The organism is Mycobacterium sp. M26 (genome assembly GCF_001494595.1).
Lineage (GTDB): Bacteria > Actinomycetota > Actinomycetes > Mycobacteriales > Mycobacteriaceae > Mycobacterium.
This window is the reverse complement of the sequence record NZ_LN929907.1, coordinates 1,064,659-1,121,147: the sequence shown is the minus strand read 5'-3', so window position 1 is coordinate 1,121,147 and position 56,489 is coordinate 1,064,659. Positions and strand designations below refer to the sequence as shown.

Here is a 56,489-nt window from a genome sequence, read left to right as displayed (position 1 = left end):
GCGACCGTTCTGTCCACGATGGCCGCACTCGGCCTGGGCGGCTGGGTCAGCGTGCATGTGCTGGGCTTCCCGGCGCTGGACATCACCACGCCACTGTTCGCATTCCTGTTTCTGGTGGCACTCGGCGTGGACTACACGATCTTCCTGGTGACCCGGGCCCGGGAGGAGACGCCCGTCTACGGCACCCGCGGCGGTATCGTGCGGGCCGTCTCGGCGACCGGTGCGGTGATCACGAGCGCGGGAATCGTTCTGGCCGCGGTGTTCTGCGTCCTGGGCGTGCTGCCGCTGATCGTGCTGACCCAGTTGGGCATCATCGTGGGTCTGGGCATCCTGCTGGACACCTTCGTGGTCCGCACCGTCGTGATCCCAGCGCTGTTCACGTTGATCGGACCGCGGATCTGGTGGCCGGCGTTCCGTCGTGGAGAGATCGAGGAGCCTAGCGCGCCTGATTCTGATATTCGTCGCGATGACGCTCGAACACCCCTGCGCGCGTGAGCAACAGGACGCTGACGATCAATACCCACACCGGGAATGCCAACGTCATCCACATGCTGATGCCACTGGCCGTGATCAAGCCGAGCGCAGCCAGATAGGTCAGGGCCACCAGCCAGCGTGGCATGAGTTCGGTGCGCAGCCAGATGGTGGCCAGCGAAATCATGAACACGGCCGCCATCTTGATGGCGTAGGTCTTCGACAGCGCCAGCACCGTCATCTGCCCGAAGAGGGCGACGTCGGTGCTGACCTCGGTGCCGCCGACCGCGGTGTTGCTGCCCGCCAGACCCGCGCCCACCGCCGAGGTGGCGAACATCATCGCCAGGAACAGCAGGCCGCTGCCGAGGAACACGGTGGAGAAGAACCGGTCCTCGTAGCGCCCGAAACCGTCGCGGATGACACCGATGAACCACAGGAAGCTGATCCCCGCGAACGGCATCAGCTTGGCCGCCAGATCCATCTTGGCGCTGCCGGTGTCGAGCCACTGCGAGCCCGGCGAGGCCCCCTCCGGCAGCGAGGTGCGGATCAGGATCAGCGTCGTACCGAACAGCAGCGCGAACAGCACGCCGGCCGCAGCAGCAGCGCGCGGAGTGGTCAGAGCTTTGAGGGTTCTCGATCGATGTTCAACCACGCCGCCATGGTGACAGATGTCAGGGCTGACCGGGCAGCAGACGCACCATCAGGCCGTGGGCCTCGGCGAGCAGCGTTCCGTCCGGATCGGTCAGCTCCGCCTTCACGAACGCCTTGCGTCCCTCGGCCCGGTCCAGCCAGCCCCGCATGGTGAGCGGGACATTGATCGGCGTGACGTTGCGGTAGTCCACGTGCAGGAACGCGGTGCGGCTGATCGGCCTACCGGTCGCGTGGATGACCATGCCGAACGCCGAGTCGAACATCAGGGGCAGCACCCCGCCGTGCACTGCGTAGTTCCCGCCGACGTGGAACCGGCTGAACTGCACGGTCAACTCCACGCCGTCGTCGTTGAACTTCGAGACCCGGTAGGGCGGCATCAACAGGCTGCCTGCGCCGGGCAGCGACGGCACCCGGTTGGCCGGGCCCACCCCCTCGCCCGCCTCGAAGGGTTTTAGCAGGGCGGCCAGCTCCTCGGCGCGATCGGCAGCGGCCACCCAGGTGTCGCGGTCGGCGTCGGCCGACACCGCCAGATCCTGGATGCGGCGCATCGCCTCGACGAACCGGCCGAATCCCGGTCCCGGGTCAGCGGGCTGGAACTTGGGGAAGCCCCCGTGCTTGTAGTAGTCCGGATCCCGCTGAATGTCGTCGGCGGTCACTTGGCCGCCAGCACATCGCGGCGCACGATGGTCTGGTCACGTCCCGGCCCCACGCCGATGCACGAAACATGCGCTCCGGCAAGCTCTTCCAGACGCAGCACGTAGTCGCGGGCTTTAGCCGGCAGATCGTCGAATTCACGGGCGCCGGAGATGTCCTCCCACCAGCCGGGCAACTCCTCGTAGATCGGCTCGGCGCGGGCGATGTCGCTCTGGGTCATCGGCATCTCGGAGGTGCGCTTGCCGTCGACGGTGTAGCCGACACACACCGGCACCGTCTCCAGGCTCGACAGCACGTCGAGCTTGGTCAGGAAGTAGTCGGTGATCCCGTTGACCCGGGTCGCGTAGCGGGCGATGACGGCGTCGAACCAGCCGCAGCGCCGGGCGCGACCGGTGGTGACGCCGACCTCGCCGCCGGTCTTGGAGAGGTAGGCGCCGTACTCGTCGAACAACTCGGTGGGGAACGGACCCGACCCGACGCGGGTGGTGTAGGCCTTCAGGATGCCCAGCACGGTGGTGATGCGGGTGGGCCCGATGCCGGAACCGACGGCCGCACCGCCGGCGGTGGGGTTGGACGACGTCACGTACGGGTAGGTGCCGTGGTCGACGTCGAGCAGGGTGCCCTGGGAGCCCTCCAGCAGGACTGTCTGCCCGGACTCCAGGGCGTTGTTGAGCAGCAGGCGGGTGTCGGCGATCCGGTGCTTGAAGCCCTCGGCCTGCTCGAGCAGGTTCTCGACCACCTCATCGGGATCCAGCGCCTTGCGGTTGTAGATCTTGACCAGGATCTGGTTCTTCAGTTCCAGGGAGGCGCCGATCTTGGCGGCCAGCAGATCGCGGTCCAGGACGTCGGCCACCCGGATGCCCATCCGGGCGATCTTGTCCTGGTAGCACGGGCCGATACCGCGACCGGTGGTGCCGATCTTCTTACTGCCCATGTAGCGCTCGGTGACCTTGTCGATCGCCACGTGGTAGGGCATGAGCAGGTGGGCATCGGCCGAGATGAGCAGCCGGGAGGTGTCCACTCCGCGCTCGTCGAGGCCGGCCAGCTCCGTCAGCAGCACACCGGGGTCGACGACGACGCCGTTGCCGATGACGTTGGTGACGCCGGGGGTGAGGATTCCGGACGGGATGAGATGGAGCGCGAAGTTCTCCCCCGTCGGCAGGACCACGGTGTGACCGGCGTTGTTGCCGCCCTGGTACCGCACGACCCACTGCACACGTCCACCGAGAAGATCGGTGGCTTTACCTTTGCCCTCGTCGCCCCATTGGGCGCCGATGAGGACGATTGCCGGCATGGCATATTCTCCCGCTGATCTGCATAAATTCTGTCCAGCCGGTGACCCACCCTATCGGAGCGCAGGGCAAGGAGTGTCGTTGACCAACACCGATATCGCCGTGTTGCGGTTTCGGGGCCACCGGATACCGCGGGCACTGGCCGGTTTGCGCGGCCATGAAGGGGGCGACTCGGCCGGTATCGACGCGGCGGTCGACGGTGCCCGACGGGTGGTCGTGCTGGGCGATGACGCCGATCTGGCGGCGGTTCTGACCCGCCTGCTGCGCATTGAGCGCCTCGACGTGGAGGTAGCCCACCTCTCGGGGTGGCACGGTGCTCGCAGGGCACTTACCGCTGCGGCGCAACGGGTTCCATTGATCCGCGACGAGTCCGGCACCGTGCTGGTCGGGTCGGCATTCTGGCTTCCACCCGGCGCGGAGTCCGTGCTGTACGGCGAGGCGGTGGTCGATGACGAGGTTCTTTTCGACGGTCCGGTGACCGGCGTCCGGATCGAGCCGACCGAGTCGATGCCCGGCCTGCGGGCGGCGGTGCTGTCCGGCCGGATGCGGCCGCGCCGCTGGGTGAGCGGGCGCGCCGTTCAGCTCGGCACCACCGGCGCCCGCATGGTGCGCGACGGGGTGAGCGCGCCGCGGGAGGTCAGGAGGGCGGCGTTCTACCGGCACATCACCGGGTGGCTGCGGGTCCGGTAAGCGCCGCGGCCCCCGCCAGCGGAGTAGCTTCGTGTCGTGAGTGTGCGCCCGCTGCACCAGTCGGTGCGTCCGAGCCCGATTTTCCTGGTCATTCTCGCCATCACGGTCCTCGGCGGCGTGCTGGCCTGGCTGGCGGCAGCAACCGTGCGGCCGATGGCCTACGTCGGAGTGTTCATCTTCGTTATCGCCGGCTGGGTGGTCTCGCTGTGCCTGCATGAGTTCGGGCACGCCTACACCGCCTGGCGATTCGGTGACCACGACGTGGCCGTTCGCGGCTATCTGACGCTCAACCCGCTGAAGTACTCCAGTCCCCTGCTGTCGCTGGGTCTGCCCCTGCTGTTCATCGCCCTGGGTGGGATCGGCCTGCCGGGCGGGGCGGTGTACGTGCGGACCGGGTTCATGACGCCTCGGCAACGCACGCTCGTCAGCCTGGCCGGCCCATTCGCCAACCTGGTGCTCGGCGTGCTGCTGCTGGCCGCCACCCGACTGTTCTACGACCCGGATCACGGGGTGTTCTGGTCGGCCGTGGCGTTCCTGGGCTTTCTGCAGATCACCGCGCTGTTGCTGAACATCCTGCCGATCCCGGGCCTAGACGGGTACGGCGCGCTGGAACCGCACCTGAGCCCCGAGACCCAGCGTGCGGTGGCGCCGGCCAAGCAGTTCGGGTTCCTCATCCTGCTGGTGGTGCTACTGGCACCCGGCCCGAACCGCTGGTTCTTCTCGATGGTCTACGGCGTCTTCGACCTGTCCGGCGTGCCGGGTGGCCTTGCTGCGATTGGAGCTCAGCTCACCCGGTTCTGGTCGGCCTGGATGTAGACAGCCTCGCAACAAAAAAGAAGACCGGGGTGGTCGTGGCCGCAACGACCCCCTCTTTCGTTGCCGCCCCACCCCGGTCTTCATACCCCGGTAGGCATATACGAACATAACTTTAAGTATGGGTGAAGGAAAGGGACTTGAGTCCCTTATTTTCGGGGTCGTCATTAACGCGGATCGGACCAATCCGCCGCGTGCAGAAGAGTTTTCAGACTATTCCGCTGTTTGAGAAGAACCTTTCAGGGGCGCCGACTGTGAGCCCTAGTCTTTCGGACCGACTCGCCGTTCATAGGTTGCGCGCGCCGAGGGCTCACCGGCCAACATCTGTCGGTCCGCGCCCAGGATCGTCATCATCCGGGTGCGTGCCGCCTCAGGTAGCAACCCGTTGGCGAGCGAAACGGCCCCCAAGCGGCGCGGTACGTAGACCGAGCGCCTGCCCCGGCGAACACCATCGACAATCGCTTCAGCCACTACGCCAGGGGGACATGAACGCATCAACGCATGATCCGACAGGCCGGCCGCCAGTTCGGTCTGCACCATTCCCGGATAGACGGTGGTGAACCGGACCCCCGAAGATTTCAGTTCCAGAGCCGCAGCTTGGGTGAAGCCCCTGACCGCAAATTTGGTGCCGCTATAGGTGGCCACACCGCCAAAACCCATCAGCCCGGCTGCCGAGGCGACGTTGACCACGCTTCCACCGCCCCGACGACGCATCCGCTCCACAGCCAGCTGCGTTCCGTAGACCACGCCGGCGACGTTGATCGCGATCTGACGTTCGATCGACTCTGCCGACTCCTCGACCAGCGGGGTGACCGGCATGATGCCGGCGTTGTTGACGAGAACGTCGATCGAGCCCAGAGCGTCGGTCACCGAATCCAGGAATCCGGCGAAGCTGGCCCGATCGGTCACGTCGAGCTCGCCCCACCAGCAGCCCAGTTCATCGGCAGTGCGCGATGCCAGATCGACGTCCACGTCGCCGATGGCCACCCGCGCACCCGCGCGCCGGAACGCCGCAGCGGTCGCCGCACCGATCCCGCGCGCGCCGCCGGTGATCGCCACGACCCGGTTCGTGAGGTTCATCTTCATCACCTGTGCTGCGCTCCTTGGCTATCCGAGCCGACGCCGCAGTCCGCGGGCGCCGAGCAGACGAGAGATGCGGCGAAGCAGCGCCCGCCGCACCGGGGTGTACGGGTACCAGGTGAGTTCGCGGCGAGGCGTCACCCGGGCCGAGACGATCGCTTGCGGGCGGCAGAACTTCGCCACCGCATCGCTTCCGCCGCGAACGCCCAGACCGGACTCCTTCCAGCCGCCTTGGGGAAGTGCCAGGGTGAACAGGTTTCCGAATACGTCGTTGATGCTGACTGCGCCCACGTCGAGCTGGCGGGCAAGCCGCTCGGCCCGCCGTCGATCTCCGCTGAAGACGACGGCGGACAGCCCGTAGCGGGATTCGTTGGCCAGTCGGACCGCTTCGTGTTCATCGGCGACGCACCGCACCGGGAGCACAGGCCCGAACGTCTCCTCGGCCATACACAGCATGTCGTGGTCGACATCGACGAGCACCGTCGGACCATCGCCGTCTCGTCCGCCGGTCATAGCGGTGGCACCGCGGGCCAGGGCGTCCTCGACGTGCCGGCGCACCACCTCGCGCTGGGTTGCGCTCGTGAGGCCGCCGATATCGGTTCCGCGACGCAAGGCTTCAGCCCTGGACGTCACCGCTGAGACGAACTGCCCGTAGACGGCTGACTCGACGTAGAGGCGCTCCACCGAGACACACATCTGCCCGCAGTTGGCCATCGCCCCCCACACGGCAGCGTTGGCAGCCCGCTCTATATCGGCGTCTGCAAGCACGATCATGGCGTCGTTACCACCCAACTCGAGCGCACAGGGAATCAACCGTGCAGCCGCGGCCTGCCCGATCACCCGGCCGGTCTCTACCGAGCCGGTGAACTGAACGAAATCGACATGGTCAACGACTGCGGCGCCGAGCGCACCGTCACCGGTCAACACTGCCAGGACCGCAGGGGCGCCGATCTCCGTCCATCCCGCAATCGCCTCCGACACGGCCAGGGGTGTCAGCTCCGAAGGCTTGACCACGACTGCGCACCCGGCAAGCAGAGCCGGAATGGTATCCAGCAAGGACAGTCCCACCGGAAAATTCCACGGTGTGATCACGCCGACCACCGGATATGGATGCTGAACGATCAACTGGCGCTTCGTGATCGCCAGCAAGCCATGGCGACGCGGCCGACGATCGCCAACCAGACGTGGCGCCCGCCTGCCGTGATAGTTGATCGCCTCGATGACATAGGGAAGTTCCATACCTGCCTCGGTGGCAGGCTTACCCGTCTCCCTCATCAACAGCTCTTCGATGCGGGACTGGTTGTCCCACAACCAGTCCCGATACGTGTGTAGCCACTTCACCCGATCGCGGACAGGTAGGGCCGCCCATGCGGATTGCTCGGCACGCAGGCGCGTGACGACTCCGCACGCCTGATCGGTAGCAGTCGTCACTCGGCCGCACCCATCAGCAGGGCCTTCTTGAGAACCTTACCCGTCTCGTTACGCGGAAGCGCGTCGAGGAAGACGACATCGCGCGGAATCTTGTGGCGGGCCAGTCGACTTCGTACATAGTCCTTGACGTCGTCGGCATTCAGATCGGCGACTTTGGCCCCAACCACGACGAAGGCGCACAGACGCTGACCGAAATCTGGATCAGGAACACCCACAACGGCGGCCTCCGTGATAGCCGGATGCTCGCAGAGCAGATTCTCGACCTCGATCGGATACACATTCTCGCCGCCGGAGACGATCATGTCGTCCTCGCGTCCGTCGACGTACCACAGACCCAACTCGTCGAAATGGCCCGTGTCACCGGAGCAGAGCATGCCATCGAGCGTCCGTTTACTTCCGCCATCGGTGTAGCCCGAAAAGCTCAGTCCACTGGACACATACAGCGTTCCCGTCTCACCGGGACGGGTGATGATGTGGTCGTCGGAATCGTAGGCGGCTATCCGGCAGCCAACCGGCGGACGACCCACCGTTCCGGGCGCGATACGAAGCTCCGAGGGCGTGGCGACGGCGGCGGTGGCGACCTCGGTCGAGCCGTACAGGTTGTACAGCACGTCACCGAGGGTGTCCATCGCTCGCCGGCACAACTGGGGTGAGAGCGCCGATCCTGCGACGAAAACCACCCGTAGCGAGGAGAGATCGAGCCGGCCGATGATCTCGGGTCCGAGGTCCAGGATCCGGCTCAGCATGGTGGGCACCAGAACGACGGCACCGGCACGGTGTTCGGCCATCGCGGTCACAACACTGAGCGGATCGAACTTCCTGCTCAACACCAGATGATTGCCCAACGCCAATCCGACTGTGGCGGTGGCCAAGCCGGTGGCGTGGAACAACGGCGCGGCGATCACATAGCAACTTCTCACCGGCCATGGGACGCGGTCGAGAAGCTGCGCGGATTGCAGCGGGTTGATCCGGTCGCGAGGCGCTCCTTTGGGTGTACCCGTAGTCCCGCTGGTGAGCAGTACCAGTCCACCGGGCCGCTGCGGGGCGGGTAGCGGGTCGACGGACTGACCGATGGCGAGGTCGTCGAGCAGGGGATGGTCTGACGGCCCTTCGGCCCAGTTGATCATCGCGCGCACATCGGCGGGCAGGTCGACAAACAGGTGGGTGAACTCGTCGTCGGCCAGGACGAGCCCGATCCGTTCCCGTACGCACACGTCGTGTAGTTGGGGTCCGGCGAATCCGACATTCAGCAGGACCGTTCGTAGTCCGGCCTTACCGGCGGCAGCCAGCGCGACCATCAGTCCCCGGTGCCCGCGGTTGAGCAGGCCGACAGACGTGGCACTCTCGAACTCGGAGGACATCATGGCGCGTGCCACCGCATTCGACGTCTGGTCGAGTTCCCGGAATGTCAAAGTCCCGTGATCGTCGGTCAGGGCTGGCGCATCGCCGTAGCGTTGCGCCGTATAGGCCAGGAGCCCACCGAACGAGCCGTAACGGCGCAGCGCCCGGGAAGCACTCAGCAGTTGTGCGGGATTGGCGAGATCGATCATTCCGCTGCGCTGCAACACGCCCACAGCGCGCAGCAGATTCACCGGATGCGTGGTCACGGCAGATCCATGATGAGCTCGACGACCGCCGCGGGGTCATCCAATTGGGGGCAGTGCCCGGATCGGGGCAGCACTACCAGGGAACTACCGGGAATCTGCTTGTGCAATGTCCGGCTCGCCTCGACCGGGATGATGCGGTCCTTGGCACCGTGCGCGACGACGGCGGGGCAGCCGACGCGTAGGCCGCGATGACCGTCGGCGGTCTCGTAGGCGTATTCGAATGCGTAGCGGCCCAAGGTCGCCAGCGCCTCGCGGCCGCCGATCGTGCGACGCCACCGCGCGACAACAGCGGGGTCGGCGGCTACGTCCGGACCGTAAAGAACATGCCGAACGGCCTTGCTGGTCGCCCACCGCACGACACCAGACGGGATCGGCAGCATCGCAGCGGTCCGCCAGACCTCGGGCGGAAGCCGCCTGCCGCGGGCCAGTTTGGCCGGCAGATGGCGGGCATTGAGCGGGTCGTTGAGTGCCAGAACGGCGCGCACCGCATCGGGATTGCGGTCAGCCGCCCGGACGGCGGTGGCGGCGCCCAGGGAGTTGCCAACAAGCACTGCAGGTCCGCGTTCCTCGAGCAGTGCGTCGAGAAAGGCGTCGAACTGCGGGAGCAGTGGTCCTGCCCGCCGGCCGTCTGCCCACCCGAACCCCGGCAGGTCAACGGCACTCGCGCACCGACCGGCCGCCTCAAGCCTGGACAACACTGCCCGCCAGGTGTCAGCGCAGTCCGCATAGCCGTGCAGCAGGACGATCGGTGGTCCACCACCGTCGACCGACAGGACCCGGGTTCGTACACCGTCGTAGCACCCCGTGCCGCTGTGGATCATGCCGAGAGCAGTCCCTTGGCAATGTGGGTGATCTGGACCTCGTTGCTACCGGCGTAGATCATCAACGACTTGGCATCGCGGGCAAGGCGTTCGACGTGGTACTCGGCCATGTAGCCGTTGCCACCGAAGAGCTGCACCGCCTCCATCGCGACCTCAGTGGCGGCCTGTGACGAATAGAGTTTGATCGCAGAGGCTTCGGCCAGCGACGGCATCCGACCGCGGCTCACCGACTCCAGAGTCTGGAACACCATGTTCTGGACGTTGATGCGGGCGACCTCCATCTGCGCCAGCTTCAGCTGAATCAGCTGGAATTGACCGATGTTCTTGCCCCACAGCGTTCGCGTCTTGGCGTACTCGACGCTGAGCCGATGGCATTCGTTGATGATGCCCAAGGACATCAGCGCAATGCCGATCCGCTCGCCGGCGAAGTTCGCCCTGGCGCTTTCCCGTCCGTCACCGCCCCCGTGCTGTTCGGTCTCGCCGAGTAGCCGGTCAGGGGTTATCCGGACATTGTCGAAGAACAGCTCGCCGGTGGGCGAGGACATCATGCCCATCTTCTTGAAGGGCCGACCTTGACTCAGGCCCGGCATCCCGGAGTCGAGCACGAAGGTGAGCACCGGCCGATCGCGCTTGTCGATCCCGGAATCGGGGCCTTCGTCCAGCTTCGCGTACACCACGATGACGTCGGCGTCGGGTCCATTCGTGATGAAGGTCTTCTGGCCGTTCAGGATGTAGTCCGAACCATCGCGTCGGACATAGGTCTTCATCCCACCGAAAGCATCAGAGCCAGCGTCCGGCTCGGTGATGGCCCAGGCCGCGATCTTCTCCATCGTCATCAGTTCGGGCAGCCAGCGTTCTTTCTGCGCCAGCGTGCCGCGGGACATGATCGTCGAAGCACCGAGTCCAAGGCTCACCCCGATGGTCGAGAGCAATCCGATACTGACTGCGGCCAATTCGGTGACAAGGACAGCGGCCATCGACGCCTGCGCACCGATGTCACCGAGACCACCACCGCCCCGAGACTCGCCCTTGGCCTCGCCCGAGTCGGCCCGGGTCCGCTCACGGTCCAACATCGACTTGACTGCCTCAGCGGCCATCGCGTCAAGTCCGAACTCACTGAACAGCTTCCGCGCGAACGGGTAGGGCGAGATCGCACCGCTTTCCAAGTCGTCGAGATGCGGTCGAATCTCCTTGGCAATGAAGTCGCGAACGGTGTCGCGCATGATGATGTCGGTGTCGGACCATTCGATCATCGGTAGTACTTCCTCGTCGTCGGGGGTGGTCAGGCCGGCAGTCGCGCGGCGATGTCGTCGATGTCCCAGACCGTGTCGGTCTCGATAGTGGTCACGTCGTGCCAGCCACCGAGCAGCGAGATCGCCCCGCCCTGGACCGCATACACCCGACCGGTGACCGGACACTTCTCGTTGGCCAGGTAGGCGACCAGAGGTGAGATGTTGGCCGGAGCGAACAGATCCAGCTCGCCCTCTTCAGGCTCAGCCATCAGTTCACCCATTCCCGGAGTGGCCAGCGTCAGCCGGGTACGTGCGATCGGTGCGATTGCATTGACCCGGACGCCGTAGCGCTCCAGTTCCTCGGCGGCGATCAGGGTGAGCGCCGCAATCCCGGCCTTGGCCGCGCCATAGTTGGCCTGACCCGCATTGGGAATGGTGAGACCCGATCCGGAGGCGGTGTTGATGACAGCCGCGTTGGGCTGCTGGCCCGCCTTGGATTGGTTCTTCCAGTACTCCGCAGCGTGGTGCAACATCGCGAAGTGGCCCTTGAGGTGCACGCCGATCACTGCGTCCCACTGGGACTCCGCCATGCCGGCGATGAAGGCGTCCCGCAGGATGCCGGCATTGTTCACCAGGATGTCGAGCTGGCCGAACTCATCGACCGCCTGCTCGATCACCGCCTGCGCCCCGCTCCATTCGGAGATGTTGGCGGTGTTGGCCACGGCGCGCCCACCGGCGGCGACGATCTCGGCGGCGACCTCGTGCGCCGGTCCCGAATCGCTGCCGTCACCGGTGTTGCTGCCGCCGAGATCGTTCACGACGATCGCCGCTCCCTCTTTGGCGAACAGCAGCGCGTGCTCGCGTCCGATGCCCCGGCCGGCACCGGTGATGACGGCGACCCGTCCTTCCAGAATTCCCATGTCTCTCCTGCTTTCAGTCAGCTATTTCGGCGAGGCCGTCGGTGATCACGAAGTCGTCGCCACGGGCGGTCTCGAATGCGTAGGCGGTGACGCCGTCCTTGGACTCCTTGCGCCAGATCCGGGTCTCCAGGTCGTCTCCGGGGAGCACCATCTTGGAAAAGCGCACGGCGAATCTCTTCAGTCGCGTGACGTCGGATCCGGCGACCTCGGTGAGCAGTGCCCACGAGGTGAAGGCCATGGTGCACAGGCCATGCGCGATGATGCCTGGCAACCCAGCGTCCTTGGCGACTTCTTCATCCAGATGAATCGGCATCGGATCCCCCGAGGCCGGGGCATACCGGAACGTCTGATCGGTGTCGATGTGCTGAGCCACCTTGGCCAGCGGCGCCTGCTCACGCAGTCTTTCGTCGAACTTGTGCGTTGGGCTGAGTTGGCCGATCTTCTTTCCCGCGTCGAATCCGCGAACAAAGCACGTCACGTACTGCTCGTTGACCAGTTCGCCAGTGTCAGTGCGGCATTCGAGCAGAATCGCTGCCCTGGTGCCGTTCTCCAGTCCCTCGTAGCCGATCATCTTTCCGCGCGACACCAGGGTGTCACCGGGCCGAATGGGGCGGTGGAAGAAGAAGTCCTGTTCGCCGTGTACCACCCGGGGTACCAGTTCGACCGGCAGGACATCGACCGTCGGCATCATCATGGCTTCGAAGACCGGGACGATCGCGAAGACCGGTGGGGCGATCTCACCTGCGCGATGCGCCGGGATCGGATCGTTGGTGGCTTCGGCGTATTGGGCTATCCGCTCCCGGGTGACCTCGAAGTGGTCGTCATCGGTCCAGCGGTCCAGCCCGTCGTCGTCGAAGGCAAGGTCGTCTGTCATGGCTCAGACCGCGGCCGACGCAAGCTCGTCGAGCTTGGCCAGCGTCTTGTCGAGCTGGCGGGCTCCGTCCTTTTCGACAGCCTTGGCCAGTGCGCCCTTGACCAGAGCGCCCTCGAAGTCGCCGCTCACCGTGAATCGAGAGCCGGTGTCGGTGGGCTCGATCGTGAACGCGAAGTCGGCCTTCACCCCCGCCATCCCAGTGCCCCCGAGCGCCAGCGCACGGGGTGCGTCGACGGAGCGGACCGTCCATTCGATCTTGTTGGCCATATTGAGCATGACGATCTTGGCGGTGAGCCTGACGCCAGAGGTCAACGTGGCCGGCGGCTCGTCGAGCCACTTGTCGTGCACCGTGAACCACTGGTCCCAGGTCTGTGGGTCAGAGATGATGGCCCACAGCGCTTCCGGGCTGGCGGTCAGGTCGCGGGTGGCTTCGATGTGTCCCATGGTGTGCTCCTATTCGTCGGTGGGATTCAGCGCTCGGCGCGCTGGTAGGCGGTCACGACGGCGGCGCCGCCGAGTCCGATGTTGTGCTGGAGGGCGGCCGTCACGCCGGAGACCTGGCGCTTGTCGGCGGTACCGCGCAGTTGCCAGGTCAGTTCCGCACACTGGGCCAGTCCGGTGGCGCCCAGGGGGTGTCCTTTACTGATCAGCCCTCCGGACGGGTTTACCACCCAGCGGCCGCCGTACGTGGTGTCACCGGCGTCGATGAGCTTGGGGGCCTCGCCCTCACCGCACAGACCGAGAGCTTCGTAGAGCAACAGTTCGTTGGCGCTGAAGCAGTCGTGCAGTTCGATGACCTGGAAGTCCTCTGGCCCCAAGCCGGATTCGTCATACACCCGGCGAGCTGCTTCGACATTCATGTGATAGCCGATCAGCGCCTTGCACGTGCCGTCGAAGCTGTTGGCGAAATCCGTTGTCATCGACTGCCCCACGATCTCCACGGCCTGGTCGGCCAAGCCGTGCAGTTCAACGAACGCCTCGGAGGCCAGGATCGCCGCCCCTGACCCGTCCGAGGTCGGCGAGCACTGCAGTTTCGTCAATGGGTCGTAAATCATCGGCGCCGCGAGGATGTCCTCGAGGCTGTACTCATCCTGGAACTGCGCGTACGGGTTGTTCACCGAGTGACGGTGGTTCTTGTAGCCAATCTTGGCGAAATGCTCTGCGGTGGAACCGTATTCCTTCATGTGCTCACGGCCCGCCGCACCGAACATCCACGGCGCGGGCGGGAAGAGCACCTCAGAGATCTCGGCCAGTGCCAGGAAGTGCTTCTCCATCGGCTGGGCGCGGTCGTCGAACGTCGACCCGAGCGAACCCGGTTGCATCTTCTCGAAACCCAGAGCCAGGGTGCATTCGGCAAGCCCACCCCGAATGGCCTGTGCGGCAAGGTAGAGAGCCGTTGAACCGGTCGAGCAGTTGTTGTTGACGTTGACCACGGGGATCCCGGTCATACCCAACTCGTAGACAGCGCGCTGCCCGGAGGTCGACTCCCCGTAGACATAGCCCACGAATGCCTGGTCGATCTGGTTGTACTCGATGCCGGCATCCTCGAGAGCCTTGGTGCCGGACTCGCGGGCCATATCGGGATAGTCCCAACCCTCACGGCGGCCAGGCTTTTCGAACTTCGTCATGCCCACGCCGATCACGAACACTCTGTTCGTCATCATATCTCCTTCGTCCAGCATCGCCGTCATCGCGACGCGGTAGACAAAACATACCGACCGGAACGTATCTTTGCAATACCCTAGCGCCGACCCGGATCGATCAGTCCTGGAGAAGGGCTCGGGCCAACTGCGGCCCGAGGTACGCAGCTGCTCGGTTCCACCGCTGACGTGCACGAACCTCATCCCGGTCGACCAAGCTGGCCACCAGGATTCCGCGCAGGGCATCCATCGCGGTGTAGATGGCATTGCGCACATCGCGTGTCTCCCGGTGTCCCGGCACCATTTGGGAGACCGCTTTGAGGATCGTGCGGTTGACTCTTGGCTCCACCTTTGCGATGTGCTTGGCCAAGACGTCGTCTGTCCATGACGCTGCCCAAAGTTCCATCGTTGCAACGAACATCGTGCCCTGGTGACATTCCCACAACAGGCTCAGCACGGCGTCCGCGATGTCCGGATTGTCACGTTGGCGGCAATGCTGGCGCATGACGGCCTGAATCCGCTGTTCGGCGAGATGCTCGACCGCAGTCGCCACCAGCAGTTCCTTGGATCTGAAGTGGTGCACCTGGGCGCCACGGGTGACGCCGGCGATTGCCGCGATGCGGTGCGTCGTCGTTCCGGCATAGCCATAGGCGACAAGGCATTCCACCGTCGCGGAGAGCAGGCGAGAGCGCATCGCCGCGGTACGTTCAAGTTGCGTCCGTCTCCCAGTGGGCATGTCGGCCTCTGCCACCGCGCCCTCCAATCCCGGTACTCAGGCGTTCGTCACATGCGTTCCGGACTGTATGTTAATGACCAGATCAGGATGCCGCCCGCCGAGATCGACGGGACCGTCTCAGTCAGAGTCGTTGGCCGCCAACGCTTCCGCGAGCATCGCGGACAAATACACGCACGCGCGGTCCCATCGTTTACGCGCCTGATTTGCGTCCCGGTCGACGAAACTGACCACCAGGACTCCCCGCAACGCATCCATCGCCGTGTACAGCACGTTGCGCACGTGTTTACGAGCCGCATGGTCAGGCAGCAATTGCGCAATCGCCGTGATCAACGTGCTGTTGACCATCGGCTCGACCCGGGCAACCTCACGCGCGAGGACGTCGTCGGTGCGAGCGGCAACCCATAGCTCGATGGTGGCAACGAACATCTCGCCCTGGTGCGAGTCCCAGAGGAACTCGAGCACACCGGCAACCGGGTCAGCCTGCGTCCAGATTCCGGCTTCCTGGCGCATCGCCTTGTGGATTCGCTGCTGTGCCAGGAATTCGACGGCGGCCACCACGAGATCTTCCTTGGACCGGAAATGATGGACCTGCGCACCGCGGGTCACCCCCGCAATCTCGGCGATCCGAGGGGTCGTCGTGCCCGCGTAGCCATAGGTGACAAGACATTCGATCGTGGCATTGAGCAGGCGGGTCCGCATTGCGGCAGTGCGCTCAGCCTGGGTACGCCGCCCACTCGCGCGGTCCACGCTCGTCACCGTCCCGGCAGCACCTTTACCCATGCGACAACCCTTGTTCACCGGACAGCGTACCGGCTGCACACCGCCCGGCGTCGAAGAAGTCCCACGACATGCAGGCACACGATCCAGCTGCCGGTTATGTGGCCCGGCCTGCGAAACGAACGGTGGTGACTGCACAATCCGCCGGCGCCCCCGACCGGTCGGTTCGGCTACGTCGTCAACGACCGGCCCGCGCACTGCGTGCCTTCGGCTTCGCAACCGCACTTCTCGAGCCTGCAGCATCGGAATCTGCGCGCGACGCGCTCGACTCAGCGGTGCCCGACGTCGCGCGTGTTGCGCTCCGCCCGGGGCGCTCCCCCTCGTACGCGGTGTTGATGATCTTGCGCAATGGCCGGTCTAGTCGGTCGACGACTTTGTCGGGGACACCGAGCGCACGCAGCGGCCGCGTCAACGGGAGCTCATCGGTAGGTACCAGGATGTGGGTGGTCGTCCCGCCCAGAGAGTTCGTGCTGACCGTCACCACATTGCGCGGATCGCTCAGATCGACTCCACTTTTGTTGGGATGCTCGTAAACCACTCCCGCGAGCGCGTTCAGATCGGCGAGCAGGTTGAACGGGTTGTCCGGGAAATCTGCGAAGCCGTCGTACTCATGCACGATTTCAGTTGTGTCATAGGGTGTTTCGATGGGAGCCCGCGGAATGGTGGCGTCCAGGATCGGGATGTGCACGTGCGGCAGCTTGGCCAACAGCCCGCCGTCGCTATTGGTCGGGTCACCGATCGTGACGAACGAGATGTCAGACGGCGGGTTCGGCTGCGCCATCAGCGCGCGCTTTTCGTAGTTCACCACGACCGCACCCTGGCTGAGGGCAACGACGGTCACCGGCCCGTCGGATGCCTGCAGAGCCGCATCGAGGTTGGCGACGCCGACTGCCACTGATTCGTCGAGGGTGAGCTTCCCCTGGATCGGCCACAGTTGCGCCGGATACCGGACGCCGGTCGGATCGGGATCGTTGAAGATCCCCTGCTCGTAGAGCACGTGCATCATCGCCTCAGAGGGCAGGCTGTTACCCGACCCCCCGACCACCAACACCTCCGGGACGACAGAGGCGGGCGATTCTCCGGCCGCGGCGGCCGCTGGGGCGCCGACAAGTGCCATCGACACGGCGGTGCCCAGTACCGCAGCTCGGATCGCAGAGTTGGTCATGGCCACGTGGGCGGGACGGCTGAGCATCGGCATCGTCGCCACATTGCTTCCTGTCATTCGTAGTTACAAACCGTTCTGAATGTTTGTTTCTTAACTGTAATGCCGGTCACTGTCAGCGGTCAAGGCTGTCCCCCGTCACACCACGCGCCCTCCCCGATGCCGCGGGCCGCCACTTGCGACATATGCGATCTTCTGCATATATTGCTCGGCATGGGAGCCGGACACGACCACAGCCACGGTGGAGACACCCGGGTGAGCCGCATGCTCATCGCGGCCGCGATCCTGACGGTGTTCTTCATCGTCGAACTGACGACGGCACTCATGATCGGGTCGATCGCCCTGCTCGCCGACGCCGGGCACATGCTGACCGACCTGGTGGCGATGTTCATGGGTCTGACCGCCGTACTGCTGGCCCGGCACGGACCCGCCTCGGCTGCCCGCACCTACGGCTGGCACCGGGCCGAGGTGTTCACCGCGGTCGCCAACGCGGTCCTGCTGATCGGCGTCGCGGTGTTCATCCTCTACGAGGCGTTCGAGCGCCTCGGCAACGCACCCGAGATCCCCGGCGTGCCGATGATCGTGGTCGCGGTCGCGGGACTGGTCGCCAACCTGGCCGTGGTCCTGCTACTGCGGTCGCAGTCCGAGGAAAGCCTGGCCGTCAAAGGCGCCTACATGGAGGTCGTCGCCGACACAGTCGGCAGCATCGGCGTGCTCATCGCCGGCATCGTCACGGTCACCACCAGCTGGCCCTACGCCGACGTCGTGGTCGCGGTCTTCGTCGCCCTCTGGGTCCTGCCCCGGGCGATCGCACTGGCCCGGGCGGCGCTGCGAATCCTGTCGGAATCATCACCGCGCCACATCGACGTCGACGAACTGCGCTCCGCGCTGGCCGCGGTCGACGGGGTCACCGAGGTGCACGACCTGCATGTGTGGACGCTGGTGCCCGGCAAGGACATGGTCACCGCCCACCTGACCAGCGACGGAAACTCTGCTCGGGTGCTCGACGATGCCAGGGCGGTGCTAGCCGCACGCGGCCTTGAGCACGCCACGGTCCAGGTCGAGCCGCCCGGCTGCGCCGACGACTGCCCCGGTCAGACCGACTGGTAGCTCAGGACAGCCCGAGTTCGGCGCGGGCCGACGGATCGCAGTCGTCGAGCAGATCCAGGCAGCGGGCGTATTCGTCGGTCTCGCCGATGGTGTCGGCGGCTCGGGCCAGGGCAGCCACGCAGCGCAGGAACCCCTGGTTGGGTTCGTGCTGGTAGGGGACGGGGCCGAAACCCTTCCATCCGTTGCGGCGCAGCTGATCCAGTCCGCGGTGATACCCGGTTCGGGCGTAGGCATAGGCGGTGATGGCCTTGTCGTCGGCCAGCGCATCCTCGGCCAGGCACGCCCAGGCGACCGAAGCCGACGGGTGGGCCGCCGCCACGATGGCCGGCTTTTCCCCGGCCTCCAGTTCGGCCTCGGCCTCGATGTCACCGGGCAGCAGGGTGGGCGCGGGTCCGAGCAGATCCCCAAATGACGTCATGTGGCCATTGTGCCGGTGCCGCCGCGGCCCGGTGGCACAACCCAACCGATAGGGTCAGTAGCACCAGCTCTCGAGGAGGATCGCAGCACGCCATGTCGAACCCGTCCGGGCCCGACCACGACGCCGACGAACCGATCGTCGAAGACAACGGCGATCAGCCGTCCGGCGACGCCGACGGCGCCACCGAGGTGATCGAGGCGGCCGAGCCTGAGCCCGAACGTCGTTACACCGCACCGGGTTTCGATGCCGGCTCGACGCAGATCATCGACCGCCCGCCGCCTGACCCGGAGACCGAGATCATCTCGACGCCCACCGAGGTGTTCGGAGTCACCGAGCCGACCGTCCGCACCGGTCCCCAGGAGATCCTGCCGCGGGTACCGCAGACGCGGCGGCGCAGCTGGGGTCTGGTGGTCGCGGTGATCGCCGGCATCGCGGTGCTGGCGGCGGTGATCATCGTGGCCGTCGTCCTGCTGACCCGCAGTAAGACCCCGAAGGTGTCGCAGGAAGAACTGGTCCGCACCACGATTCAGGACTTCGACACCGCCGTGCAGAGTGGCGATCTGGCGACACTGCGCACGATCACCTGCGGCACCACCCGGGCCAGCTACGTCAACTACGACGACCGGGCCTGGGCCGACACCCACGCCCGAGTGGCCGCCGCCCGGCAGTACCCGGTGGTGGCCAGCATCGACGAGGTCGTCGTCAACGGCGATCACGCCGAAGCCAACGTCACCTCGTTCATGGCCTTCGACCCCGCGACGAGGTCGACCCGCAGCTTCGACCTGCAGTTCCGCGACAACCAATGGAAGATCTGCCAGGCGTCCTGAGCGATTTCGGCGCGTTGGACGTCGCACAGCGACGTCCAACGCGCCGAATCACTTCGTTCAGCCGGCGGGTGTCCGATTGCCGGCTTCACTTCGTTCAGCCGGCGGAGACACTCCGGCCGGCGCTGTGCAGGTCGTTGCAGGCCTCGACCACGCGCTCAGACATGCTGGCCTCAGCCTTCTTGAGGTAGCTGCGCGGGTCGTAGGTCTTCTTGTTGCCGACCTCGCCGTCGATCTTGAGCACACCGTCGTAGTTGCTGAACATGTGCCCGGCGATCGGCCGGGTGAAGGCGTACTGGGTGTCGGTGTCGACGTTCATCTTCACCACGCCGTACTTCAGCGAGTCCTCGATCTCAGACTTCAGCGAGCCCGAACCGCCGTGGAAGACGAAGTCGAACGGCTTGGAGCCCTCCGGCAGACCCAGCTTGGCCGACGCGACCCGCTGGCCCTCGGCCAGGACCTCGGGCTTGAGCACCACGTTGCCCGGCTTGTACACACCGTGGACGTTGCCGAACGTGGCGGCCAGCAGGTACTTGCCGTGCTCGCCGGCGCCGAGCGCCTCGATGGTGGCCTCGAAATCCTCGGAGCTGGTGTACAGCTTCTCGTTGATCTCGGCTTCGACGCCGTCCTCTTCACCGCCGACCACGCCGATCTCGACCTCGAGGATGATCTTGGCGGCGGCTGCCTGCTTGAGCAGTTCCTGGGCGATCGAAAGGTTCTCCCCGATCGGCACCGCCGAGCCGTCCCACATGTGCGACTGGAACAGCGGATCCTGGCCCTTGGCCACCCGCTCGGCCGAGATGGCCAGCAGCGGGCGGACGTAGGTGTCCAGCTTGTCCTTGGGGCAGTGGTCGGTGTGCAGGGCAACGGTGATCGGGTACTTCGCCGCGATCACATGGGCGAACTCCGCGAGCGCCACCGCGCCGGTGACCATGTCCTTCACGCCGAGGCCGGAGCCGAACTCCGCGCCTCCGGTCGAGAACTGGATGATGCCGTCGCTACCGGCGTCGGCGAAGCCCTTGATGGCGGCGTTGATGCTCTCCGAGCCGACACAGTTGATCGCCGGGAACGCGAAGGAATGCTCCTTGGCGCGAGCCAGCATCTCCGCGTAGACCTCGGGGGTGGCGATGGGCATGGGACTTCCTCTCGGCATGGTCGGCGCAACGGAGTCAGTATGACAAGAAGCCGGTCGACTGGCACAGGGCGCTCGACCGCCACCGGTACCCTTGGGCGTCGTGACCATCACCACCCTGGCGCTCATGCCCGACTTTCTCGACCCGATCAAGCTGATCGAGCAGTTCGGCACCTGGGCCCTGGTCGGCATCCTGGTCGTCGTCTTCGTCGAGTCCGGCGTGCTGTTCCCGGTGCTGCCGGGTGACACCCTGCTCTTCGTGGCGGGCATGCTCGCCGCCGGAACCGCCGCGCGCGGCGCTGCCATAGACGCCAACTTTCAGCTGTGGCAGCTGCTGGTGTTCATCCCGATCGCCGCCATTCTCGGCGGCCAGGTCGGCTATTTCATCGGCCGCTTTCTCGGCACCGCGATGTTCAAGCCGAACGCGCGGGTCCTCAAACAGCGCTACCTCGACGAGGCTCACCTGTTCTTCGAGGAGCGCGGGCCGTTCGCGATCGTCCTCGCCCGTTTCGTCCCGATCGTCCGCACCCTGGCCCCCATCACAGCGGGCGCGGCCAAGATGAAGTACGCAGTATTCACGCTCTACAACATCATCGGCGCCCTCTTGTGGGGTGTCGGCCTGACATTGCTCGGGTACGGCCTGGGCCAGTTCGAGATCATCCAGAAATTGATCGAGCCGATCTTCATCCTGATCGCGGTCGTCTCGATCGCGCCGATGGTGTGGGAGTGGTACCGACGCCGCAAGGCAGCGGGCTCGGCAACCGACACGACGGGACCGGTCACCGAGCCGTAGCCGCCCCCTCCAGCGAGCTCCCAGGAAACGTCAAGCAGTTCTGCCAGGGACCGCGTCTACCTTTTCGGAATCTGTACGAAAGGACACAGGTTCCATGAAGCTTCTCGTCAAGGCAACTGCCGTAGCAGCCGGGATCGGCCTGGCCACGCTGTTCGGTGGCACCGCAGTCGCATTCGCCGGCAGCCCCACCACCACGCTGACGATTCAGGACGGTGACAGCGGTCACGACGGCGCGGCCATCGACTCCGACGGCACCCAGGGTTCGTACAAGGCGGCGATGGACGGCTCGGAGACCGGGCCGCTCATGGTGGCGACGCCGCAGGACAAGGCGCCGTCGAGCAACGGCTAAACCCGGCGCGCATGCAGGGCCGGCGTCGATAGATCACAACTGCTGGCTCGTCGGCTGGAAGCCACCCGCGCTGGCCGTGACGGTGTCACCTGCGACAAAGGGGATCTGGGCAAAGCCTTGGTCATCGGTGGTCACGGTGACGGAGCCAATGGTCACCGTGGCGCCGTAGACCGGTCTGGGCATGCCATCCTCCGCGACGGTGGCCGTGACGCGAATCTTGTCCCCGGCCAGGGATACCGCGAGTTGAGGCGGATGCAGGGTCGGCGCGTCAACCTGAGTTGGGACACCGCTGTAGGTCACGCCGTTGATCTGTGATTCCACATTGCCGGAGAACGCGTTTTTGGCGCCGATCTTGATCGAGCCCTTCAGGTAGCCGGAACGCTCGCCCTCGCTGGTGAGGTTGGCGCTCCACACGGCATTGCCCATCGGGTTGTAGATGTTCACTCTCTCGGTGCCGTTGATGAAGGTCTTCCCGTCGTCCGAATAGTTCTTGTAGGTCACCGAGTACGTACCGAACCCGAAGATGCCGATGTACTGCAGGGTGGCGGTCCCGGAGTAGGTGCCCTTCAGGACCCGCCGCGGCTCTTGGCGACCGACCATCGGGTTGAAGTCCTTGACCGGAACCGACCATGAGGCGATTGCCTCTGGATCCTGATGGATTGGTTCCAGTGGCTCAGTCGCTTCCCTGGTGGGAAAGCTGATGATGCTGACACGCCATGGCGTGTCAGGCGCCCCGGGGGTCACGGTATCGGGACGCTGTTGTTCGTTGATCACCGCACGGGTCGAATCGGGGAACCAACTCCACCCGCGAATTGTCCAGTCCGGATCGATGATGATCGGTTGGCCCGAGTAGCCGCCGAGCTGCTGGCCGACGCTGAGATCCATCAGCCACGGCTCGTTCAGCGAGCGCCGGTTATTCCATAGACTGACCCGCCCCATCTGCGGGAAGGCGACGACATCGATCAACGACGGTCGCTGCAGAGCGGTGAAGACGTCCATCCGATCCAGACCACGAGCTGAACTGAAGTACACCGTCTTGCCGTCCGGGCTGAGGTCACCGGATTCGTTGTAGTCGAGGTCTGTGGTGAGCTGGCGCCGTTCACCGGTGCGGGTGTCGAGCAGATAGATGTCATAGTTCAGCCCGTCCGACGTCGTCTGATACTTGAGATATCGCCCACCCTCATGCCAGCTGGCCCCTTCGTAGAACCGGGTGGCGTTGGCGAAGTCCTGTGCATAGTCGGTCTTTTCGTTCCACTGCGGACTGAACACCCGCTGCTCGGTGAGTTCATATCCGTCTTCGGTAGCCACCAATCTGGCGATGCTCATCCGGGGCCCTCGACGAACCGTGTTCTCGGTCCAGGTGACGTATTCCCCGAACGGGTCGGGCTTGGCCTCCCGATTCTGGACAGGCAACCGCCGCCGTTCAGAGGGGAACACCACCGGCTTGACCGTGGGGTTCTGGCAGGCGGTGATCGATCCCTCGCATTTCAAGATCGAGTAGGTGATGGCACCTGCCCCGCCCAATGCATCGCCAGCGGATTGTTGACCGGAGGTGTTGGCAAACCAGATTCTCTGGTTGTCGTACAGGGCAATCGCTTTCGCCGCATTGTCGACCAGACCGCAGGTAAGGCATTGGTAGTCACCGCCGTCCAGGTTGGTCACGGCGATGTGGTTCTGTCCGTTGACGGTGACGTCTACGATGAGATGCTGGCTGTCCGGGCTCAGATCCGCTCCCGTGACGGTGACACCGTCGGGTAGATCGAAGTCGACTACCTTCTCGACCTGAAATGCCTCCAACGGTCGCGGCGTTGCGGAGTTACCCAGTGGCACAACCGAAACAGCAATTCGAGCAGTCGTGCTATTGCGGTCCCCCAACAGCAGATGAGAGACCAGGTGCACTCGCCCGTCGCTGACCCGAACATTGAACGAGTCGATTCCACCAGCGGCAGCGAAGGACTGATTCGGCGTGAAGGTGAAGTCGCCCGTCAGTTGATCGATGACAACGGTGCCAGACCGCGGATTCGATACGACCTTGTATGTCAGCGCGTCACCTTCAGGGTCAAGTGCGCCGATATTCCCGGTGATCACACCACTGCTCATGTTCTGAACGTTGAGGCTGACGTCGTAGTCGATGCTCGGCTCGCGATTGAGCACCGTGCGCCGAATCCACCCGAGCACGGACCAGTCCGCAGAAGTCTGGTGCGGCGCCGGCGCCAACGGGTGGGCTGGTCCAAGAGTGACCGGTGTGGATGCCACATCGACGGACATCGCGGCGGCTGCCGATGGGCTGGTCGCCAAGGGTAATCCATCAGCAGCGACGGCCGAACGTGTGACAGCGTCCGCCGATGAGGACAGCGATCGCGTACGTGCCGACGATGAGACCGTGGGCGCCCGGCGGGATTGCGCAGATGCCGACGGGTTGTCACTGTCTCGGCCCATTCCCTGCGTCTTGGTTGATCGAGGTTTGGTGGCCCGCGGACCCGCGCTCGCTGCGGAGGTTCCCTTCGCGGCAGACTGCGCCGACGAGGTACTGGAGCCGGCAGGATCACCACCGTCAGCGTCCGCGGTCGCAATTCCGTGCCCGGCTGCCACAGCTGTGGCGACGTAGGCCGCAACCGCGAATCCACCCACCTGGACCGCACGCTTGCCGAGGTGAGCGGCTTTGCGTCCCGGCGAGACCGGGTTGTTCCCGGCAGCCTGCTGTCCTGCAGCAGCCGGCGGAGAAAAGGCGGAGGAGTCGGCAGGCTTGGTCATTGTGCTGGTCCGATCTGAGAAACGAGGGACACGGGACGTGATATCGACCACGTCCCGCGGTCGAGGTGATCTGCGTCTCAAAACATACCTTCAGATCTGTATCTTAAGCAAGCGGCGCGCGGCGGTCTGCCGCCGGGAACCGTGCAACAGGGCCCTGGGCGGCGCCGATCAGCGTCGGCTAGGACCGCTAGCGCGTATCGCCAAGGACAAAGTTCCTGATCACGGCCAGGACGCGGGTGCGGGCCCGGCCGGTGGCATCGGTTGCAGGTTGGCGCCAGGCATCTGCGAATTTTGAAGGCCGGCCATACACAGGCCGAGCCGGCCGGGCAGGCAGACGCCACCCGTACCGGAGATCTGCGTCTGCGACTGTGACCAGCACACCCCCGTCGTCGGGTCCAAGACCTGGCCGCCCCCGCACGCAGCGCTTGCCAGCGGCGCCGTCACGAGCGGCGTGGCCAGCAGCCCTGCCGCGCAGACCGAGGCCAGCAGCACTCCGGAAGCCTTGATTCGGATGTTCATGTCGATGCTTCTCCGTCGATGAGCTTGGCTGAGTAGGTGTCGGATCACGCGGCCGTCATGCCGGCGGGGTGATCGTGGTCTTCTCGTCGATCAGATTGGCGGCGTCGATGATGACGCCTTGCTGCCCATCGAGGGCGTCGGCGTTGAGCTGCAGCACGAACAGGGCGTCCTTGCCCGGAACCACCACCGTCTTCTGTGCCGCGATGCGCTGCTTGCCGTCCCGGGAGTAGGTGCCCGCCGACTGCACGGCATCGAACCCGCCCAGCGACGTCTTCTTCGTTTCGCCGACCGGCGTGAAGTCCGGCAGAGCCATCAGCTGATTCGGCGCATACTCGAGAATCTTTGCCGCATCGACGTTTCCGGTCAGCTTCGAGGCGATCGCATACATGATCGGCGGGTCGCTGGGATCCACCGGCTTGTCGTAGACAATGGCCCCGTACGCCCAATCCGGCGTCTTGTCACCGGCCAGGCTCCAGTCCGGCGGGAAGGGGAAGTTGAAGTCGGGCGTCCCCGGATCGTTGGGCTTGAACGGGGTCTCGGCGATCTTGTTCTCGGTGATGTAGTCGTTGATCGTCATGGCCGCCCCGGCGGCGGGTGCCGTACTCGACGACGTGACCACACTCGTCGTGGCCGCTTCCGTCTTCTCGGTCTTGGTGGCCGAAGAACAACCGACCAGCACCAGGCCCACCGACACCAGACCCGCCGTCGCCACGGCCGCAATATTTTTCATCGAGCACTCCCCCTCCGGTCCTCTTGATTCGGGAGAATAGGCCGCACTTCACATTTGGGACCCGGACTTCGCCGTCGGGACTTACCGGTCGTTGCCGGTGAAAAGACCGGCATAATGCGGAAAACCGCTACCACCTGGATTTATTGACGTATTCGTCAACTAGAATGGCGTCACATTGGAGGTCGATATTTCAGATGGCGATCCAAGCCAGGGCTGAGGCCACCCGTCAGGGCATTCTCGATGCTGCCGTCAGCTTGTTCGACGAGGTCGGCTACGGGAAGGCCGGCTTGGCCGACATCATGAGCCGGGCCGGTGTGACCAAGGGTGGCTTCTACTATCACTTCCCTACCAAGGAAGCACTGGCTGCCGCCATCATCGAGGAAGCCGCCGCCGAGATTCGGACGGCTTTCCAAACCATCATCGATTCCTCCCAAGCACCCGCCCTGGACAACCTGATTCGTGCCACCTTCGACGTCGTCGCCATTACCGCAACCGACAACCGAATTCGTATCGCCAACATGCTGCGCCAGTCGCTGACCCACGTCAGCGATGCCGGACCGGCGAGCTACCCCGCCGAGCGCGGCATCCTGCTCAGCGGCGTGGAGAAGGCGGTGGCCGACGGCGCGCTCCAAGCCGACGTCGACGCCGATGCCGTGACGCAGGCGATCTGGACGCTCGGCCCGGGCACACTGCTGCTCGCGGAGGCCACCGGCGACGACGTCTTCGCCCGGCTTGCACAGGTGTGGACGGTGATCCTGCGCGGCATCGTTGTCCCCGAGGCGCGCGACCATGCCATCGAGTTCGTCACGGCGATGGTCGCGCAGCACTCACAGCCGCGAGCACACCCGTGACCGCCGAGAGCACCGCCGCGCACATCCTGACCGATATCGCGAAGTTCCCGCTCCAGATCGGCGCCCGAGCCGCCCACACCGGGGTGGAGACCGGATTGCACCTCGGCGAGCGGGTGCTGGCTGCCGGTGTGAAAGCCGGCGAGGAGATCGAGCGACCCGCGGTGGCTGCAATGCGGGCAGCGGGTATCGAGGCAGACTCACTGCTGACCGCGGGCGGCACCAAGGTCGACTACGACTTCTTCGCCGGGGTCGCGCCGGAGGTTCTGCATCCCGGCGGCACATTGCCGGGCGCCAACGAGTGGACCCGGCCGCTGTCCGCAGCCCATCCCCGCCCTGTCGTCCTGATGCACGGCACGGCTGGCGGCGCCCAAACCAACTGGGGCGCTTATGTTCCGCTGCTGGTGCAACAGGGCTTCTCACCGTTCACCCTGACGTTCGGGGCGGTGAGCACGGCACCGTGGCCGTTGTCCGCACTAGGCGGAATGGCGCCCATCGAGGACTCCGCCGCACAGTTCGGCGAGTTCGTCGACAAGGTTCTCACCGCCACCGGCGCGGACAAGGTTGATGTGGTGGGCCATTCGCAGGGCACCATCGTGCCGGGCTACTACGCCAAGTTCCTCGGCGGTGCGGCCAACATCGGCACCTATGTATCCCTGGCACCGCTGTGGCAGGGCACCGAGGTCTTCACCAACAAGGTCGTCGGCCCGGTGGAATTCCACGTCGCCCTCGACGCCACCCATCGGGTGCACTTCGCGTCGGCTCAGCAGATGATCCGGGGCTCGGAGTTCATCGAGAAGCTCAATTCCGCTGGCGGCCCGTATGTTCCGGGCATTCGCTACGTCAACATCTCCACCCGGTACGACGAGTTCGTCCGGCCGTTCACCAGCGGGCAGGTACCCGGCGGCCCCGGTGACGACGTGATCAACATCGTCGTCCAGGACACGTGCAACCGCGATTTCAGCGACCATCTGGCCATCGCCGGCTCGCGGCGGGCAGCCACCATGGTGCTCAACGCGCTCGACGGCAGCGATGATCCCGCCCGTGGCCCGCGCACGGTGCCTTGCGAACTCGTGCCACCCATCGTGGGCTGAGAACTACAGGTCAGCAAGCGCGTCGAACAGATCCCGCAGTGCTGCAAGCGAATTGGCTGGCAGGAACACATCGCAGTACGGCAGGGCAGCGGCCATCGAACCGGCCAGCGGCTGAAAGTCCGGAGCGGCGGCCCGCGGGTTGAGCCAGATCAGGTGGGCGGCTCGGCGCCGCAACCGGGCCAGCGCCTGCTCGAGCACCTCGGGCGGGTCGGAATCCCAGCCGTCGGAGGCGATGACCACCACCGCGCCCCGCAGCGCGCTGCCGTGCGGGGCATGCAGCAACTCGGCGATAGAGGAGCCCAGATGGGTACCGCCGAAGCGGTCGCTGACCTTGGCGTTGGCCCGCGCCAGCGCCAGCTCCGGCGAGCGGTGCGCCAGCACCGCCGTCAAACGCGTCAGAGTCGTCGAGAAGGCGAACACCTCAGGACGAAAACCCGCCTGGCGCAATGCCGTTGCGCGCATCAGATGCAGGTACACACCGGCATAGGGTTGCATCGATCGGCTGACGTCACACACCAGCACCAGACGTCTGCGCCGACGCCGCGACCGGGTGCGGGTCAGGACCATCGGCTCCCATCCGGTAGCCCGCGAGTCGCGTAGCGTCGCCCGCAGATCGATCCGACGCCCGTGCGGGTGGACTTCGGTCCGCATGGTGCGGCGGGTCGGCCACCGTGTGACCGTGTGCTCCAGCCACTGTCCGATCACCCGCAGGTCGTCATCGTCGAACCGGTCGAACGGCTCCTCCTCGCGGGCAATGATGCGGCTGGGCAGCACATCGGGGATCGCCGCGGCATCGGGGACAGCGCTGGCTGCGCGCAGCGACGGGGGCCGTGTCGTCCAGGGCAGGGCGTCGGCGTGCGGGCCCGATGATCGACCGGTCGTCGGTACAGACCCGGCACTGGCGGCGCGCAGCGCCTTCTGCGCAACCGGATCAACAGGAAGCACCGCATCGGCGAAGACGGCATCGAAGACCTGATCGAACACCAGGATGTCGTCGGCCCGATTGATGAGCGTCAGCCGCGCCGCCCAGTACAGCCGGGTTCGCGACCCCGGGACCAGATCCCGCATGGCAGCGACGAAAGCGGCGGGGCCGCTGGCCGACACCGCGACCCCGGCGGCGCGCAGCCGGGCGACCAGGGCCACCGCGAAGGCGGCGAGGTCGGCACCGCGCAGCAGCGCCGGTGCGGTCACGCGCGATGCCGCCTGCGGAAGATCAGCACCAGGATCAGCAGCACCAGGGCCGCAACCCCGACGGCGGCGTACTTGGTCGCCGCCGTGCCGCCGGCCAGTTCGAGCAGGTCGATGGGCTCGGGTTCCGGAGCGGGCGCCAGCCGCGGCGCAGCCTCGACGGTGGGTGCGGGGGTGGCTTCCGGTGCGGCCGCCTCGGCCGCCGGTTGAGCGGCAGGCGCCTTACCCTCGGCGAGCTTGGCCTCCAGCGCGTCGACGAACTGGCCGAGCAGCTTCTCGGAGACCTGCTGGAGCATGCTGCTGCCGAACTGCGCCAGCTTGCCGACGATCTTGAGATCCGTGTCGACGGTGACCCGAGTGTTCGGCCCGGCCTCATGCAGCTGGAGGGTGACCACGGCCGAGGCGTTCCCGGTTCCGCGGGCCTCCTTGCCGCGCCCGTCGATCAGGGCGCGGTGGGCGGCGTCGTCGCGTTCGATGAAGTGGGCCTTGCCGTTGAACTCGCTGGTGACCGGACCCACCTTGACCTTGACCTTGCCCAGGAAGTCCTCCCCCTCCTGGCCCACCAGCTGTGCGCCCGGCATCAACGGGACCACCTGCTCCATATCGCTGAGCAGGGCCCACGCCTGCTCGACGGGGACGCTGACGGTGAACTCGTTGGCGATCTTCATGCGCTCTCCTCGTGGCTCAGTTCGGTGCGGAACTCGGTGAACGCCTCACGCAGACCCGTGCTGTCGTCGGGGGTCTTCGCCAGGGCGCTCAAACTTGTCAATGCGGACGCGGTAATGAGGTTACCCACGCCCAGTGCCACCAATGCGGCCACCCAGTCGATGGTCTCAGCGACGCCGGGCGGCTTGTCCAGGTCGAGCTGGCGGACCCGGCCGACGAACTGGGTGGCGTGCTCGATGAGCGCGGACGTGGCACCCGGCACGGTGCGGCGCACGATCGCGGCCGCCCGCGCCGGCTCGGGGTAATCGATCCAGTGGTAGAGGCAGCGGCGCCGCAGCGCATCGTGCAGGTCGCGGCTGCGATTGGAGGTCAGCACCGTGATCGGGGGACTGTCGGCGACGAAGGTGCCCAGCTCGGGCACGGTTACCGTCGACTCGCCCAGGAACTCCAGCAGGAGTGCCTCGAATTCGTCGTCGGCGCGGTCGATCTCGTCGATCAGCAGCACCGGCGGGGTCGGTCCGCGGTGGCGCACGCAGGCCAGGATCGGTCGGTCCACGAGGTAGTCCTCGGTGTAGAGATCGGACTCCGCCAAGGTCGACGACTGCGCTTCGGCCAGCCGGATCGACAGCAGCTGGCGCTGGTAGTTCCAGTCGTACAGAGCCTCAGCCGCCGTCAGTCCCTCGTAGCACTGCAACCGGATCAGGGGCGTATCAAGCACGGCCGCAAGCGTTTTGGCGGCTGTGGTCTTGCCCACCCCGGGTTCGCCTTCCAGCAGCAGCGGTCGGTGCAGGGTGGCCGCCAGATAGAAGGCCGAGGCGGTGCCCTCATCGAGCAGGTAGCCGTGGTCGTCGAATTGGCGGGCGACGTCGTCGGGATCGGCGAACTTCACGGGACGGCCGCGAATCGGTCTCGGCATCCGGGGCAGCAGAACCAGTAGTCCTGATCCGCCGTGCGCAGATGCGGGGTGTCGGCGCTCACCGTGACGGTCATACCGCACACCGGGTCGGTGGCGGTGACGGCCGTGGCTGAAGGGTTGTGAGACGACACCGGCAGGCCGCCGGTACGGATCCCGGCGATCACCTCTGCGGCAATCGAGACCGCGATCTCGGCGGGTGTTTTCGCGCCGATCGGTAACCCGACGGGGGTGTGCACGCGGGCGCGCTCGTCGTCGTCGAGGCCCATCGCCTCGACCACCGAGGCTCCGCGCGTTCGGCTGGCCACCAGCCCGATGTAGCCGACGCCGGCATCTAGGGCAGCACGGATGGTCTCGGCTTCGGCGCCGCCGTGGGTGGCGATCACGACGGCTGTGGCGCCGTCGAAGGTGCCCTCACTACTCACCTCATAACCCAGCACCCCGCACACCCGGGCCAGCGCGTCGGCGATCGGCGTGGTGCCACAGATGCGGACCAAGGGCGCCGGAATCTGCGGCGCCAGAAAGATTTCCAGCGCGCCACCGGACAGGCACGGGTTGACCACAACGCAGGCTCCCGGCGCATCCGGGAAGTGCACCTCGCCATCGGGGAGCACCCGCAGCAGCACGCTCTCACCGGCCTGCAGGGCACCCAGGGCGGCTCGCCGCACCGAACTCTGCGCACACTGGCCGCCCACGAAACCCTCGATGGTGCCGTCGGCGAGCAGGATGGCCTCGTCGCCGGCACGCGCCGAGGTCGGCTGCTGGGCGCGCACCACAGTGGCGTGGACGAACGCCTGGCGTTCATCCAGCAGTTGTCTGGCCCGCTCCCTGATGCTCATGGTCTCCGCGCTGTGCTAGATCGGTGGGGTGGCCCGGCCCTGCATGGCCTCCCATACCCGCGATGGGGTCAGCGGCATGTCGGCATGCCGAACACCGAACGGGGCCAACGCATCCACCACCGCGTTGACCACCGCCGGCGGTGAGCCGACGGTGGCCGACTCGCCGACACCCTTGGCGCCGATCGGATGATGTGGGGACGGGGTCACGGTGTGACCGGTCTCCAGATGGGGCACCTCGACCGCCGTGGGGATCAGGTAGTCCATCAGCGAACCGCCCAGGCAGTTGCCTTCCTCGTCGAACGCGATCATCTCCATCAGCGCCATGCCGATCCCGTCGACGATGCCGCCATGCACCTGACCCTCGATGATCATCGGATTGATCCGGGTCCCGCAGTCGTCGACGGCCAGGAAGCGGCGCACCTTGACCACGGCGGTACCGGGATCCACGTCGACCACGCAGACGTAGGCCCCATACGGGTAGGTGAGGTTCTCCGGGTTGTAGCAGACCTCGGCGTCCAGGCCGCCCTCGATCCCCTCGGGCAGGTCACCGGCGCCGTGCGCACGCATCGCGATGTCCTGAATGGTGACCGATGCCGACGGATCGCCCTTGACGTGGAATGAGCCCTTCTCCCATTCCAGGTCGGCGACCGAAGCCTCCAGCATCCCGGAGGCGATGATCTGCGCCTTGTCCCGAATCTTGCGCGCCACCAACGCCGCCGCGGCCCCTGACACCGGGGTGGAACGGCTGCCGTAGGTGCCCAAACCGAACGGGGTCTGGTCGGTGTCACCGTGCACGACGTCGATGTCCTCGGGCGGGATGCCGAGTTCCTCGGCGACGATCTGGGCGAACGTCGTCTCGTGACCCTGTCCCTGGGTCTGCACCGAAAGCCGAAGCACTGCTTTGCCGGTGGGGTGGATCCGCAGCTCGCACCCGTCGGCCATACCCAGGCCGAGGATGTCCATATCCTTGCGGGGCCCGGCGCCGACGGCCTCGGTGAAGAACGACAAGCCGATACCCATCAGCTCGCCGCGCTTGCGCTTCTCGGCCTGCTCGGCGCGCAACTGGTCGTAGCCGATCATGTCCATGGCCAGCCGCATGGTGGCCTCGTAGTCGCCGGAGTCGTACACCCAGCCGGTCTTGCTCTTGTACGGGAACTGCTCGGGTCGCAACAGGTTTCGCAACCGCAGCTCGGCCGGGTCCATCTTGAGGTCATAGGCCAGGCAGTCGACCAGCCGCTCGACGAAGTACACCGCCTCGGTGATCCGGAAGGAGCAGGCGTAGGCCACCCCACCAGGTGCCTTGTTGGTGAACACGGCGGTCATGTGGCAGTACGCGGCCTCGATGTCGTAGCTGCCGGTGAACACCCCGAAGAAGCCGGCCGGATACTTGATCGGGGCGGCGACACCGTTGAAGGCGCCGTGATCGGCCAGCACGGTCGAGCGGATCGCGAGGATCTTGCCCTCCTTGGTGGCCGCGATCTCGCCGACCATCACGTAGTCCCGCGCGAATCCGGTGGAGGTCAGGTTCTCGCTGCGGTCCTCCATCCACTTGACCGGCTTACCCAGCACCAGCGAGGCGACGATGGCGCAGACGTAGCCGGGATAGATCGGCACCTTGTTACCGAAGCCACCGCCGATATCGGGGGCGATGATGCGGATCTTGTGTTCCGGCAGCCCGGCGACCAACGCGTACACGGTGCGGTGCGCGTGCGGGGCCTGGGTGGTGCACCATAGGGTCAGCTTGCCGCTCACCGGATCGAGATCGGCGACCGCTCCGCAGGTCTCCATCGGCGCGGGATGCACTCGGGGGTAGACGATCTCCTGCTTGACCACCACGTCGGCCTTGGCGAACACGGCCTCGGTGGCGGCGGCATCGCCGGTCTCCCAGTCGAAGCAGTGGTTGTCGGTCTTACCCTCCAGATCGGTGCGGATGACCGGGGACGACGGGTCCAGCGCCGTACGAACATCGACCACCGGATCCAGCGGCTCGTAGTCGACGTCGATGAGCTCCAATGCATCTCGCGCCGAGTAACGATCCTCGGCGACGACGAAGGCCACCTCCTGGCCCTGGAACCGCACCTTGTCGGTGGCCAGTACTGCCTGGACGTCATTGGACAACGTCGGCATCCAGGCCAACCCCTTGGCCGCCAGATCGGCACCGGTGACGACGGCCTTCACCTTCGGGTGCGCCTGAGCCGCCGTGGTGTCGATGCTGTTGATCATGGCGTGCGCGTAAGGCGAGCGCAGGATCGCCAGGTGCAGCATGCCGGGCAACTGCACATCGTCGACGTAAGTGCCCCTGCCGCGGATGAACCGCGGGTCCTCCTTACGCAGCATCCGGCCGTAGCCGCAGGGCTTTTCGTCGTTGTTCGCGGTGTCCTCGGGCCGCTCGATCGTGGTCACGCCTGCACCTCCTCATTGGCATGCGCGGCCGCCCACTGGATGGACCGGACGATGGTGGTGTAGCCGGTACACCGGCAGATCTGCCCGGAGATGGCCTCGCGGATCTCGTCCTCGGTGGGGTCGGGATTCTCGTTGAGCAGGGCTCTGGCGGTGATCATCATGCCCGGGGTGCAGAAGCCGCACTGCAGGCCGTGGCACTGCATGAAACCCTCCTGCACGGGGTCCAACTGGCCGTCGACCGCCAGGCCCTCGACCGTGGTGATGTCATGCCCGGAGGCCATCGCGGCCAGCATCGTGCAGGACTTGACCGGATCGCCGTCCACCGAGACCACGCAGGTGCCGCAGTTGGATGTATCGCAGCCCCAATGTGTTCCGGTCAGCCGTAGCTGGTCGCGCAGGAAGTGCACGAGCAGCATCCGCGGCTCGATGTCGGCGCTGACCTGCTCGCCGTTGACGGTCATGGTGACGTGCATCAGTTCCCCTTCAGTTCGGGAATGTTGCGCACCCGGTCAACGGCGGTACGCAGGGTTCGGATCGTCAGTTCGGAGGCGAGGTGGCGTTTGTAGTCGGCGGTGCCGCGCTGATCGGTGACCGGCTCGCAGGCCTGCGCCGCGAGCCGCCCGGCTTCGGCGAAGGTCTGCTCAGTGGGCGGCGAGCCGACCAACGCCTCGGTGACGGCGGCCAGTGCCTCGCTGTCGCCGTTGACCGCGGTCAGGCCGACCCGGGCCGCCGCGATCTGGTCCCCGTCGAGCGTCACGGCGGCACCCGCGGCCGCGACGGCCCAGTCCCCCACGCGGCGCTCGACCTTGGCATACGCACTGGAGGTGTTGTGTCGCAGCGGGATTCGCACCTCGGTCAGCATCTCATTGTGGGCCAGCGCCGTTTCGTAGGGACCCACCAGGAAATCGTCGATCGCGATCTCACGCTGGCCGGAGGGTCCGCGGGCCACGATCACCGCGCCGAGCACCTCGCACACCGTCGACAGGTCCTCAGCCGGATCGGCCTGGCACAACGAGCCCCCGACCGTCCCGCGGTTGCGGACCACCGGGTCGGCGATCACCCGTTCGGCGTCGGCGAAGATCGGACAGGCCGCGGCCAGAGCCGGGTCTTCGAGAACCTCGCGGTGCCGGGTCATCGCACCCAGCCGGGCCAGCGTCGGCTCGACGGTGATGTAGCCGAGTTCGCCGGCCAGGTCGTTGATGTCGATCAGGTACTCGGGGTTGGCGATGCGCAGCTTCATCATCGGCAGCAGGCTGTGGCCGCCGGCCACGATGAAGGCACCCTCCCCCAATCTGTCCAGCAGCCCGACTGCATGGTCGACGCTGGTGGCTCGCTCGTATTCGAAGGGACCGGGTACTTGCATGTGACGGACCTCACATCGGTAGCGGGGCCCCAAGTGTGGGTCCCGCCGCTCCGGACCGTCAATAGCGACTTAAGTGATCGCTTAACTCCCCTGGCGGCGAGGGGCTAGCGTCGTCGTCGTGGTGAATCCGTCCGTCGATCTCCGACAGCGGCCGGCCGCCGCCACTCCACCGGCGGGCGATGATCTCCGCCGCGATCGACACCGCCGTCTCCTCCGGCGTACGGGCGCCCAGGTCGAGTCCGATCGGGCTGGCCAGCCGGGCCAGTTCGGCGTCGGTGAGGCCCGCGTCGCGCAGTCGCGCCATCCGATCGTCATGGGTTCGGCGCGACCCCATCGCCCCGATGTACCCGACGTCCAGGCGCAGCGCGACCTCGAGGAGGGGGACGTCGAACTTGGCGTCGTGGGTCAGCACGCAGATGACCGTGCGGGCATCGATCGTCCCGGCTTGCGCCTGCGCTGCCAGATAGCGGTGCGGCCAGTCGACGACGACCTCGTCGGCGGTGGGGAACCGCGCCCTGGTCGCGAACACCGGACGCGCGTCGCACACCGTGACCCGATACCCAAGGAACGAACCCTGCTGGGCCACCGCGGCGGCGAAGTCGATGGCGCCGAAGACCAGCATCCGCGGCCGCGGGGCATGGCTGGCCACGAAAACCTCCATGCCCTCGCCTCGGCGCTGGCCGTCCGGGCCGTAGGTCAGCACCTCGCTGCGCCCGGCGGCGAGCAGACCGCGGGCATCGTCGGTGACGGCGTCATCGGCCCGCTCCGATCCCAGCGAGCCGTCGGCGGTGTCGGGCCCGATGACCAGCCGTCGGCCCAACCAGGCCGGGTCCGGGTGGGCGATCACCGTGGCGACGGCGACCGGCCGGTGCGCGGCGATGGCCTCGATGACGTCATCGAGTTGCGGAAACGTCTGTGGCGACACGGGTTCGATGAAGATGTCGAGGATGCCGCCGCAGGTGAGGCCGACCGCGAACGCGTCGTCGTCACTCAACCCGTAGCGCTCCAGCCGGGGCACACCCGTCGCGACGGCCTCCTGGGCCGACTCGTAGACCGCCCCCTCGACGCAGCCGCCCGAGACCGAGCCGCTGACCGAACCGTCGGGGGCGACGACCATCGCCGCGCCGGGTTGGCGGGGCGCCGACCGGAAGGTCCGCACGACGGTGCCGACACCGGCGGTGCCGCCGGCCCGCCAGACCGCGGCCAGTTCCGCGAGGACATCCTGCACGCTGTCAAACGTAGGCTGAATTCGTGACACCGGCGCAGCTTCGGGCCTTCTCGGCAGTGGTGCGGTTGGGTTCGGTGCGCGCCGCCGCCGAGGAGCTGGGCGTTTCCGACGCCGGTATCTCCATGCACGTCGCGCAGTTGCGTAAGGAACTCGACGACCCGTTGTTCAGCAGAACCGCCAACGGGCTGGCGTTCACGCCGGGCGGTCTGCGGCTGGCCAGCCGCGCCATCGAGATCCTCGGTCTACAGCAGCAGACCGCCATCGAGGTGACCGAGGCCGCGCACGGCAGGCGCCTGCTGCGCATCGCCGCCTCGAGTGCGTTCGCCGAACATGCCGCGCCCGGATTGATCGAGCTGTTCTCCTCGCGGGCCGACGATCTGTCGGTCGAGTTGAGCGTGCACCCCACCGGCCGGTTTCGCGACCTCATCGAGTCCCGTGCCGTCGACATCGCGCTGGGGCCGGCCGCCCCGGAGTCCAATGCGGCGATCACGGTGCGGCCATTCCTGAAATACCAGATCATCACCGTGGCATCGCCGGACAGCCCCCTGGTATCGGGTACCCCGACGCCGGCGCTGCTGCGCGAACAGAACTGGATGCTGGGCCCGTCGGCCGGCGGAGCCGACGGCGAGATCGGCAGCCTGTTGCGGGCGTTGGCGATTCCGGAGTCAGCCCAGCGGATCTTCCAGAGTGACGCCGCCGCACTGGAGGAGGTGCAGCGGGTCGGGGGAGTGTCGCTGGCCGTGGGATTCGCTGTGGGCAAAGACCTTTCAGCGGGCCGCCTGGTGCACATCAAGGGCCCTCGGCTGCAGGTGTCCGGTGAGTGGTCGGCCTCGACGTTGCCGCCGTCGGCCCGCCAGCCCGCCGTCACCGAGCTGCTGAACTTCATCACCACGCCGCGGTGCACCCAGGCGATGATCCGCGGCACCGGAGTCGGGGTGACCCGGTTCCGGCCGAAGGTTCACGTGACGCTCTGGAGCTGACGGTTCGACACCGCGAGGAGCGTTCCGTCAGGATAGGACGAGGACTGCCGCGTACCCGTCATGGTCGCCGGTGGTCCACGTCGGCGTCGAATAGTTGTTGTCCAGGTCCACCAGACCGAGATCGAGCGCACCCGCACGCACCAGGCCCGAACGCACCGCCTCGCGAGCAACGCCGAACGACACGTAAAGATGCTTCGGCACAAAGCGATACAGCCCTACCTGCTCGCGGCTGAACGACGCGGTCCACACATAGCCGATGCCGTCCGGACCGGGGGCGGGCCCGAACACCCGGCCGTGATTATTGGGCAGCAGGAAGTTGGCATCCGAGTACGCCTGCCAGGCGATGGCCGGCTGTTGACCGTACGGCACGCCGCCGATCACCCCGGTGAAGCCGGTGCTGTGCAGTGCCATGGCGGGGAATCCGGCTGCCGCCATGGCGGTGTTGAGCCGTTGCGCCGATTCCTCCACCGTGCCCGACGCGGCATCGACGATGACCACGTTGATCGGTTCGTAGAGCGTTTTGCACCCGTACTTCACCCCGCCCCAGTCGGCAACCGCGTTGCCCGGGCGGATCATCCACTTTCCGATGTCGCCATACGGGGTGTGGGCGGTGTCGGCGGGCGTGCCCGGCGCGGCATCGACGTTGACCACGTTGTTCGGTTCGTAGAGCGTTTTGCCCCCGTACTTCACCCCGCCCCAGTCGGCAACCGCGTTGCCCGGGCGGATCATCCACTTTCCGATGTCGCCATACGGGGTGTGGGCGGTGTCGGCGGGGATCGGGGGGTCGACGGTGACGACGTCGCCGGTGGGCGGATGCCAACGGTAGAGCCACTGGACGACGGGTTCGGGCGCCTTCGGGGTAGCCACCCCTCGCACCCGCAGGCTCTGCTGCCCCACGGCGGTGACCGAGACATCCGGTTGGTCGAACACCGCCGGCGGGACGGACGCGACATCCACCGATGGGACCAGGCGGACGACGCGGCGAGGGCCGGCGGTGAGGGCCGGCGTCCGGCGTGCGGCTGACGCCGCGGCCGGGGGCCGGTCGGTGTGCCGGGCCCGCGCCACGCTCCCGGTGGTCTTACCGGCGGGCCCCGCGGAATGCTGGGCGGTGGTGGCCGGCTGGTTCGGCGTACTGTCCGTGTCCGCCGAGGCGACGCCCAGGCCGGCGAGGAGCGCCGCAGCGCCGAGTCCCGCTGCCACGACGGCCGCAGACATCCACGTCTTCGGTTCCGCTGGCCGCATGCGGGTGCTCCACTGCTCATCGGCCGAACGAGCCGGCCATGGATCGTTGTGGGCAGCCTACGTGCCGCGCCCCCGGCCGGAGGCCAACTCCGGCAACTGGATGCTCAGTGCGGACGGGTGGCCTCCAACGCGCGGATCAGACTGGCTGAATCGTAGGGGCCTTTGTGCCGGATCCCGTTGACGAAGAATGTCGGAGTCCCGTTGAGGTCCATCACCTCGGCGTCCTGGGAATCGTCCTCGACACGATGGAGGACCCTCGCGGAGTGGACGTCGTCATCGAATTGCGCGATGTCACAACCGACTTGGTCGGCGTACCGATAGATGTGCTGCCATTCCAGGAAGTCCTGAAACTCGAACATCTTGCTGCCCATCTCGAAGAACTTGCCCTGCAGGGCGGCGGCCTCACTGGCCCGGGCGGCGTCCACCGACCGCGGATGCACCCGTTCCAGCGGCAGGTGCCGCCACACATAGAGCAACTCGTCGCCGAAATGGGCCCGCACCTCGTCGATCGACCCGGTGGCGCGACTGCAGAAGGGACACTCGAAGTCGCCGTACTCGACCAAGGTCAGCGGCGCGTCGACAGTGCCGCGGTAGTGGTCACGTTCGGGATCGACCTCACGGATGAGTTTGAGCCCCACCGGTACCGGTGGGCTCAGCCAGTCGGTGAGCCGGAAGATCGCCCAGCCCAGGGCGAATGCCACGATCGAGGCCACCAGCACACCCACCCGAGCCAGGTCCTGGGACCTCGGGTCCTTGATCGCGATGTCGACGATGAATAGCGCGATGGTGAATCCGATGCCGGACAACGCCGCACCCCCGGCCACCCGGCGCAATGTCAGCCCGGGGGCCAACCGCCCCAAGCCGGTGCGCTGCACCAACCACGTCGCGCCGGTGATGCCGATCAGCTTGCCCGCCACCAGACCGACGACCACACCCCACGTCAGGGGTGAGCGCGCCGCGGCCGCGATGGTGTCGCCATCCAGGTGCACACCGGCGTTGGCGAGCGCGAAGACCGGGAGCACCGCGAAGGACACGTACGGGCTGAACGCAGTGACCAGCCGTTCGTTGATGGAGATCGAGTCGCGCAGACTGCGGGTGGCGGCCCGCGCGTACTGCGAGTTGGGCGACTGGCGGAACGCCCGGATCACCTCGACGGCCGCTTCCACCCGCTGGCGTTCCGGGGTGAAGACCGGGATCACCAGCGCGACCGCCACACCGGCCAGGGTCGGATGCACCCCACCGGCGAAGAGCGCAAGCCATAGCCCCACGGCCAGAACGGAATACGCCAGACCACGCACGGCCGGCGGAAGGTAGCGCACCCCGATGAGGCAGGCCAGCAGCAGCACTGCGATCAGCAGCGGAGCGGCGCTGATCTTCTCGGAGTAGAACAGCGCGATCGCCGCCAGCGCGCCGACGTCGTCGACCACGGCCAGCGTCAGCAGGAATGTCCGCAACCGGGCCGGATACTTCGGCGAGATGATCGCCAATGCCCCGACCAGGAAGGCGGTGTCGGTCGAGATCACCACACCCCAGGCGCTGGCCGCATCACCGGAAGGGTTGAACAACAGGAAGATCAGGGCGGGCAGCGTCAGCCCGGCGATCGCCGCCACCACCGGCACCAGTGCACGGGACCGCTCGGTGAGCTCGCCGATGGTGAACTGCGCCTTGACCTCTAGCCCGACGATGAAGAAGAAGAACGCCATCAGGCCGTCGTTGACCAGTTCCTTGACGGTCAACTCCGCGTGGGTGGTGCCGAACGTGAGCCCGACCGGGGTTTCCCAGAACTCCGAATAGGTATGCGCCCAGGGCGAATTCGCCCATAGCACCGCGGCGAGGGTGAAGATGAGCAGCAATGCCGCGGCGGCGTTCTCGCCGAAGCGTTTGGCGGTCGGGTCCCGACCGGCGCGTGGCCCTCTCACTGCGACACCGTGTGCGCGGCCTCCATCAGCATCCATCCTGACAGCTGTACGGACAGGTCGCGTTCGGGTGTCGCCGATGAATGCACCGCACCCTCGATGAACTGAGCCTCCTTGCCGCCGACTGCCGGAATCTCAGCGGTCCGGTCCCAGAACGGACCGAAAAGCGGCAGGCCGTCGACGGTTTGGCGGTTGTCCCAAGCTGCCTGCGCCGACGCCTGCACGATTCTGCGCGCCGCGTCCCGGGCGGCGACGTCCTGTGCCGAATCACCCGGCAGCGCTGTCGCCGTCAACGCCAGATACCGGGCGGTGATGCCGGAGAACAGGCCGCCATCGCCGCCCCCGGCGCCCTTGATCACCCCGCCCGGCGCCATGTGCGCGTCGATCGCGGCGACCAGTCGCCGCACCCGCGCCGGATGCCGTTCGTCGGCGGTCCGCGCGGCCAGTTCGGTTTCCAACCCGAGGACCACACCCTGGCAGTAGGTGTACTGGGCGCGCACCAGGGAGCCGGCCTTGATGCCGTCGAACACCAGATGCGTCTCGGGGTCGATCAGCGTCTCGTCGATCCAGTCGGCCATCTGCTGGGCGCGGCGCAGCCGGTCGCCGTAGCGGGCCAGGAAGATACCGGCCGGACCGTTGGCGGGCGCATTGAAGAACTGATCCTGTTTGCGCCAAGGGATTCCGCCGCCATCCTCGGGAACCCAGGACTTGATGAACTGTTCACTGAGGGTCTTCAGGGCGCGTTCGCGATCGATATCCACCAGCCGGCTGGCGCGTTCCAGGGCCAGCGCCAGCCACGCCATGTCGTCGTAGTAGCTGTTGGTCCACCGGCCGTTGTTGCGGATCCGGTGCCCGCGGATCTGCCGGGAGATACTGGTCAGCCGGGCCGGCTGCGGGTCGCGTACCTGGGCGTCGATCAGGCAGTCCAGCAGGTGCGCCTGCCACCAGTAATGCCATGTGCCGTACATCGAGTCACGGCGGGTGGGCGGCCAGCCGACCACGCCGAGTTGGGTGCCGGGCAGCTGCCAGAGCCGGCGCAGATGTCGTTTCGCGATGGCGGCTTCGGCGCTGGCCGCCCGGTTCGCCCACAGCTGGTCCATGATGTCCAATCCTGCCCTACCAGGCCTGGGAAAGGTCAGCCCATCGTCGGATCCAGGCGTGCATCGCGATCCCGGCTGCGACCGCCGCGTTGATGCTGCGGGTGGAACCGAACTGCGCGATCGACACCGTCAATGCGGCGCCGTTCTGCGTCGCCTCGGAGATCCCCGGCCCCTCCTGACCGAACACCAGCAGGCAATCTCGCGGCAACGCAGTGGTTTCCAGCGGAACCGCGCCGGGAACGTTGTCGACCGCGATCGCCGTCAAACCGGCGTCCGCAGCAAAGCCCAGTAATGCCTCGGCGCTGTCGTGGTGCATCAGCCGCTGGTAACGATCGGTCACCATGGCGCCCCGGCGATTCCAGCGTCGACGTCCGACGATGTGCACCGTGTCGACGGCGAAGGCATTGGCGGTGCGCACGACGGCGCCGATGTTGGCGTCGTTTCCGAAGTTCTCGATCGCCACGTGCAGCGGATGCCGGCGGCGGTCGATGTCGGCGATGATCGCCTCCCTCGACCAGTACCGGTAGGCGTCGACGACATTGCGCGTGTCGCCGTCGCGCAGCAGCTGCGGGTCGTAGCGCGGATCATCCGGCGGGTCGCCGGGCCACGGCCCGACACCCGGCGCACCCGTACTCCACTCCGTGGGACCCGGGTCGCTCACCGGTGTCCCACCGCGTTGAACACCCGCACGTCGGCGCGCCCCGACACCGATGAACCCCGGGCGGTGCGGCGATCCCGCCCCGCGTGAAGCGATGGCGTGGCTACCACCAGTGACCGTCCAGTGACGCCTCCGACCTCTGCCACGGCACCCCAGGTTAGCCGCACGATAGTTTGCTGAACGGTGTCGGATCCGACCCGCCGAAAGCGTCGTTTCCGGGTGTCCGAGCGCCCCTGCCGAGAGGCTGTCATCGGGGTCCTCGCAACACCTCTGCAGGCCTCCGAGAACCTGTTCCAGAGCGGGCCTGCCGACCCCCGTTTCGACCCGTCAAGCCTGCTGTGAACGTGTCGAAGACCACGCAACCCGGCGGTAACGACCTTCTGCGACGCGCCGATCGAAAGTGTAGGGTCCAGCACCCTCCGAGCGGCCTCACCACCTGTGACCTCGGACATTGTCGATTCCGGACATCCAGTTCGGTGTTTCGCCAGTCGGGGTTTGCCATGAGCAGGTCAACCTACTGCCCAGTAGGCAATGTTTTTCGGGCTGACGGGTGGAGTCTTGGCCCCTTTCAGCGAGATACTGATATTTGCGTAATCGCATATTCGGTGGCTACGCAAGCGTGGCGTGACCTGCGGCAACCCTGTTCGCAAGCCGTCTGATGGATGGGAAACGATGAACACCTCTGTGCTGGCCGTTCCTGACGAGACCCTGTACCACCTGCCTGAAACCATTAGCTGGCAGGACGAGGACACGGGGTGCACCATCGTGCTTGCGCAACCGGGCAGCGAACCTGGTCTGTGGCAAGACTACCTTCAGGGAGCCCAACGCAGCTACCGAAAGCACGGTGTCGAGGCCGCGCTGGACCTGGAGTCGTTCTCCGACGGCCGGGACACCACGCTGTTCTACACCGCACTGGATCCTAGCGGCGCCGTGGTCGGCGGTCTGCGCGCCAAGGGCCCGTACTTCGACGCCGACGAGTCCCACGCCATCGTCGAGTGGGAAGGTCAGCCGGGCCAGGACATGGTCCGCAAGATGATCACCGACCGTCTGCCGTTCGGCGTGGTCGAGATGAAGTCGGCGTGGGTCGCCGACGACCCCGAACGGGCCGGCTCGCTGACGAACACCTTCGCCCGGACCGCGTTCCCGACGATGTCGCTGCTGGGCGCGCAGTTCATCATGGCGACCGCCGCCGCGCACGTGCTCGACCGGTGGAGCTCGTCGGGTGGCGTGGTGGCCAGCAAGATTCCCGCCGCCGCCTATCCCAGTGACCGCTACCGCACCAAGCTCATGTTCTGGGACCGGCGTACCTTCGCCAATCACGCCGAGCCGCGGCAGCTGGCAAAGATCGTCAAGGAAATGCGCATGCTCGCCACGCTGTCCGACGAGTTCAGCGGCTTCGGCATGCAGTACGGGAGTGGCATGTGAGTTTCGACGTCTCCGCCGGAATCGGCGCGGACGCCTACAGCGCACACCTTCTGCTCAGCGGTAACCCCGACGACACCGCCGCACTCGAACAGCTGCGATCCGACGCATCCATCGAATTCGTCGACCGCACAGCTGAGTTCGCGGACGCTCTGCAGGCGCTGCGTCCTACCCCAGATCAGGAGATCCTTGCCGAGCCGATGCGCTGGGCGTACTACCCGTGGCGCCGGGCGGTCATGGCCATCCCGGGTCCGCGGGCTTTCCGCCGGCTGCGGCTGGATCGCAACCGCAACATGATCACGCTGGCCGAGCAGCAGCGGCTGGCCGGACTGCGGATCGGAGTGGTCGGCCTTTCGGTGGGTCACGCGATCGCCCATACGCTGGCCGCCGAGGGACTGTGCGGCGAACTGCGGCTCGCCGACTTCGACACCCTCGAGCTGTCGAACCTGAATCGGGTTCCGGCAACGGTATTCGACATCGGCGTGAACAAGGCGATCGTCGCGGCACGACGGATCGCCGAACTCGACCCCTACCTGCCGGTCACCGTGTCGACATCGGGCGTCACCGCGGAATCGATCGACGGCTTCCTGGACGGTCTGGACGTGGTCGTCGAGGAATGCGACTCACTGGACATCAAGGCCGCGGTGCGCGAGGCGGCCCGGGCGCGGCGCATTCCGGTGCTGATGGCCAGCAGCGACCGCGGGCTGATCGACGTCGAGCGCTATGACCTGGACCCCGAACGCCCGATCCTGCATGGACTTCTGGGCGACGTGAGCACCGCGCAGCTGGCCGGGCTCAGCAGCAGCGACAAAGTGCCGCACGTTTTGCGGATCGTTGACGCCGCGCGACTGTCCGACCGCGGAGCAGCCTCCCTGGTCGAAGTCGGCCGCTCGCTGTCGACCTGGCCCCAGCTCGCCGGCGACATCGCCGTGGGTGCGGCCAGTGTGGCCGAAGCCGTGCGCCGCATCGGTCTGGGCGAATTGCTGCCATCGGGCCGGGTGCGCATCGACGTGTCCAGTGCGCTTGACGCGGTATCCGAACCCGCACCACCGGCGATGATCGTTCCCGCGGCGGATACCCCGGTCGATGAGACCCACGATGCAGAGCCGGTGCAGATCGCCGTCGCCGCGGCGATCCAGCGTGCCCCGTCGGGGGGCAACATGCAGCCGTGGCACATTGTGGCGCAGAATGATTCGGTGACCGTCGAGATGGCAGCCAAGTACACCTCGACGATGGACGTTGCCTACCGGGGCAGTGCGGTCGCGATCGGGGCGGCGGCGTTCAACGCCAGGGTGGTTGCGGCGTCACGTGGCGTGCTGGGTCCGGTCAGCTTCACCGAGGACAGCGGGGACGTGCCGTTGCGCGCGACCATCACGTTCGCCGACGGCCGCGACGACGCCCTGGCCGCCCTCTACGAACCGATGTTTGAACGCGAAACCAACCGGCACCGAGGCACTCCGACCGCGCTGAGTGCAGCCACCGTTGCAGCGCTCAAAGATGCCGCACTCGCCGAGGGCGGTGTTCTGCGATTGCTGACCGAGCGTCCTGATGTCGAGCGCGCCGCGGATATCCTGGCCGCCACCGACCGGATTCGCTATCTGCAATCGCGGCTGCACGCTGAGATGATCTCCGAACTGCGCTGGCCCGACGAAGACACCTCGGACGGACTCGACATCCGCGGACTCGAACTCGACCCGGCCGATATCGCGACGCTGGACATCCTGCGCCGCGGCGATGTGATGGCCCGGCTGGCGCAATGGGACGCCGGGCACGCACTCGGCGAGGATGTGACCAAGCGCGTGCTGGGCAGCTCAGCGCTCGGCGTGGTCACGATGGCCGGACACACCTTGGCCGATTACGCCCGCGGCGGGGCGGCGGTGGAAGCGGTGTGGATCGCCGCTCAGCTGCACGGGATCGGAATCCAGCCGGTGTCACCGGTGTTCCTGTACGCCCACGACGATGGTGATCTGGCCGAGCTGGCCGCCGAACACATCCCGGAACTGCGTGCCCTGCAACAGCAGTTCCGGGAGCTGACCGGCACCGATCCCGGTGAAGGTCAGGCGTTGGTGCTGCGGTTCCTCCATGCACCCAGACCATCGGTGCGCAGCCGCCGCCGCCCGCTGGAGGGTGAGCTGTCCCGATGAACGCGCCGCACCGCCTCGACACCCTGGTCACCGACGTCGCCACGATGCTGATGGCGGCCACCTCGGCGACCTCGGCTGAGGTCAGCCGCGAGGTGCTCGCCGAGCTGGTGGAGACGTTCGGCGTGGACGTGAGCTTCCTGCGCTACAACGATCATTCGATCCGCGCGACCAAGCTGGTGGCCGAGTGGCCGGCGCGTCCCGAGGTGCCGGATCCCGACCCGCTCGGGGTGGTGTACTTCGCCGACGCCGACCCGATCTTCGCGGCCGCCGAGCATGCCAAGGAGCCGGTGTTCTTCTCCCCCGAACCGGTGGAGGAAGACGCCGACGACTACCAGCGCCGCGTCGCGGAGGCCGGGTACGCGCTGCCCTCGCTGGCGTCGGTGCCGCTGCTGTCCGGTGACGTCACCACCGGGGCGCTGGGCTTCATCAAGTTCGGCATCAAGGACTGGTCGCCCGAAGAGCTCAACGCGCTCAAGGCGATTGCGTCGCTGTTCGCTCAGGTTCAGGCCCGTGTGGTCGCCGAGGATCAGCTGCGGTACCTCGCCGAGCACGACGACCTGACCGGCCTGAGCAACCGGCGTGCGTTGCTGGCCCATCTGGACGAGCGGCTGCGGGCCGGCCGGCCCGGGCCGGTGTCGGCGCTGTTTCTCGACCTCGACCGGCTCAAGGCCATCAACGACTACCTCGGGCACCACGCCGGTGACTGGTTCATCCGGACTTTCGCCGAACGGTTGCGCGAGGAAACCAACGACGCCGACGTCATCGCACGCCTCGGCGGCGACGAGTTCGTGGTGGTGCCCGCCGCCCCCATGGGCGCCGAGGATGCTGAAGCGCTCGCCCACCGGATGCAGGCCCTGCTGCGCGAGCGGGTGGCCATCGGCGGCGAAATGCTCACCCGCACAGTCAGTGTCGGCGTCGCACTGGGTTCACCGGGGCGCGATACGACGTCAGATCTGTTGCGCCGGGCCGATCAGGCGGTGCTCAACGCGAAGAACGCCGGCGGCAACAAGATCGCCGTCTTCACCGACGAGATGTCACTCAGCAGCGAGTTCCGCAACGATATCGAGTTGCACCTGCAAGGCGCCATCGGAACCGGCTCGCTGCTCCTGCATTACCTGCCCGAGATCGACATGCGCACCGGCGAAGTGCTGGCCACCGAGGCGCTGGTCCGCTGGCAGCACCCCACGCGGGGCTTGCTGCTGCCCGACTCGTTCATCCACGTCGCCGAATCCATCAATCTGGCCGGCGAACTGGGCCGCTGGGTGTTGCGCGCGGCGTGCGAACAGTTCAGCCGCTGGAACGCCAAGGGCATCGCCGAGAACGCGACGCTGCGAGTCAACGTCTCACCGGTTCAGCTGGTGACCGACGGTTTCGTCGAATCCGTCCGCGACACCATCGAGGAATTCGGGCTCGATGGTAAGTCGGTGTGCCTGGAGATCACCGAAAGCGTTGTGGTGCAAGACATCGAGACCACCCGCATCACCTTGGCCGGCCTCAAAGAGGTGGGCGTTCAGGTGGCCATCGACGACTTCGGCACCGGCTACAGCGTGCTGACGCACCTGAAATCGCTCCCCGTGGATACCGTCAAGATCGACAAGAGCTTCGTCCTGGACCTCGGGTCCAACCCCGGCGATCTGGCTATCGTCCGGGCGGTCATCGCCCTGGCGGAAGCATTCGGCTTGGAGTTGGTGGCCGAAGGAGTCGAGTCGGAGACGGCGGCCCGCACGCTACTGCAACACGGTTGCCACCGCGCCCAGGGCTTCCTGCTCTCCCGGCCGCTGCCGGCCGACAAGATGGCCGACCTGTTCGCCAAAAAGGTTGTGCCCGTGGACTTCGGAGTCCCCAAGGGGCACTGACTCAGCCGACGTGTAGCAGTTCGACTCTGCCGAACCGGCTGGCCGCACGGCTGACGACCGCGACCTGTACCTCGATATCACGCAGGTCGGGTTGCGACGGCCACTCGGCGCCGCCCGGGGTCGGCCCGGTGGACAGTGCCACACCGTCGAGCGCCCGCACCAGTCGGGTACCCGACGGCCCCTCGAGGGCAGCACCGGCCACCCGGCCATCTTCGAAGATCAGCCTCTGCAGACCGCTTCCCTCGCTAAGGATGTCGCGCTCCCGGACCTGTCCGGCCAGCCAGTCCGCCAACCCGGGTCCGGGCCGGTCGGCGTCGGGCCGGTAGGCGCCGAGCACCGCCGCACGGATCGCCTGTCCTGCGTCAGTACGCATCGGCGTCATCCCGTCGGGCACGGCGCTGTAGATCACGCCGAATGGCGACGCCGCACAGTGCGCGGCCCAGTCCCGCAGCCTCGAACCCACGAACGGTGCCACGGTGGCATGCCGGCCCTTCTTCGGGCTGGGCGGCGGTTCGGGCACCGCACGGGTCAGCGGAACCTCCAGATTCTGCGGAGCCCGACCCGCCAGCCCGAGGTCGTCGATCATCGCCTGCAGGTAGGCCAGGGTGTCGTCGTCGGCGAGGTCGGCCGCGTTCACCGCATCGGCTAGGACCACGTTGAGGCCCAGATCAGCGCAGAGGATCGCCTGCGCCAGTGCACCGGGACCACTGCCCGCACAGATGACGTCAACCACGTCATCCCAGTACAGATCAGAGAACTGTCCGATCTGATCGTCCGCCGTCATCTCCGCCAACCTGGAATAGCCACCTTCGGACCCCGAACCGAGAGTACGCACCGAAAGAGTATTGCATACTTTTCCGCTGATTTTAGCTCATGAACATGACCTACAGTCATGTCCGATCATGATTTCGTATGTTCTAGATGGGAAACACCCGGAGAAACGGGTCAGGGGTCGGCCGTGCTGCCATAATCGACAGGCGGCGGGGTCGGATGAAATGGATTCATTTGGTGACGGAGCTGGGCGACAAGGCGGTCGACACGACCCGCGCGCAGATCCTGCGCGCCGCGTGCCGCGAGTTCGCCGCCAAGGCGTACAGCTCGGTGAGCCTGGACGACATCCTGGCCAGCGCCGAGGTGACCAAGGGGGCGATGTACTTCCACTTCCGCTCCAAGCACGCATTGGCCGAGGCCATCATCGAGGAACGCACGGCGATGACCAGGGCCTCGATCGCCGAGATCATGGGCCGCAGGCTCTCCGGTCTGGAGACGATCATCGACATCGTCTATCTGGTTGCGGCCCAGGACTACACCACCGACGTCGGCCGAGCCGGACTGAACCTGATGGACTCCGTCGGCCGGATCGAAGGTGTGCAGTCGCAACGGCTCGACGAATGGGTCAAGGGGATGACGGCTGCGGTCGATCGCGCCATCCGGGAAGGCGACATTGTCGAGCATGTCGATTCCGAAGTTATTGCGAGACTGATCATCTCGGTCTACACCGGCACCCGGCTGACCACCGAACTCAACAACGTCGACCAGTTCCTACGCAATATGGAACGAAATTGGAACCTGATCCTGCCCGGCTTCGCCACACCGGACCGCATCAGCTACTTCAGCCAGTTCATCAAGCGCAGGACGACGCATGCGGTGAAGAACTGGGGACGGGAGGACGATGGGACGCCAAGCTAGAGCGGAGGTGACACGCACCAGGATCCTCGATGCCGCTGTCGAGCTTTTCGATGAATCCGGCTTCGCTGCAACAGGTCTCGGTGACATCATCGAACGAGCCGAGATCACCAAGGGTGCGCTGTACTACCACTTCGACTCCAAGGAAGCACTGGCCGCGGCGCTGATCGAGGAAGCGACCAGCCGGGTGATCGGCGCGTTCCGCGAGATTGCCAGCTCATCGTCGCCGGCATTGGAGAACATGATCCACGGCTCGTTCGTGGTCCTCGGACTGATCGCCAATGACCGGCTGGCGCGGATCGGACGCCAATTGGCCAGGGCACTGGGCCAATTCACCGGGGCCGGCGCGCAGACCTATCGGGACTGGACGACGGTTGTCGCCGGACAGGCGCACAAGGCGGCCGAGGAAGGTGACCTGCGAGACGGGGCCGACCCCGACATCGTCGCCGAGACGATCATCGCGGTGCTGCTGGGTGTGGAACAGCTGTCCACCGCTCTGTCCAGTGGCGCCGACATGCTGCTGCGACTGACCTGGGTCTGGCAGATGCTGCTGCCCTCGATCGCGTCCGACGAGTCACTGGAGTACTTCCGCCAGTACCTGGGGCGGGAGTCGGTGCGCTTCAGCCCGGGCGACGCCCAACGCGGCTAACGGCCTACTTCTCGGCTTCCCAGAGTTGTTCGGTGAGGTCCTGGAACGTCGCCAGCGCCACCGGGTCGTCTCCGCGCAACAGCGCGGACCGGCTCAGCTTCGCCCGCACCGTCGAGCCATCGGCGTGCTGCAACTCCACCAGCAGATCGGCATGGGCACGCACCACCGACACCACCGATTCGTCGGGCGCGACGCCGAAGATGTCGTCGAACTTCATCGTCAGCACGTCCGCTACGGCATAGCCGAGCATCGCCCCGAAAGCGGCGTTGGCGAACAGAATCGTGCCGTCCTCGCCGACGGCCAGCACCGGCACCGGCAGCCGTTCGAGCACCACGAGCGCGGGCATCTGCTGCAGGGTTTCCAGCGGAGACTGGCCACCCCGCCCCTGCGCCCGCCGCTCCATGGCCTGATTATCCCGGCTCAGGCCAGGCCGAGATCGGTTAATCCGAGGATGCTGCGGTACGGCACACCCTCGGCCTCGATCGCCTCGGCGGCACCCGTCGCCCGGTCCACCACGGTCGCGACACCGACCACCGTGGCGCCGGCATCGCGTACCGCACGCACCGCGGTCAGGGCCGAACCCCCGGTGGTGCTGGTGTCCTCGACCACCAGGACTCGCTTGCCCACCACATCGGCACCCTCGATTTGCCGTTGCAGCCCATGGGTTTTGGCCGATTTGCGGATGACGAAGGCGTCGATGGGACGGCCCGGTGCATGCATGACGGCAGCGGCCACCGGATCGGCACCCATGGTCAGCCCGCCTACCGCGGCGTAATCCCAGTCGCTGGTGAGTTCGCGCATGAGCCGGCCGATCAGCGGGGCGGCCTGGTGATGCAGGGTGGCCCGGCGCAGGTCGACGTAGTAGTCGGCTTCCTTACCCGAGGACAGCGTGACCCGGCCGAAGACCACCGACAGCTCCCGGACCAACCGGGCCAGCTCGGCGCGCTGTTCGGAGTTGAGTTCAGGTGCGGTCTCGGCCACGTCCAAATCCCTTGGTGAGCGCGCGGACCAGTCCGCGCGGAACGAGGCGCCCACCGGTTGTCAGCACCTTGTACTGCAGGCCGGGGACGCTGATGACTTTGCCCTTCGCCACGTCGGCGAGGCTTTCGGCGACAACGTCATCGACGTTGAGCCACATGATGTTCGGGATCGACTTCATGTCGATGCCGGCACGCTCGTGGAACTCGGTGTGCACGAATCCCGGGCACACCGCGTGGATGCTGACCCCGGTGCCCTCCAGGCCGTTGGCCAGTCCCTCGGTGAACGACACCACCCAGGCTTTGGAGGCCGAATAGGTGGATCCCCGACCGGACAGCAGCCCCGCAACACTGGCGATGTTGATCACCCTGCCGGATCCGGCGGCCAGCATCGGCGGCAGCGCGGCCCGGGTCAGCTGCATCACCGCGGTGACGTTGACGTCGAGCTGGGCCTGCAACATCGCGGGGTCAGCGGTCCAGAACTCGCCGGAGGTACCGAACCCGGCGTTGTTCACCAGGACCTGAACGCCTGCGGCCAGCCGGTCGGCCACCGCGGCACGGTCCGCCGCCTCGGCCAGGTCGGCGGTCAGGACTTCGACATCCACCCCGTGGGCAGCCCGCAGTTCGGCGGCGAGATCGTCCAGCCGTTGCCGATTGCGGGCGACGAGCACCACGTCATAGCCGTCCCGGGCGTACCGGCGGGCATAGCCGGCACCGAGACCTGAGGTCGGCCCGGTGACAAGGGCGACAGGACGGGACACGCCGTGACCCTATCGGAGTTCAGCGCTGGTAATTGGGCGCTTGGGTGCCGGCCTGGCTGGAACCGCGCGGCTGTTGCGGGCGCAGCGGCGGCGGGGCGTCGGTGCGGCCGGTGGGCAGTTCGCGGCGGCCGGCCGGTGCCAGCGGGCGTCCGGGCGAGGCGTTACGACGGCCGGCGGACTGGGTGAGCGCGGCCTGCGCCGGCAGCGGCGGGAGCACGCGCAGCAGGTCGTTGAACTGCCGCACCGTGCGCAGACCCTCGTCCCATTGGGCGCGGCTGGACGTGATCGGCATCGAGACCAGGGTCCAGTTCTGCTCGTTCCACATGATTTCCGCACAATCCGGTGCGGTGTGGGCGAAGGTGACCATCCGGCGGTCACAGGCGCGCCGGGCGGCATCCAGGTTGGTGGAATAGACCATCCGCGGACCGATCGCACCGAGCAACCAGATGTCGTTCTCGCGCGGCTCGGCGATGCCCTTGAGCCGAAGGTCCATCACCACGTTGGTGCCGACCTTGCGGTGCAGGGCGATGACGGTGGCGACGTCTTCGAGGTCGAAGATGTAGACCGCTTCACCGCGAATCTGGCCGAGCACCACATTGCGCGCGGTGACCTCGCCCACCGTCGACATCACGCCGCGTGTCCAGCGGCTGACGATCTCGTTGGACTCGGGCTCGTAGTCGAACCCGTGCGAGCGCGCCCAGGACTTGCGGCGTCGGCCGAGACCGCGGCGACGGCCGATATCGATGTACAGCAGCACCGCCGCACCCACAAAGCAGAGTGCGGACAGCGTGAACCAGAACGGAACCATTGCGACAAGAGTATCCGCTTGCGGCTGTCCGGTCCGAATCCGAATGGGTCACAACCCGGTCACCTTTTCCCGGATCTGCCATCGACGGTGGCCACGCATACTGGCCGGATGACCGACTTGTCCGGTAAGGCCTACCTCGTCGTCGGGGCCAGCGGTGCGCTGGGATCGCGGATCGCACGGTTGCTGGCCGACCGGGGAGCGGACCTAACCGTGACGGGACGCGACGCCGCCGCACTGGCCGCGATCGGCGATGCACACTCCGTGACCGCCGACCTCCGCGACCCCGATGCCGGGCGCAGCGTCGTCGAGGCGGCCCGTGCGCAGCACGGCCGCCTCGACGGGGTGGTGATCGCTGCTGGCGTGGTGGCGTTCGGCCCGCTCACTGACATCGACGACGACACCGTCGATGACCTGGTGCTGGTCGATTTCCTGGCGCCGTTGCGGGTGATGCGCGCCGCCCTTCCCGTGCTGGAACCGGGCGGGGTGATCCTCGGCATCAGCGCGGTAGTTGCCGAGAGGCCGATGCCGAACATGGCGGTGTACTCCGCGGTCAAGGCGGCGACGGCGGCGCTGTTCACCGCGGCACGCACCGAGGCCAGGCGACGCAAGATTCGCATCGTCGACGTCCGACCCCCGCATACCGAGACCGGTCTGGCGGATCGGGCCATCGCCGGCGATCCACCGCGGCTGCCGGCCGGGCTTGACCCCGACGCGGTCGCCGAGCGGATCGTCGCGGCGCTGCTCGGTGACGTCACCGACGTACCGAGCAGCGCCTTCTGACCGAGGTCAGCCCCAGCTGACCGCTCAGCCCAGGATGAGCGATTCGCCGTCCGGGCTGACATTGACCGGCACGACGTCGCCGTCGTGCACGTCACCGGCCAGCAGCAGCTTGGCGAGCTGGTCGCCGATGGCCTGCTGGACCAGCCTGCGCAGCGGCCGGGCACCGTAGAGCGGATCGAAGCCACGCTGGGCCAGCCACTCCTTGGCCGGCAGCGACACCTGCAGTTCCAGGCGACGCTGGGCCAGCCGCTTCTGCAGCTGAGCCAACTGAATGTCGACGATCTGGACCAGTTCCTCCGGGTTCAGCGCGTCGAAGATCAGCACGTCGTCGAGACGGTTGATGAACTCCGGCTTGAACGCCGCCCGCACCGCCGCCATCACCTGCTCCTCGGATCCACCCGAACCCAGGTTCGAGGTCAGGATCAGGATGGTGTTGCGGAAGTCGACCGTGCGGCCCTGACCATCGGTCAGCCGGCCCTCGTCGAGCACCTGCAGCAGCACGTCGAACACGTCCGGGTGGGCCTTCTCGACCTCGTCGAACAGCACCACGGTGTACGGGCGTCGCCGCACCGCCTCGGTGAGCTGACCGCCCTGGTCATAGCCGATGTACCCGGGCGGGGCACCGACGAGGCGGGCCACCGAGTGCTTCTCGCCGTACTCGCTCATATCGATGCGGACCATCGCCCGTTCGTCGTCGAACAGGAAATCGGCCAGCGCCTTGGCCAGCTCGGTCTTGCCGACACCGGTCGGGCCGAGGAACAGGAACGAACCCGTCGGCCGGTTGGGGTCGGCGACCCCGGCCCGGCTGCGGCGCACCGCGTCGGAGACCGCCTGCACGGCGCTCTTCTGTCCGACGACGCGCCGGCCCAGCTCCTCCTCCATGCGCAGCAGCTTGGCGGTCTCACCCTCGAGCATCCGGCCGGCCGGAATGCCGGTCCACGCCGACACCACGTCGGCGATGTCGTCGGGTCCGACCTGCTCCTTGAGCATGACGGCCTCGCGGGCCTCGACCTGCGGCAGTGCGGCGTCGAGCTTCTTCTCGACCTCGGGGATGCGGCCGTAACGCAGCTCGGCGGCCTTGGCCAGATCGCCGTCGCGCTCGGCCCGGTCGGCCTCGCCGCGCAGCACTTCCAGCTGTTCCTTGTACTCACGCACCACGTCGATGGCGTTCTTCTCGTTCTGCCACCGGGTGGTCAGCTCAGCCAGCTTCTCCCGAAGGTCGGCCAGCTCGGCACGCAGCTTCTCGAGGCGCTCCTTGGAGGCAGCATCCTCTTCCTTGGCCAGCGCCATCTCCTCGATCTCCAGCCGGCGGACCAGCCGCTCGACCTCGTCGACCTCGACCGGACGGGAGTCGATCTCCATGCGGAGCCGGGACGCGGCTTCGTCGACCAGATCGATGGCCTTGTCCGGCAGGAACCGGCTGGTGATGTAGCGGTCGGACAGGGTCGCCGCCGCGACCAGCGCGGAGTCGGTGATCTGCACGCCGTGGTGCACCTCGTAGCGGTCCTTCAGGCCGCGCAGGATGCCGACGGTGTCCTCCACCGAGGGCTCACCGACCAGTACCTGCTGGAAGCGGCGCTCGAGCGCGGCGTCCTTCTCGATGTACTTGCGGTACTCGTCGAGAGTCGTCGCGCCGACCAGCCGCAGCTCGCCACGGGCCAGCATCGGCTTGATCATGTTGCCGGCATCCATCGCGCCCTCGCCGGTGGCACCGGCGCCGACTATGGTGTGCAGCTCGTCGATGAAGGTGATGATCTGCCCGGCCGAGTTCTTGATGTCGTCGAGCACCGCCTTGAGACGCTCCTCGAATTCACCGCGGTACTTCGCACCGGCGACCATGGACCCGAGGTCCAGCGAGATGACGGTCTTGCCGCGCAGGCTCTCCGGCACGTCACCGGCCACGACGCGCTGCGCCAGGCCTTCGACGATGGCGGTCTTGCCGACGCCGGGCTCGCCGATGAGTACCGGGTTGTTCTTGGTACGCCGGCTGAGCACCTGGATGACGCGACGGATCTCGTTGTCGCGGCCGATGACCGGATCGAGCTTGCCTTCGCGGGCCCGCGCGGTCAGGTCGGTGGAGTACTTCTCCAGTGCCTGGTAGCTGGCTTCCGGGTCGGGACTCGTCACGCGGGCGCTGCCGCGCACCTTCACGAACGCCTCCCGCAGTGCCTGCGGCGACGCCCCGTGCCCGGTGAGCAGCTTGGCGACATCGGAGTCACCGGTGGCCAGTCCGACCATCAGGTGTTCGGTGGAGACGTACTCGTCGTCCATCTCGGTGGCCAGCTGCTGGGCAGCGGTGATCGCGGCCAGCGATTCGCGCGAGAGCTGCGGCTGCGAGGTCGCCCCGCTGCTGGTGGGCAGCCGGTCGGCCAGGCGCTGAGCCTCGGTACGGATCACGGCCGGGTCGACGCCGACGGCCTCGAGCAACGGTCCTGCAATGCCGTCGGCCTGCGTGAGCAGCGCCAACAGCAGATGAGCGGGTCTGATTTCCGGGTTACCGGCGGCACTGGCAGCCTGCAACGCGGCGGTCAGGGCCGCCTGGGTTTTGGTGGTCGGGTTGAAAGAGTCCACGACACCTCCGTTTCTTCTAGAAAGCTTGTCGGGAGTTACAACGCCGTCAATCTTGAGTCTGTTCCGCTCAAGTCTACGAAATTTCAGCCAGCCGGCGGTAGGGCCTTCCGACATCTGTTTTCCCGTCGATCATTCGAACATATGATCGATCAGTGGGTGAGCTCACCTCGATCGGATACAACGGCCAGCCGGTGCGGCCGCCGTTCCGTCAGGTGCGCCCTCCCCTGCCGGTGCTCGTCGACCTGACCGTGCTGTTCCCGCGCGAACCTCACCGCACCGGCCGCTACCACCCGCACGGCCTGCAGATGCACAAGGTCGTCGAAGGAACGCTGAGCTGTTGGGGATTGTGCGAACAGGGCGACTGGTGGGGCCTGGTCACCTACGAGATCGCCTACGGCTCCCAACGCAAGACCGTCACGCACTGGGTGCCGGCGTGGACACTCAAGCGCACCGAGCGAGGTCGGCGTCAGTGACGGGCATAGTCCCAGTACTGCAGCCACTGCACGGTGCCGAACACACCCAGCGTCAGCAGATAGCCGCCGACGAGCACCGCGGCGCCGAGGACACTGATGCGTGGCCCCGCGCCGTCGACCGGGTCGAGCCAGATCCGGAACCGCCGGCCCGCCCACGGCATCAGCAGCCACTGCAGGGCCGCGACGCTGACCACCTGACTGAGCCACACCACCAGCCACGGCGGGGCGCCGGTGCCATAGAGCAGGGGGCCCAGGAACCGCGACAGCAGCATCACCGTCGGATAGAGCACGAACAGGATGAGCATGGCGGTCTTCCACTTCGGGGTGATCGCCGTGCGCCCGTTGACGGTGCGGACCGTGGTGCCGAACGCGGTGGTCGCCGACACGACGGAGAACTCCCCGGTCAGACTTGACCGCAACGGCCCGAGCGCCTCGATCCGCTCG

The 56,489-nt window shown here is 66.7% G+C and carries 56 protein-coding genes (2 of these 56 only partly in view); 17 read left to right on the top strand and 39 right to left on the bottom strand.

Translation table 11 applies throughout. The annotated features are described in order from the left end of the window. On the top strand, nucleotides 1–495 hold the final stretch of the coding sequence (locus BN3385_RS05240) for an MMPL family transporter (protein ID WP_082690381.1). 1,623 nt of this gene lie to the left of the window's left edge; only the last 495 of its 2,118 coding nucleotides appear in the window; its start codon lies off the left edge, out of view; it ends in the stop codon at nucleotides 493–495. Here the strand turns inward: BN3385_RS05240 and BN3385_RS05235 are convergent. The 3 genes from BN3385_RS05235 to BN3385_RS05225 are packed head-to-tail and all read right to left on the bottom strand — an operon-like array spanning nucleotide 437 to nucleotide 3,070. Next, the gene (locus BN3385_RS05235; RefSeq protein WP_231748634.1) at nucleotides 437–1,123 is read right to left on the bottom strand and encodes a hypothetical protein; all 687 of its coding nucleotides are present in this window, start codon (nucleotides 1,121–1,123) and stop codon (nucleotides 437–439) included. The two genes, BN3385_RS05240 and BN3385_RS05235, sit on opposite strands and share 59 nt — an antisense overlap. Nucleotides 1,124–1,142: 19 nt before the next feature. Beyond that, nucleotides 1,143–1,778 carry a PaaI family thioesterase gene (locus tag BN3385_RS05230; RefSeq protein ID WP_059015547.1) on the bottom strand — a complete coding sequence of 212 codons (636 nt, stop codon included), beginning with the start codon at nucleotides 1,776–1,778 and terminating at the stop codon, nucleotides 1,143–1,145. Continuing rightward, the gene (locus BN3385_RS05225) at nucleotides 1,775–3,070 is read right to left on the bottom strand and encodes an adenylosuccinate synthase (protein WP_059015546.1); all 1,296 of its coding nucleotides are present in this window, start codon (nucleotides 3,068–3,070) and stop codon (nucleotides 1,775–1,777) included. The genes BN3385_RS05230 and BN3385_RS05225 overlap by 4 nt, the downstream gene beginning before the upstream one ends. 79 nt (nucleotides 3,071–3,149) lie before the next feature. On the opposite strand from BN3385_RS05225, the gene BN3385_RS05220 reads away from it, so the two are divergent. After that, on the top strand, nucleotides 3,150–3,758 hold the full coding sequence (locus BN3385_RS05220; protein WP_059016420.1) for a hypothetical protein: 609 nt from the start codon (nucleotides 3,150–3,152) through the stop codon (nucleotides 3,756–3,758). Between the two features lie 36 nt (nucleotides 3,759–3,794). Continuing rightward, nucleotides 3,795–4,574, top strand: a complete 780-nt coding sequence (locus tag BN3385_RS05215; protein WP_059015545.1) for a site-2 protease family protein — start codon at nucleotides 3,795–3,797, stop codon at nucleotides 4,572–4,574. A 258-nt stretch (nucleotides 4,575–4,832) separates the two neighbouring features. Here the strand turns inward: BN3385_RS05215 and BN3385_RS05210 are convergent, their stop codons facing one another. The 12 genes from BN3385_RS05210 to BN3385_RS05155 all read right to left on the bottom strand — a co-directional run bounded on the left by BN3385_RS05210 (nucleotide 4,833) and on the right by BN3385_RS05155 (nucleotide 16,887). Continuing rightward, nucleotides 4,833–5,651: an SDR family oxidoreductase gene (locus BN3385_RS05210; RefSeq protein WP_059016417.1), complete on the bottom strand. Its 819-nt coding sequence runs from the start codon at nucleotides 5,649–5,651 to the stop codon at nucleotides 4,833–4,835. Between the two features lie 27 nt (nucleotides 5,652–5,678). Continuing rightward, nucleotides 5,679–7,082, bottom strand: a complete 1,404-nt coding sequence (locus tag BN3385_RS05205; protein WP_059015544.1) for an aldehyde dehydrogenase family protein — start codon at nucleotides 7,080–7,082, stop codon at nucleotides 5,679–5,681. After that, entirely contained in the window at nucleotides 7,079–8,632 is a 1,554-nt protein-coding gene (locus tag BN3385_RS05200) for an AMP-binding protein (RefSeq protein WP_231748693.1), read from the bottom strand. Before BN3385_RS05200 ends, BN3385_RS05205 begins: the two co-directional genes overlap by 4 nt. A gap of 53 nt (nucleotides 8,633–8,685) precedes the next feature. Then, nucleotides 8,686–9,510, bottom strand: a complete 825-nt coding sequence (locus tag BN3385_RS05195) for an alpha/beta fold hydrolase (RefSeq protein ID WP_059015542.1) — start codon at nucleotides 9,508–9,510, stop codon at nucleotides 8,686–8,688. Beyond that, nucleotides 9,507–10,763: an acyl-CoA dehydrogenase family protein gene (locus BN3385_RS05190; protein WP_059015541.1), complete on the bottom strand. Its 1,257-nt coding sequence runs from the start codon at nucleotides 10,761–10,763 to the stop codon at nucleotides 9,507–9,509. The genes BN3385_RS05195 and BN3385_RS05190 overlap by 4 nt, the downstream gene beginning before the upstream one ends. Nucleotides 10,764–10,792: 29 nt before the next feature. Further along, nucleotides 10,793–11,662 carry an SDR family oxidoreductase gene (locus BN3385_RS05185; protein WP_059015540.1) on the bottom strand — a complete coding sequence of 290 codons (870 nt, stop codon included), beginning with the start codon at nucleotides 11,660–11,662 and terminating at the stop codon, nucleotides 10,793–10,795. A gap of 13 nt (nucleotides 11,663–11,675) precedes the next feature. Next, on the bottom strand, nucleotides 11,676–12,536 hold the full coding sequence (locus tag BN3385_RS05180) for a MaoC/PaaZ C-terminal domain-containing protein (protein WP_059015539.1): 861 nt from the start codon (nucleotides 12,534–12,536) through the stop codon (nucleotides 11,676–11,678). Between the two features lie 3 nt (nucleotides 12,537–12,539). Then, entirely contained in the window at nucleotides 12,540–12,980 is a 441-nt protein-coding gene (locus tag BN3385_RS05175) for a type II toxin-antitoxin system Rv0910 family toxin (RefSeq protein ID WP_059015538.1), read from the bottom strand. A 26-nt stretch (nucleotides 12,981–13,006) separates the two neighbouring features. Next, a complete protein-coding gene (locus BN3385_RS05170) occupies nucleotides 13,007–14,197 on the bottom strand; it encodes a lipid-transfer protein (protein WP_059016416.1) in 1,191 nt (396 codons plus the stop codon). A gap of 100 nt (nucleotides 14,198–14,297) precedes the next feature. Continuing rightward, nucleotides 14,298–14,912, bottom strand: coding sequence for a TetR/AcrR family transcriptional regulator (locus tag BN3385_RS05165; RefSeq protein WP_059016414.1), 615 nt, complete (start codon nucleotides 14,910–14,912; stop codon nucleotides 14,298–14,300). Between the two features lie 117 nt (nucleotides 14,913–15,029). Continuing rightward, nucleotides 15,030–15,692 (bottom strand): TetR/AcrR family transcriptional regulator, encoded by a 663-nt coding sequence (locus tag BN3385_RS05160; protein WP_059015537.1) that lies wholly within the window; start codon nucleotides 15,690–15,692, stop codon nucleotides 15,030–15,032. Nucleotides 15,693–15,867: 175 nt separating this feature from the next. Continuing rightward, on the bottom strand, nucleotides 15,868–16,887 hold the full coding sequence (locus tag BN3385_RS05155; protein ID WP_059015536.1) for a PE-PPE domain-containing protein: 1,020 nt from the start codon (nucleotides 16,885–16,887) through the stop codon (nucleotides 15,868–15,870). A gap of 177 nt (nucleotides 16,888–17,064) precedes the next feature. On the opposite strand from BN3385_RS05155, the gene BN3385_RS05150 reads away from it, so the two are divergent. Next, a complete protein-coding gene (locus tag BN3385_RS05150) occupies nucleotides 17,065–17,961 on the top strand; it encodes a cation diffusion facilitator family transporter (protein ID WP_059015535.1) in 897 nt (298 codons plus the stop codon). Between the two features lies 1 nt (nucleotide 17,962). Here the strand turns inward: BN3385_RS05150 and BN3385_RS05145 are convergent, their stop codons facing one another. Beyond that, nucleotides 17,963–18,379, bottom strand: coding sequence for a DUF3151 domain-containing protein (locus tag BN3385_RS05145; RefSeq protein ID WP_059015534.1), 417 nt, complete (start codon nucleotides 18,377–18,379; stop codon nucleotides 17,963–17,965). Nucleotides 18,380–18,471: 92 nt separating this feature from the next. Here BN3385_RS05145 and BN3385_RS05140 point away from each other — a divergent pair, with 92 nt between their 5' ends. Continuing rightward, nucleotides 18,472–19,206: an Rv0361 family membrane protein gene (locus BN3385_RS05140; RefSeq protein ID WP_059015533.1), complete on the top strand. Its 735-nt coding sequence runs from the start codon at nucleotides 18,472–18,474 to the stop codon at nucleotides 19,204–19,206. A gap of 94 nt (nucleotides 19,207–19,300) precedes the next feature. Here BN3385_RS05140 and fbaA read toward each other — a convergent pair whose 3' ends face one another. After that, a complete protein-coding gene (fbaA, locus tag BN3385_RS05135) occupies nucleotides 19,301–20,338 on the bottom strand; it encodes a class II fructose-bisphosphate aldolase (RefSeq protein ID WP_059015532.1) in 1,038 nt (345 codons plus the stop codon). A gap of 124 nt (nucleotides 20,339–20,462) precedes the next feature. On the opposite strand from fbaA, the gene BN3385_RS05130 reads away from it, so the two are divergent. Then, a complete protein-coding gene (locus BN3385_RS05130; RefSeq protein ID WP_059016412.1) occupies nucleotides 20,463–21,128 on the top strand; it encodes a VTT domain-containing protein in 666 nt (221 codons plus the stop codon). 94 nt (nucleotides 21,129–21,222) lie between these two features. Next, nucleotides 21,223–21,477, top strand: a complete 255-nt coding sequence (locus tag BN3385_RS05125; protein WP_059015531.1) for a hypothetical protein — start codon at nucleotides 21,223–21,225, stop codon at nucleotides 21,475–21,477. Between the two features lie 33 nt (nucleotides 21,478–21,510). On the opposite strand, the gene BN3385_RS05120 is transcribed toward BN3385_RS05125, so the two are convergent. From BN3385_RS05120 to lpqN, 3 genes are all read right to left on the bottom strand, one after another. Then, entirely contained in the window at nucleotides 21,511–23,775 is a 2,265-nt protein-coding gene (locus BN3385_RS05120; protein ID WP_197415125.1) for an Ig-like domain-containing protein, read from the bottom strand. A 675-nt stretch (nucleotides 23,776–24,450) separates the two neighbouring features. Then, on the bottom strand, nucleotides 24,451–24,750 hold the full coding sequence (locus tag BN3385_RS05115) for a hypothetical protein (RefSeq protein WP_059015529.1): 300 nt from the start codon (nucleotides 24,748–24,750) through the stop codon (nucleotides 24,451–24,453). Between the two features lie 55 nt (nucleotides 24,751–24,805). Further along, nucleotides 24,806–25,480, bottom strand: a complete 675-nt coding sequence (gene lpqN, locus BN3385_RS05110; protein ID WP_059015528.1) for an envelope biogenesis lipoprotein LpqN — start codon at nucleotides 25,478–25,480, stop codon at nucleotides 24,806–24,808. A 194-nt stretch (nucleotides 25,481–25,674) separates the two neighbouring features. Between lpqN and BN3385_RS05105 the strand changes: the two genes are divergently transcribed. Then, nucleotides 25,675–26,331: a TetR family transcriptional regulator gene (locus BN3385_RS05105; protein WP_059015527.1), complete on the top strand. Its 657-nt coding sequence runs from the start codon at nucleotides 25,675–25,677 to the stop codon at nucleotides 26,329–26,331. Between the two features lie 170 nt (nucleotides 26,332–26,501). Beyond that, entirely contained in the window at nucleotides 26,502–27,422 is a 921-nt protein-coding gene (locus BN3385_RS05100; protein ID WP_082690379.1) for an alpha/beta hydrolase family protein, read from the top strand. Nucleotides 27,423–27,425: 3 nt separating this feature from the next. Here the strand turns inward: BN3385_RS05100 and BN3385_RS05095 are convergent, their stop codons facing one another. Genes BN3385_RS05095 through BN3385_RS05060 form a run of 8 tightly spaced genes read right to left on the bottom strand, consistent with a single transcriptional unit; the run spans nucleotide 27,426 to nucleotide 36,022 of the window. Further along, a complete protein-coding gene (locus BN3385_RS05095; RefSeq protein ID WP_059015525.1) occupies nucleotides 27,426–28,613 on the bottom strand; it encodes a vWA domain-containing protein in 1,188 nt (395 codons plus the stop codon). Further along, the gene (locus BN3385_RS05090; protein WP_059015524.1) at nucleotides 28,610–29,278 is read right to left on the bottom strand and encodes an SRPBCC family protein; all 669 of its coding nucleotides are present in this window, start codon (nucleotides 29,276–29,278) and stop codon (nucleotides 28,610–28,612) included. The genes BN3385_RS05095 and BN3385_RS05090 overlap by 4 nt, the downstream gene beginning before the upstream one ends. Next, a complete protein-coding gene (locus BN3385_RS05085) occupies nucleotides 29,275–30,165 on the bottom strand; it encodes an AAA family ATPase (RefSeq protein WP_156432671.1) in 891 nt (296 codons plus the stop codon). The genes BN3385_RS05090 and BN3385_RS05085 overlap by 4 nt, the downstream gene beginning before the upstream one ends. After that, nucleotides 30,162–31,028: an XdhC family protein gene (locus BN3385_RS05080; RefSeq protein ID WP_059015522.1), complete on the bottom strand. Its 867-nt coding sequence runs from the start codon at nucleotides 31,026–31,028 to the stop codon at nucleotides 30,162–30,164. The genes BN3385_RS05085 and BN3385_RS05080 overlap by 4 nt, the downstream gene beginning before the upstream one ends. A gap of 15 nt (nucleotides 31,029–31,043) precedes the next feature. Next, nucleotides 31,044–33,431 (bottom strand): aerobic carbon-monoxide dehydrogenase large subunit, encoded by a 2,388-nt coding sequence (locus BN3385_RS05075; protein ID WP_059015521.1) that lies wholly within the window; start codon nucleotides 33,429–33,431, stop codon nucleotides 31,044–31,046. Next, the gene (locus tag BN3385_RS05070; RefSeq protein WP_059015520.1) at nucleotides 33,428–33,904 is read right to left on the bottom strand and encodes a (2Fe-2S)-binding protein; all 477 of its coding nucleotides are present in this window, start codon (nucleotides 33,902–33,904) and stop codon (nucleotides 33,428–33,430) included. Before BN3385_RS05070 ends, BN3385_RS05075 begins: the two co-directional genes overlap by 4 nt. Next, nucleotides 33,904–34,794, bottom strand: coding sequence for an FAD binding domain-containing protein (locus tag BN3385_RS05065; protein ID WP_059015519.1), 891 nt, complete (start codon nucleotides 34,792–34,794; stop codon nucleotides 33,904–33,906). The genes BN3385_RS05070 and BN3385_RS05065 overlap by 1 nt, the downstream gene beginning before the upstream one ends. A 58-nt stretch (nucleotides 34,795–34,852) precedes the next feature. Next, entirely contained in the window at nucleotides 34,853–36,022 is a 1,170-nt protein-coding gene (locus BN3385_RS05060; protein WP_059015518.1) for an XdhC family protein, read from the bottom strand. Nucleotides 36,023–36,045: 23 nt separating this feature from the next. Here BN3385_RS05060 and BN3385_RS05055 point away from each other — a divergent pair, with 23 nt between their 5' ends. After that, nucleotides 36,046–37,002, top strand: coding sequence for a LysR family transcriptional regulator (locus tag BN3385_RS05055; RefSeq protein WP_059015517.1), 957 nt, complete (start codon nucleotides 36,046–36,048; stop codon nucleotides 37,000–37,002). Nucleotides 37,003–37,029: 27 nt separating this feature from the next. Here the strand turns inward: BN3385_RS05055 and BN3385_RS05050 are convergent, their stop codons facing one another. From BN3385_RS05050 to BN3385_RS05035, 4 genes are all read right to left on the bottom strand, one after another. Further along, the gene (locus BN3385_RS05050) at nucleotides 37,030–38,217 is read right to left on the bottom strand and encodes a hypothetical protein (protein ID WP_156432561.1); all 1,188 of its coding nucleotides are present in this window, start codon (nucleotides 38,215–38,217) and stop codon (nucleotides 37,030–37,032) included. A gap of 131 nt (nucleotides 38,218–38,348) precedes the next feature. Then, on the bottom strand, nucleotides 38,349–40,199 hold the full coding sequence (nhaA, locus tag BN3385_RS05045) for a Na+/H+ antiporter NhaA (RefSeq protein WP_059015515.1): 1,851 nt from the start codon (nucleotides 40,197–40,199) through the stop codon (nucleotides 38,349–38,351). Further along, a complete protein-coding gene (locus BN3385_RS05040) occupies nucleotides 40,160–41,260 on the bottom strand; it encodes a glycoside hydrolase family 76 protein (protein ID WP_059016409.1) in 1,101 nt (366 codons plus the stop codon). Before BN3385_RS05040 ends, nhaA begins: the two co-directional genes overlap by 40 nt. Before the next feature lie 16 nt (nucleotides 41,261–41,276). Beyond that, nucleotides 41,277–41,921: a TrmH family RNA methyltransferase gene (locus tag BN3385_RS05035; protein ID WP_059015514.1), complete on the bottom strand. Its 645-nt coding sequence runs from the start codon at nucleotides 41,919–41,921 to the stop codon at nucleotides 41,277–41,279. A gap of 669 nt (nucleotides 41,922–42,590) precedes the next feature. Here BN3385_RS05035 and BN3385_RS05030 point away from each other — a divergent pair. Genes BN3385_RS05030 through BN3385_RS05020 form a run of 3 tightly spaced genes read left to right on the top strand, consistent with a single transcriptional unit; the run spans nucleotide 42,591 to nucleotide 47,340 of the window. Next, complete coding sequence (locus tag BN3385_RS05030) at nucleotides 42,591–43,343, top strand: hypothetical protein (RefSeq protein ID WP_059015513.1); 753 nt, start codon at nucleotides 42,591–42,593, stop codon at nucleotides 43,341–43,343. Next, the gene (locus BN3385_RS05025) at nucleotides 43,340–45,484 is read left to right on the top strand and encodes an Rv1355c family protein (protein WP_082690289.1); all 2,145 of its coding nucleotides are present in this window, start codon (nucleotides 43,340–43,342) and stop codon (nucleotides 45,482–45,484) included. Before BN3385_RS05030 ends, BN3385_RS05025 begins: the two co-directional genes overlap by 4 nt. Next, nucleotides 45,481–47,340, top strand: coding sequence for a putative bifunctional diguanylate cyclase/phosphodiesterase (locus BN3385_RS05020; RefSeq protein ID WP_059015512.1), 1,860 nt, complete (start codon nucleotides 45,481–45,483; stop codon nucleotides 47,338–47,340). Before BN3385_RS05025 ends, BN3385_RS05020 begins: the two co-directional genes overlap by 4 nt. 1 nt (nucleotide 47,341) lies before the next feature. Here the strand turns inward: BN3385_RS05020 and BN3385_RS05015 are convergent, their stop codons facing one another. Continuing rightward, the gene (locus BN3385_RS05015) at nucleotides 47,342–48,124 is read right to left on the bottom strand and encodes an FAD-binding protein (RefSeq protein WP_059015511.1); all 783 of its coding nucleotides are present in this window, start codon (nucleotides 48,122–48,124) and stop codon (nucleotides 47,342–47,344) included. A gap of 224 nt (nucleotides 48,125–48,348) precedes the next feature. Here BN3385_RS05015 and BN3385_RS05010 point away from each other — a divergent pair, with 224 nt between their 5' ends. Together BN3385_RS05010 and BN3385_RS05005 are read left to right on the top strand one after the other, a co-directional pair. Next, nucleotides 48,349–49,029: a TetR family transcriptional regulator gene (locus BN3385_RS05010; RefSeq protein ID WP_059016405.1), complete on the top strand. Its 681-nt coding sequence runs from the start codon at nucleotides 48,349–48,351 to the stop codon at nucleotides 49,027–49,029. A gap of 7 nt (nucleotides 49,030–49,036) precedes the next feature. Then, on the top strand, nucleotides 49,037–49,675 hold the full coding sequence (locus tag BN3385_RS05005) for a TetR family transcriptional regulator (RefSeq protein WP_353612218.1): 639 nt from the start codon (nucleotides 49,037–49,039) through the stop codon (nucleotides 49,673–49,675). Nucleotides 49,676–49,679: 4 nt separating this feature from the next. On the opposite strand, the gene BN3385_RS05000 is transcribed toward BN3385_RS05005, so the two are convergent. The 4 genes from BN3385_RS05000 to ttfA are packed head-to-tail and all read right to left on the bottom strand — an operon-like array spanning nucleotide 49,680 to nucleotide 52,221. After that, nucleotides 49,680–50,039: a PAS domain S-box protein gene (locus BN3385_RS05000; protein WP_197415170.1), complete on the bottom strand. Its 360-nt coding sequence runs from the start codon at nucleotides 50,037–50,039 to the stop codon at nucleotides 49,680–49,682. A 56-nt stretch (nucleotides 50,040–50,095) separates the two neighbouring features. Beyond that, nucleotides 50,096–50,656, bottom strand: a complete 561-nt coding sequence (gene pyrE, locus BN3385_RS04995) for an orotate phosphoribosyltransferase (RefSeq protein ID WP_059015508.1) — start codon at nucleotides 50,654–50,656, stop codon at nucleotides 50,096–50,098. Further along, nucleotides 50,637–51,413, bottom strand: a complete 777-nt coding sequence (locus tag BN3385_RS04990; RefSeq protein WP_059015507.1) for an SDR family NAD(P)-dependent oxidoreductase — start codon at nucleotides 51,411–51,413, stop codon at nucleotides 50,637–50,639. The genes pyrE and BN3385_RS04990 overlap by 20 nt, the downstream gene beginning before the upstream one ends. A 19-nt stretch (nucleotides 51,414–51,432) precedes the next feature. Next, nucleotides 51,433–52,221, bottom strand: coding sequence for a trehalose monomycolate transport factor TtfA (ttfA, locus tag BN3385_RS04985; protein WP_059015506.1), 789 nt, complete (start codon nucleotides 52,219–52,221; stop codon nucleotides 51,433–51,435). A gap of 108 nt (nucleotides 52,222–52,329) precedes the next feature. Here ttfA and BN3385_RS04980 point away from each other — a divergent pair, with 108 nt between their 5' ends. After that, nucleotides 52,330–53,001: an SDR family NAD(P)-dependent oxidoreductase gene (locus BN3385_RS04980; RefSeq protein ID WP_059015505.1), complete on the top strand. Its 672-nt coding sequence runs from the start codon at nucleotides 52,330–52,332 to the stop codon at nucleotides 52,999–53,001. A 24-nt stretch (nucleotides 53,002–53,025) separates the two neighbouring features. Here the strand turns inward: BN3385_RS04980 and clpB are convergent, their stop codons facing one another. Beyond that, complete coding sequence (clpB, locus tag BN3385_RS04975) at nucleotides 53,026–55,572, bottom strand: ATP-dependent chaperone ClpB (protein ID WP_059015504.1); 2,547 nt, start codon at nucleotides 55,570–55,572, stop codon at nucleotides 53,026–53,028. Between the two features lie 152 nt (nucleotides 55,573–55,724). Here clpB and BN3385_RS04970 point away from each other — a divergent pair, with 152 nt between their 5' ends. After that, complete coding sequence (locus BN3385_RS04970) at nucleotides 55,725–56,045, top strand: hypothetical protein (RefSeq protein WP_059015503.1); 321 nt, start codon at nucleotides 55,725–55,727, stop codon at nucleotides 56,043–56,045. Here BN3385_RS04970 and BN3385_RS04965 read toward each other — a convergent pair. After that, nucleotides 56,039–56,489, bottom strand: the 3' portion of a protein-coding gene (locus tag BN3385_RS04965) for a putative antibiotic biosynthesis monooxygenase (RefSeq protein ID WP_231748632.1). Its footprint extends 494 nt past the window's final position; the window shows 451 of its 945 coding nt (coding positions 495–945); its start codon lies off the right edge, out of view; its stop codon occupies nucleotides 56,039–56,041. The two genes, BN3385_RS04970 and BN3385_RS04965, sit on opposite strands and share 7 nt — an antisense overlap.

Excerpts from the sequence above, each read along its gene's own strand:
- fbaA (WP_059015532.1), bottom strand. The coding sequence starts at position 20,338 with ATGCCCATCGCCACCCCCGAGGTCTACGCGGAGATGCTGGCTCGCGCC.
- BN3385_RS05115 (WP_059015529.1), bottom strand. The coding sequence starts at position 24,750 with ATGAACATCCGAATCAAGGCTTCCGGAGTGCTGCTGGCCTCGGTCTGC.
- BN3385_RS05080 (WP_059015522.1), bottom strand. The coding sequence starts at position 31,028 with ATGAGCATCAGGGAGCGGGCCAGACAACTGCTGGATGAACGCCAGGCG.
- BN3385_RS05160 (WP_059015537.1), bottom strand. The coding sequence starts at position 15,692 with ATGGGTAAAGGTGCTGCCGGGACGGTGACGAGCGTGGACCGCGCGAGT.
- BN3385_RS05065 (WP_059015519.1), bottom strand. The coding sequence starts at position 34,794 with ATGCAAGTACCCGGTCCCTTCGAATACGAGCGAGCCACCAGCGTCGAC.
- BN3385_RS05070 (WP_059015520.1), bottom strand. The coding sequence starts at position 33,904 with ATGCACGTCACCATGACCGTCAACGGCGAGCAGGTCAGCGCCGACATC.
- BN3385_RS05020 (WP_059015512.1), top strand. The coding sequence starts at position 45,481 with ATGAACGCGCCGCACCGCCTCGACACCCTGGTCACCGACGTCGCCACG.
- BN3385_RS05155 (WP_059015536.1), bottom strand. The coding sequence starts at position 16,887 with ATGCCGATGCTCAGCCGTCCCGCCCACGTGGCCATGACCAACTCTGCG.
- BN3385_RS05105 (WP_059015527.1), top strand. The coding sequence starts at position 25,675 with ATGGCGATCCAAGCCAGGGCTGAGGCCACCCGTCAGGGCATTCTCGAT.
- BN3385_RS05130 (WP_059016412.1), top strand. The coding sequence starts at position 20,463 with ATGCCCGACTTTCTCGACCCGATCAAGCTGATCGAGCAGTTCGGCACC.
- BN3385_RS05145 (WP_059015534.1), bottom strand. The coding sequence starts at position 18,379 with ATGACGTCATTTGGGGATCTGCTCGGACCCGCGCCCACCCTGCTGCCC.
- BN3385_RS05225 (WP_059015546.1), bottom strand. The coding sequence starts at position 3,070 with ATGCCGGCAATCGTCCTCATCGGCGCCCAATGGGGCGACGAGGGCAAA.
- BN3385_RS05030 (WP_059015513.1), top strand. The coding sequence starts at position 42,591 with ATGAACACCTCTGTGCTGGCCGTTCCTGACGAGACCCTGTACCACCTG.
- BN3385_RS05165 (WP_059016414.1), bottom strand. The coding sequence starts at position 14,912 with ATGCCCACTGGGAGACGGACGCAACTTGAACGTACCGCGGCGATGCGC.
- BN3385_RS05175 (WP_059015538.1), bottom strand. The coding sequence starts at position 12,980 with ATGGGACACATCGAAGCCACCCGCGACCTGACCGCCAGCCCGGAAGCG.
- BN3385_RS05195 (WP_059015542.1), bottom strand. The coding sequence starts at position 9,510 with ATGATCCACAGCGGCACGGGGTGCTACGACGGTGTACGAACCCGGGTC.
- ttfA (WP_059015506.1), bottom strand. The coding sequence starts at position 52,221 with ATGGTTCCGTTCTGGTTCACGCTGTCCGCACTCTGCTTTGTGGGTGCG.
- BN3385_RS05100 (WP_082690379.1), top strand. The coding sequence starts at position 26,502 with ATGCGGGCAGCGGGTATCGAGGCAGACTCACTGCTGACCGCGGGCGGC.
- BN3385_RS05090 (WP_059015524.1), bottom strand. The coding sequence starts at position 29,278 with ATGAAGATCGCCAACGAGTTCACCGTCAGCGTCCCCGTCGAGCAGGCG.
- BN3385_RS05190 (WP_059015541.1), bottom strand. The coding sequence starts at position 10,763 with ATGATCGAATGGTCCGACACCGACATCATCATGCGCGACACCGTTCGC.
- BN3385_RS05200 (WP_231748693.1), bottom strand. The coding sequence starts at position 8,632 with ATGATCGATCTCGCCAATCCCGCACAACTGCTGAGTGCTTCCCGGGCG.
- nhaA (WP_059015515.1), bottom strand. The coding sequence starts at position 40,199 with ATGGATGCTGATGGAGGCCGCGCACACGGTGTCGCAGTGAGAGGGCCA.
- BN3385_RS05040 (WP_059016409.1), bottom strand. The coding sequence starts at position 41,260 with ATGGACCAGCTGTGGGCGAACCGGGCGGCCAGCGCCGAAGCCGCCATC.
- BN3385_RS05125 (WP_059015531.1), top strand. The coding sequence starts at position 21,223 with ATGAAGCTTCTCGTCAAGGCAACTGCCGTAGCAGCCGGGATCGGCCTG.
- BN3385_RS05210 (WP_059016417.1), bottom strand. The coding sequence starts at position 5,651 with ATGAACCTCACGAACCGGGTCGTGGCGATCACCGGCGGCGCGCGCGGG.
- lpqN (WP_059015528.1), bottom strand. The coding sequence starts at position 25,480 with ATGAAAAATATTGCGGCCGTGGCGACGGCGGGTCTGGTGTCGGTGGGC.
- BN3385_RS05185 (WP_059015540.1), bottom strand. The coding sequence starts at position 11,662 with ATGGGAATTCTGGAAGGACGGGTCGCCGTCATCACCGGTGCCGGCCGG.
- BN3385_RS05170 (WP_059016416.1), bottom strand. The coding sequence starts at position 14,197 with ATGACGAACAGAGTGTTCGTGATCGGCGTGGGCATGACGAAGTTCGAA.
- BN3385_RS05140 (WP_059015533.1), top strand. The coding sequence starts at position 18,472 with ATGTCGAACCCGTCCGGGCCCGACCACGACGCCGACGAACCGATCGTC.
- BN3385_RS05150 (WP_059015535.1), top strand. The coding sequence starts at position 17,065 with ATGGGAGCCGGACACGACCACAGCCACGGTGGAGACACCCGGGTGAGC.
- BN3385_RS05050 (WP_156432561.1), bottom strand. The coding sequence starts at position 38,217 with ATGTCTGCGGCCGTCGTGGCAGCGGGACTCGGCGCTGCGGCGCTCCTC.
- BN3385_RS04980 (WP_059015505.1), top strand. The coding sequence starts at position 52,330 with ATGACCGACTTGTCCGGTAAGGCCTACCTCGTCGTCGGGGCCAGCGGT.
- BN3385_RS05180 (WP_059015539.1), bottom strand. The coding sequence starts at position 12,536 with ATGACAGACGACCTTGCCTTCGACGACGACGGGCTGGACCGCTGGACC.
- BN3385_RS05015 (WP_059015511.1), bottom strand. The coding sequence starts at position 48,124 with ATGACGGCGGACGATCAGATCGGACAGTTCTCTGATCTGTACTGGGAT.